General features: G+C 70.4%; 49 protein-coding genes and 1 pseudogene (1 of these 50 running past the window's edge). 24 read left to right on the top strand and 26 right to left on the bottom strand.

Annotated elements, in window-relative coordinates; translation table 11 throughout:
• A protein-coding gene (locus tag L942_RS34150; protein ID WP_037368196.1) for a long-chain-fatty-acid--CoA ligase crosses the window boundary here: on the top strand, positions 1-1,170 show its 3' portion. 378 nt of this gene lie to the left of the window's left edge; only the last 1,170 of its 1,548 coding nucleotides appear in the window; its start codon lies off the left edge, out of view; it ends in the stop codon at positions 1,168-1,170.
• A gap of 32 nt (positions 1,171-1,202) precedes the next feature.
• On the opposite strand, the gene L942_RS34145 is transcribed toward L942_RS34150, so the two are convergent.
• From L942_RS34145 to sucC, 6 genes are all read right to left on the bottom strand, one after another.
• Positions 1,203-1,934, bottom strand: coding sequence for an FAD:protein FMN transferase (locus tag L942_RS34145; protein ID WP_235079568.1), 732 nt, complete (start codon positions 1,932-1,934; stop codon positions 1,203-1,205).
• A complete protein-coding gene (locus L942_RS34140; protein WP_037368195.1) occupies positions 1,931-2,404 on the bottom strand; it encodes an FMN-binding protein in 474 nt (157 codons plus the stop codon). Before L942_RS34140 ends, L942_RS34145 begins: the two co-directional genes overlap by 4 nt.
• A gap of 13 nt (positions 2,405-2,417) precedes the next feature.
• Complete coding sequence (locus L942_RS34135; protein ID WP_037368193.1) at positions 2,418-3,812, bottom strand: ferredoxin reductase family protein; 1,395 nt, start codon at positions 3,810-3,812, stop codon at positions 2,418-2,420.
• 153 nt (positions 3,813-3,965) lie between these two features.
• Positions 3,966-4,820, bottom strand: coding sequence for a LysR family transcriptional regulator (locus L942_RS34130; RefSeq protein WP_037368192.1), 855 nt, complete (start codon positions 4,818-4,820; stop codon positions 3,966-3,968).
• 61 nt (positions 4,821-4,881) lie between these two features.
• Positions 4,882-5,766 (bottom strand): succinate--CoA ligase subunit alpha, encoded by an 885-nt coding sequence (gene sucD, locus L942_RS34125; RefSeq protein ID WP_037368191.1) that lies wholly within the window; start codon positions 5,764-5,766, stop codon positions 4,882-4,884.
• Positions 5,767-5,769: 3 nt separating this feature from the next.
• Positions 5,770-6,930 carry an ADP-forming succinate--CoA ligase subunit beta gene (gene sucC / locus L942_RS34120; RefSeq protein ID WP_037368188.1) on the bottom strand — a complete coding sequence of 387 codons (1,161 nt, stop codon included), beginning with the start codon at positions 6,928-6,930 and terminating at the stop codon, positions 5,770-5,772.
• Between the two features lie 1,133 nt (positions 6,931-8,063).
• Here sucC and L942_RS34115 point away from each other — a divergent pair.
• From L942_RS34115 to L942_RS34100, 4 genes are all read left to right on the top strand, one after another.
• A complete protein-coding gene (locus tag L942_RS34115; protein WP_106965140.1) occupies positions 8,064-9,836 on the top strand; it encodes a thiamine pyrophosphate-binding protein in 1,773 nt (590 codons plus the stop codon).
• A 16-nt stretch (positions 9,837-9,852) separates the two neighbouring features.
• Positions 9,853-11,082, top strand: a complete 1,230-nt coding sequence (frc, locus tag L942_RS34110) for a formyl-CoA transferase (protein WP_037368187.1) — start codon at positions 9,853-9,855, stop codon at positions 11,080-11,082.
• A 2-nt stretch (positions 11,083-11,084) separates the two neighbouring features.
• Positions 11,085-13,223: an acetate--CoA ligase family protein gene (locus L942_RS34105; RefSeq protein ID WP_037368185.1), complete on the top strand. Its 2,139-nt coding sequence runs from the start codon at positions 11,085-11,087 to the stop codon at positions 13,221-13,223.
• A 163-nt stretch (positions 13,224-13,386) separates the two neighbouring features.
• Entirely contained in the window at positions 13,387-14,781 is a 1,395-nt protein-coding gene (locus L942_RS34100; protein WP_037368184.1) for an OFA family MFS transporter, read from the top strand.
• A gap of 86 nt (positions 14,782-14,867) precedes the next feature.
• Here the strand turns inward: L942_RS34100 and L942_RS34095 are convergent, their stop codons facing one another.
• Positions 14,868-15,602, bottom strand: a complete 735-nt coding sequence (locus L942_RS34095; protein ID WP_037368181.1) for a GntR family transcriptional regulator — start codon at positions 15,600-15,602, stop codon at positions 14,868-14,870.
• Positions 15,603-16,623: 1,021 nt separating this feature from the next.
• Between L942_RS34095 and L942_RS34090 the strand changes: the two genes are divergently transcribed.
• The 7 genes from L942_RS34090 to gcl all read left to right on the top strand — a co-directional run bounded on the left by L942_RS34090 (position 16,624) and on the right by gcl (position 24,330).
• Positions 16,624-17,811: a cupin domain-containing protein gene (locus L942_RS34090; protein WP_037368179.1), complete on the top strand. Its 1,188-nt coding sequence runs from the start codon at positions 16,624-16,626 to the stop codon at positions 17,809-17,811.
• Positions 17,812-17,909: 98 nt separating this feature from the next.
• A complete protein-coding gene (locus tag L942_RS34085) occupies positions 17,910-18,857 on the top strand; it encodes a sucrase ferredoxin (RefSeq protein ID WP_051166446.1) in 948 nt (315 codons plus the stop codon).
• A 195-nt stretch (positions 18,858-19,052) separates the two neighbouring features.
• Entirely contained in the window at positions 19,053-19,181 is a 129-nt protein-coding gene (locus tag L942_RS45950; protein ID WP_268745755.1) for a hypothetical protein, read from the top strand.
• Positions 19,182-19,665: 484 nt separating this feature from the next.
• The gene (locus tag L942_RS34080) at positions 19,666-20,652 is read left to right on the top strand and encodes a 2-dehydropantoate 2-reductase (protein ID WP_037368178.1); all 987 of its coding nucleotides are present in this window, start codon (positions 19,666-19,668) and stop codon (positions 20,650-20,652) included.
• A 266-nt stretch (positions 20,653-20,918) separates the two neighbouring features.
• Positions 20,919-21,743 (top strand): hydroxypyruvate isomerase family protein, encoded by an 825-nt coding sequence (locus tag L942_RS34075; protein ID WP_037368176.1) that lies wholly within the window; start codon positions 20,919-20,921, stop codon positions 21,741-21,743.
• Positions 21,743-22,633 (top strand): 2-hydroxy-3-oxopropionate reductase, encoded by an 891-nt coding sequence (locus L942_RS34070; protein WP_037368174.1) that lies wholly within the window; start codon positions 21,743-21,745, stop codon positions 22,631-22,633. The genes L942_RS34075 and L942_RS34070 overlap by 1 nt, the downstream gene beginning before the upstream one ends.
• Positions 22,634-22,635: 2 nt before the next feature.
• Positions 22,636-24,330 carry a glyoxylate carboligase gene (gcl, locus tag L942_RS34065; RefSeq protein WP_081655348.1) on the top strand — a complete coding sequence of 565 codons (1,695 nt, stop codon included), beginning with the start codon at positions 22,636-22,638 and terminating at the stop codon, positions 24,328-24,330.
• A gap of 48 nt (positions 24,331-24,378) precedes the next feature.
• On the opposite strand, the gene L942_RS34060 is transcribed toward gcl, so the two are convergent.
• The gene (locus L942_RS34060; RefSeq protein ID WP_081655347.1) at positions 24,379-25,185 is read right to left on the bottom strand and encodes a helix-turn-helix transcriptional regulator; all 807 of its coding nucleotides are present in this window, start codon (positions 25,183-25,185) and stop codon (positions 24,379-24,381) included.
• Between the two features lie 44 nt (positions 25,186-25,229).
• On the opposite strand from L942_RS34060, the gene cmtR reads away from it, so the two are divergent.
• The 3 genes from cmtR to L942_RS34045 all read left to right on the top strand — a co-directional run bounded on the left by cmtR (position 25,230) and on the right by L942_RS34045 (position 27,238).
• Positions 25,230-25,556 (top strand): Cd(II)/Pb(II)-sensing metalloregulatory transcriptional regulator CmtR, encoded by a 327-nt coding sequence (cmtR, locus tag L942_RS34055; protein ID WP_037368167.1) that lies wholly within the window; start codon positions 25,230-25,232, stop codon positions 25,554-25,556.
• Positions 25,553-26,215 (top strand): cation transporter, encoded by a 663-nt coding sequence (locus tag L942_RS34050; protein WP_051166445.1) that lies wholly within the window; start codon positions 25,553-25,555, stop codon positions 26,213-26,215. Before cmtR ends, L942_RS34050 begins: the two co-directional genes overlap by 4 nt.
• Positions 26,216-26,497: 282 nt before the next feature.
• Entirely contained in the window at positions 26,498-27,238 is a 741-nt protein-coding gene (locus tag L942_RS34045; protein WP_037368416.1) for an SDR family oxidoreductase, read from the top strand.
• 590 nt (positions 27,239-27,828) lie between these two features.
• On the opposite strand, the gene L942_RS34040 is transcribed toward L942_RS34045, so the two are convergent.
• Together L942_RS34040 and L942_RS34035 are read right to left on the bottom strand one after the other, a co-directional pair.
• Positions 27,829-28,464 carry a hypothetical protein gene (locus L942_RS34040; RefSeq protein ID WP_081655346.1) on the bottom strand — a complete coding sequence of 212 codons (636 nt, stop codon included), beginning with the start codon at positions 28,462-28,464 and terminating at the stop codon, positions 27,829-27,831.
• 1,097 nt (positions 28,465-29,561) lie between these two features.
• Positions 29,562-30,020, bottom strand: coding sequence for a single-stranded DNA-binding protein (locus L942_RS34035; protein ID WP_037368166.1), 459 nt, complete (start codon positions 30,018-30,020; stop codon positions 29,562-29,564).
• Between the two features lie 444 nt (positions 30,021-30,464).
• On the opposite strand from L942_RS34035, the gene L942_RS34030 reads away from it, so the two are divergent.
• Positions 30,465-32,738, top strand: coding sequence for a glycoside hydrolase family 15 protein (locus tag L942_RS34030; protein ID WP_037368163.1), 2,274 nt, complete (start codon positions 30,465-30,467; stop codon positions 32,736-32,738).
• 433 nt (positions 32,739-33,171) lie between these two features.
• Here the strand turns inward: L942_RS34030 and L942_RS45945 are convergent.
• Positions 33,172-33,561, bottom strand: a pseudogene (locus L942_RS45945) (EamA family transporter); the annotation flags it as partial.
• A gap of 36 nt (positions 33,562-33,597) precedes the next feature.
• Here L942_RS45945 and L942_RS34025 point away from each other — a divergent pair.
• Positions 33,598-34,158, top strand: a complete 561-nt coding sequence (locus tag L942_RS34025; RefSeq protein WP_037368160.1) for a TetR/AcrR family transcriptional regulator — start codon at positions 33,598-33,600, stop codon at positions 34,156-34,158.
• A 4-nt stretch (positions 34,159-34,162) separates the two neighbouring features.
• Here the strand turns inward: L942_RS34025 and L942_RS34020 are convergent, their stop codons facing one another.
• A complete protein-coding gene (locus L942_RS34020; protein WP_037368158.1) occupies positions 34,163-34,726 on the bottom strand; it encodes a CGNR zinc finger domain-containing protein in 564 nt (187 codons plus the stop codon).
• A gap of 103 nt (positions 34,727-34,829) precedes the next feature.
• On the opposite strand from L942_RS34020, the gene L942_RS34015 reads away from it, so the two are divergent.
• Positions 34,830-35,741, top strand: coding sequence for a pyridoxamine 5'-phosphate oxidase family protein (locus L942_RS34015; protein ID WP_037368156.1), 912 nt, complete (start codon positions 34,830-34,832; stop codon positions 35,739-35,741).
• 14 nt (positions 35,742-35,755) lie between these two features.
• A complete protein-coding gene (locus L942_RS34010; protein ID WP_037368155.1) occupies positions 35,756-36,217 on the top strand; it encodes a nuclear transport factor 2 family protein in 462 nt (153 codons plus the stop codon).
• Between the two features lie 88 nt (positions 36,218-36,305).
• Here L942_RS34010 and L942_RS34005 read toward each other — a convergent pair whose 3' ends face one another.
• Positions 36,306-37,697 carry an amino acid permease gene (locus L942_RS34005; protein WP_037368153.1) on the bottom strand — a complete coding sequence of 464 codons (1,392 nt, stop codon included), beginning with the start codon at positions 37,695-37,697 and terminating at the stop codon, positions 36,306-36,308.
• Positions 37,698-38,083: 386 nt separating this feature from the next.
• Between L942_RS34005 and L942_RS34000 the strand changes: the two genes are divergently transcribed.
• From L942_RS34000 to L942_RS33980, 5 genes are all read left to right on the top strand, one after another.
• Entirely contained in the window at positions 38,084-41,056 is a 2,973-nt protein-coding gene (locus tag L942_RS34000; RefSeq protein WP_051166444.1) for an arabinosyltransferase domain-containing protein, read from the top strand.
• Positions 41,057-41,332: 276 nt separating this feature from the next.
• On the top strand, positions 41,333-43,435 hold the full coding sequence (locus L942_RS33995) for a DUF6541 family protein (protein WP_037368410.1): 2,103 nt from the start codon (positions 41,333-41,335) through the stop codon (positions 43,433-43,435).
• A gap of 125 nt (positions 43,436-43,560) precedes the next feature.
• On the top strand, positions 43,561-44,502 hold the full coding sequence (gene ligD, locus L942_RS33990) for a non-homologous end-joining DNA ligase (RefSeq protein ID WP_037368152.1): 942 nt from the start codon (positions 43,561-43,563) through the stop codon (positions 44,500-44,502).
• Between the two features lie 77 nt (positions 44,503-44,579).
• Positions 44,580-44,930 (top strand): hypothetical protein, encoded by a 351-nt coding sequence (locus L942_RS33985; RefSeq protein WP_235079564.1) that lies wholly within the window; start codon positions 44,580-44,582, stop codon positions 44,928-44,930.
• A gap of 91 nt (positions 44,931-45,021) precedes the next feature.
• Positions 45,022-45,798 (top strand): SDR family oxidoreductase, encoded by a 777-nt coding sequence (locus L942_RS33980; protein ID WP_037368406.1) that lies wholly within the window; start codon positions 45,022-45,024, stop codon positions 45,796-45,798.
• On the opposite strand, the gene L942_RS33975 is transcribed toward L942_RS33980, so the two are convergent.
• From L942_RS33975 to L942_RS33915, 13 genes are all read right to left on the bottom strand, one after another.
• Positions 45,795-46,268 carry an SRPBCC family protein gene (locus L942_RS33975; RefSeq protein WP_037368148.1) on the bottom strand — a complete coding sequence of 158 codons (474 nt, stop codon included), beginning with the start codon at positions 46,266-46,268 and terminating at the stop codon, positions 45,795-45,797. The genes L942_RS33980 and L942_RS33975 overlap by 4 nt on opposite strands.
• A 36-nt stretch (positions 46,269-46,304) precedes the next feature.
• Positions 46,305-46,508, bottom strand: coding sequence for a DUF6186 family protein (locus tag L942_RS33970; protein ID WP_037368147.1), 204 nt, complete (start codon positions 46,506-46,508; stop codon positions 46,305-46,307).
• Positions 46,505-47,095: a hypothetical protein gene (locus tag L942_RS33965; protein WP_037368145.1), complete on the bottom strand. Its 591-nt coding sequence runs from the start codon at positions 47,093-47,095 to the stop codon at positions 46,505-46,507. Before L942_RS33965 ends, L942_RS33970 begins: the two co-directional genes overlap by 4 nt.
• 102 nt (positions 47,096-47,197) lie before the next feature.
• On the bottom strand, positions 47,198-48,103 hold the full coding sequence (locus L942_RS33960; RefSeq protein WP_037368144.1) for a cobalamin-binding protein: 906 nt from the start codon (positions 48,101-48,103) through the stop codon (positions 47,198-47,200).
• Between the two features lie 14 nt (positions 48,104-48,117).
• A complete protein-coding gene (locus tag L942_RS33955; protein WP_037368142.1) occupies positions 48,118-49,218 on the bottom strand; it encodes a serine hydrolase domain-containing protein in 1,101 nt (366 codons plus the stop codon).
• Positions 49,219-49,226: 8 nt separating this feature from the next.
• Positions 49,227-50,804: an ABC transporter ATP-binding protein gene (locus L942_RS33950; RefSeq protein ID WP_037368139.1), complete on the bottom strand. Its 1,578-nt coding sequence runs from the start codon at positions 50,802-50,804 to the stop codon at positions 49,227-49,229.
• Entirely contained in the window at positions 50,801-51,697 is an 897-nt protein-coding gene (locus L942_RS33945) for an ABC transporter permease (RefSeq protein ID WP_081655345.1), read from the bottom strand. Before L942_RS33945 ends, L942_RS33950 begins: the two co-directional genes overlap by 4 nt.
• Positions 51,694-52,650, bottom strand: a complete 957-nt coding sequence (locus L942_RS33940) for an ABC transporter permease (protein ID WP_037368138.1) — start codon at positions 52,648-52,650, stop codon at positions 51,694-51,696. Before L942_RS33940 ends, L942_RS33945 begins: the two co-directional genes overlap by 4 nt.
• Positions 52,647-54,239 carry an ABC transporter substrate-binding protein gene (locus tag L942_RS33935; RefSeq protein WP_037368136.1) on the bottom strand — a complete coding sequence of 531 codons (1,593 nt, stop codon included), beginning with the start codon at positions 54,237-54,239 and terminating at the stop codon, positions 52,647-52,649. Before L942_RS33935 ends, L942_RS33940 begins: the two co-directional genes overlap by 4 nt.
• A gap of 73 nt (positions 54,240-54,312) precedes the next feature.
• Positions 54,313-54,738, bottom strand: a complete 426-nt coding sequence (locus L942_RS33930; protein ID WP_037368134.1) for a thioesterase family protein — start codon at positions 54,736-54,738, stop codon at positions 54,313-54,315.
• Positions 54,731-55,675 (bottom strand): 3-hydroxyacyl-CoA dehydrogenase NAD-binding domain-containing protein, encoded by a 945-nt coding sequence (locus L942_RS33925; protein ID WP_037368132.1) that lies wholly within the window; start codon positions 55,673-55,675, stop codon positions 54,731-54,733. Before L942_RS33925 ends, L942_RS33930 begins: the two co-directional genes overlap by 8 nt.
• A complete protein-coding gene (locus L942_RS33920) occupies positions 55,668-56,561 on the bottom strand; it encodes a 3-keto-5-aminohexanoate cleavage protein (protein WP_037368131.1) in 894 nt (297 codons plus the stop codon). Before L942_RS33920 ends, L942_RS33925 begins: the two co-directional genes overlap by 8 nt.
• Positions 56,561-57,421: a TetR/AcrR family transcriptional regulator gene (locus tag L942_RS33915; protein ID WP_037368129.1), complete on the bottom strand. Its 861-nt coding sequence runs from the start codon at positions 57,419-57,421 to the stop codon at positions 56,561-56,563. Before L942_RS33915 ends, L942_RS33920 begins: the two co-directional genes overlap by 1 nt.
• Positions 57,422-57,671 lie beyond the last annotated feature (250 nt).

The raw sequence follows: 57,671 nt of genomic DNA, 5'->3' as shown, positions 1-57,671 counted from the left end.
TACTGCGGCGACGGAGCGCCGCCCGAGGGCATGCTCGGCTATGAAGAGCTGGTCGCCGCCGCGGAGCCGGTCGAAGACGCCCGGCGCGGCGGGGGATCCCTGGCCGGCGTCTACTACACCGGCGGCACGACGGGTTCGGCCAAGGGCGTCATGCTCAGCCACGACAACCTGCTGACCTCGGCGCTGGGGTCGGCCGCGACCGGCCGGTTCTGCGAGCCGGGCGGCCGGATGCTGCACGCCGCCCCGATGTTCCATCTCGCCGACGGTGCGGCCTGGGCCGCGCAGACCGCGATCGGCGGCGCGCACGTGATCGTGCCCGCGTTCGACCCGGCCGGCGTGCTCGCCGCGTTCAGCGAGCACCAGGTGACCAGCGCGCTGCTGGTCCCCACCATGATCGGGATGCTCGTCAGCCATCCGGGCACCGACGGCTACGACCTTTCCGGGGTGCGCCACCTGATCTACGGGGCGTCCCCGATTTCCGAACCGGTGCTGGAGAAAGCCATGGCGCTCTTCCCGAACGCCGGTTTCGTGCAGGCTTACGGCATGACCGAGCTGTCGCCGGTCGCGACGCTGCTGCTGCCCGAAGACCACGACGACCCGCGCCGCCGGCTCTCGGCGGGCCGGGCCGCACCGCACGCGGAGGTCCGGATCGTCGACGACCAGGACAACGAGGTGCCGCGCGGCACCGTCGGCGAGGTCGTTTCGCGCGGCGGGCACGTGATGCTGGGCTACTGGAACCAGCCGGAAGCCACCGCGCAGGCGGTCCGGGACGGCTGGATGCACACCGGCGACGGCGGCCGGATGGACGAGGACGGCTACGTCTACATCGTCGACCGGATCAAGGACATGATCGTCACCGGCGGCGAAAACGTCTACTCCGTCGAAGTGGAGAAGGCGCTCGCGCTGCACCCCGCGGTCGAATCCTGCGCGGTCATCGGCGTGCCGGACAGCGAGTTCGGCGAACGCGTCCACGCCGTCGTCGTGCTCGCCGCGGGCCGCACCGCCGACGCGGAAGAACTCCGCGAGTTCTGCAAGCAGCGCATCGCCGGGTACAAGACTCCGCGCAGCGTGGAATTCGTGGAAAGCCTTCCGCTGTCCGGAGCGGGCAAGATCCTGAAACGCGACCTCCGCGCGCGGCATTGGGGCGGGCGGGAACGGGCGGTGCACTGATTCGGTGCGCCGTCCGCTCGGCGGGCACGGGGTCAGGTCCGGGCTGCCCGCACGACAGCGGCGACGCGGTAACCCGGTGCGCGGGCGGCGACCCAGCGTTCGACGTCGGTTCCGCCGCGGGCGAAGGCCGCGGTGGCGAAGACGTCGGCCCACAGCAGCGTCGGGCCGGTGACGGTCAGGGCGAGCAGTTCGCCCGCGGGGTCGCCGGTGTGCGGGTCGAGGATGTGCGGACCGCGTTCGGCGGAACCGGAGGTCGCGATCCCGCCGTCGCGGAGCGGGACCACAGCGAGGAAAGCGTGCGGACAGGCGGGATCCTGAACGCCGACTCGCCATGGCGGGCCTTCGGCGGCGCGGCCGGTGATGTCGCCGCCGGCGTTGAGGTAGTAGTCGACGCCGGGCAGCCGCGCGAGACGGGCGGCGGCGCACTCGGCCGCCCAGCCCTTGACGATCCCGGACGGGTCGAATCCGCCGGGCAGCCACGCGTCGAAGTAGCCCTCCGTGCGTTCCCTGGCCTCGTCGCAGAGCGCCACCACTTCGGCGACCCACGGGTGGGCCCGCGCCGGGGAGAGCGCGCGGCGGCGGATGGCGCTGACCTCGCTGTCGGGTCGGTAGGTGCTGAACAGTGCGTCGGCCTTGCGCAGATCCGCGAACACCGCGGCCACGACGGGGTCGACGCCGGCGAGCGGACCGCGCAGGTGGAGGCTGATCTGCGTGCCCATGATCGGCTCGCTCCAGGACCGGTGCCGCCGGTCGGCGGCGGTCATCGGCGGGCGGCGTCGAGCGCCGACTGGAGGGACTGCTGGTAGCCCTGCGAGGTGTAGGTGGCACCGCTGACCGCGTCGATCCGGGCGCTCTGGGCCTGCAGCACCTCCTGGTTGAGCTCAGGCACGGCGGTGGAGTTGATCCGGACGTCGCGGCCGCTTTCCTGCGGGTACTGGACAGCCTGCGCGTCGGTGATGCGCCCGCCGGAGACGGTGATCCGCACCTGGACCGGGCCGTAGTCGGTGTCGGCGGCGGCGCCGGTGAACGTGCCGTCCCCGCCGGCGGCCGACGGGCTCGCCGAGGCGGACGGACCCGGTGCGCCGGAGGTGGACGGACCCGCGGCGGGCGGCGCCAGGTTCCCGCCGAGCGGCCGGTTCGCGGCGGCCGGAGCCGGGCCGGTGCTCGTGCGGTAGCTGAACAGCAGCACGACGACCGATACGGTCGCGGCGAAAGCGAGAGCGATCCTGCGCATCCGAAGTCCTTTCCTACCAAGCGAATCGTTCGGAATGGACCCGATCGGCGGGGACGCCGGCCCGGCGTGCGCTGCCGACCACCGCGGCCGTCCAGGCGTCGGGACCGCAGACGTAGACGTCGTGGTCGGCGATCCCGGGCACGAGGTCGTGCAGGACGGCGTCGTCGGCCGCCGGGGCGTAACCGGCGGGCAGCCACGACGAGCGGTCCCGGGAACGCCGGCCGACCAGGTAATGGATCCGGACGCCCCGGCGCACGGCCAGGTCCTCCAGCTCGCGGCGGAAGAGCAGTTCGTCCGGCCGCCCGGCCCGGTACAGCAACACGGCGCCGTCGGGCTGATAGGACAGTTCGGCCAGCAGCGCGCGCAACGGCGTGATTCCGATCCCGGACGCGAACATCGCCAGCTTCGGTCCTTTTCGGACAGTTCCGGTGAGCCTGCCGTAGGGGCCTTCGAACAAGGCGCGGGTCCCCGGGACCAGAGCGGCGAGCCGGCGGCTGCCCGGGCCCAGGTCCTTGGCGGTGATCCGGAGCCGGTCCCCGTTCGGCGCGGCCGACAGGGAGAACGGCTTGCCGCGAGTCCAGCCCGGGCCGGGGAAGAACCGCCACACGAAGAACTGGCCCGCCGACACCGGAAGCCGGTCGAGGCGACGGCCGCGCAGGTAGACCGAGACGACGCCGCGGCCCTCGCGCACGACCCGTTCGACGACGAGCCGATGGCGCGCGTTGAGCCACACCGGCCGTCCGAGACGGAACACCAGCACCGCGCCGGCCGCCGCGGCGTACGCCGTCCACCAGAAAACGGTCGCCGTCGGCGAGGCGGTGAAGTCGGCGCCGGTCCACAGCTGGTGCGGCAGCGCGAGACCGGCGCCGAGATAGGCGTAGAGGTGCAGCAGATGCCACGACTCGTACCGCAGGCGGCGCCGTGCCGCGCGCACCGACGTCGCCGCGACCATGATCAGCGCACCCGTGCCCGCGGTCGCCAGGAGCATTCCCGGGTAAGTGGTCACCAGCGACCAGACTTCGGCGACCAGGCCGGAGCGGTCGGTCGCGGCGTACCCGAGGCTGATCAGGACGACGTGGGCGATCATCAAGACGATCGAGGAGAATCCGGCGAGCCGGTGCCGCCTGGCCAGCTGGTCCTGGCCGTAGCTGCGTTCGACCCACGGAATCCGTGCCATCAGCAGCACCTGCAGCAGGAGCAGGTCCGCCGACAGCAGCCCGCAGAGCCGTCCGGCGGAAGTGAGGAATCCGGCCGGGGACCCGAGTTGCTGCAAGCCCCGGCCCGAAACCCAGAGCGCGGTCGCGAACAGCAGGCTGAACCAGGCGGTCAGGCCGGCCGCGTCCCGCCACCACGCGCGGACCGGACGCCGCTGCGGGGCGAGGCGGGGCGTCGCGACGGTGGCGGACATGGGCGGCTCCGGAGGGGGTGATCCTTTCGGACCACACTCGCCGAGCCCGGTTAGCCGTCGGCTTGACCAGGGTGAGAAAACGGTAAGAGCCGGCCCGCTCCGGCGTGGTCTTCGGCACTGCCCGGCCTTCGCCGCTTCGGCCGGTGCGCCGGTTCAGGTCAGGTGCCGCAGCACCGCCGCTACCGCCGGTCGCGGATCTTCGGCGTGGCTGGCGGTGATGTTCCAGGCCGGGCCGCCGCGGGAGAACCGGCGTCCGGTCAGGTCCGGGAAACGCGCGGCGACGGACACCGGCAGCACGCAGCCGCCGAGATCGTGCCGGACCAGTTCGGCCGCGGCGGGCGCGTCGGTCACCTCGTGCACGACGGTCCGGCGCACCCGAGCCGACTGGAACGTCCGGTCGGTCGTCTCCCGGATCGCCCAGCCCGGCGCGAAGTCGACGACCGCGGCGCTGGCGGCTTCGGCGGCGGACACCGGACGATCCGCGGCCCCGTCGCCGTGCGCGGTGACCAGCACCATTTCCTCGCGCCGGACCGGACGGCTCACCAACCCGTCGCTCGGCGCGCAGCCGGCGACCGCGACCACGATGTCCACCGCGGACGTCACGACCGCCTCGCGCAGCTGGTGCGGCGGCGCGGTCCGCACCAGCACGCGCACGCCCGGGTGGTCCCGGCGCAAGGCGCTCAGCGCCCGATGCGGGTCCGGCCAGGCGCCGGGCATGACGCCGATCCGGACCTCGCCGGTGATCTGCCAGCGCGCCCGGTCGACCGTCGCCCGAGCATGGCTGGCCGCCTCCAACGCGGTGCGGGCGGCCGGGAGAAACGCTTTGCCCGCGGGCGTCAGCGTGACCCGGTGAGTGGTGCGCTCGAACAGTTCGGTGCCGAGATCCCGTTCGAGCGCACGGACCACAGTGGACACTGTCGACTGCACCGTGTGCAGCCGGCGCGCGGCAGCCGTGAAGCCGCCCTCCTCGGCCACCGCGACGACGGTTTCCAGCTGCCGCAAGTCCATCGGTCCTCCCGGCCTTAGCCACTCCGGTGGTAGTACTGCGCCTGTTCCGGTATTTCCGGGGTCAGCTGGTTCCGGCGAGCACCTCCCGAACCAGCCGGGCGGTCTCGCTGGGCGTGCGCCCGACCCGGATCCCGGCGGCCTCGAGGGCTTCCTTCTTGGCGGCCGCGGTCCCCGCCGACCCGGACACGATGGCGCCGGCGTGGCCCATGGTCTTGCCTTCCGGAGCGGTGAATCCCGCGACGTAGCCGACGACCGGCTTCTGCACGTTTTCCCGCACATACGCCGCCGCGCGCTCCTCCGCGTCGCCGCCGATCTCGCCGATCAGCACGATGACGTCGGTGTCCGGGTCCTTCTCGAACGCCTCGACCGCGTCGATGTGCGTGGTGCCGATGACCGGGTCGCCGCCGATGCCGACGCAGCTGGAGAAGCCGATGTCGCGGAGTTCGTGCATGAGCTGGTAGGTGAGCGTGCCGGATTTCGACACCAGCCCGATCCGGCCGGGGCCGGTGATGTCGGCGGGGATGATCCCGGCGTTGGACCGCCCGGGGGAGATGAGCCCGGGACAGTTCGGCCCGATGATCCGGGTGCGGCTTTCGCGTGCGCGCGCCCAGAACGCGGCGGCGTCGTGCACCGGCACGCCCTCGGTGATCACCACCGCGAGCCCGATGCCCGCGTCGACCGCTTCGAGCACCGCGTCCTTCACGAACGGCGGCGGCACGAACAAGACCACTACGTCCGCACCGGTCTCCGCGCTCGCCTCGGCGACGCCGCCGAAGACCGGCAATTCGTGTCCGTCGAAGGAAACGGTCTGCCCGGCCTTGCGCGGATTCACGCCGCCCACCACATTCGTGCCCGCGGCCAGCATCCGCCGGGTGTGCTTGGCGCCCTCCGCGCCGGTGATGCCGGAAACGAGGACGCGGCTGGCTTCGTCGAGGAAAATCGCCATCGGTCAGCCCTCCGCCCCGGCCGCGAGCTTGGCCGCTTCGCGCGCGGCGTCGTCCATCGTCGCGACCACTGTGACCAGCGGATGCGCTGCCTCGCCGAGGATCCGCCTTCCTTCCGCGACGTTGTTCCCGTCGAGCCGGACGACCAACGGCTTCGTCGCGCGATCGCCCAGCAGCGCCAAGGCTTTCACGATGCCGTCCGCGACCGCGTCGCACGCCGTGATCCCGCCGAAGACGTTCACGAACACGCTGCGTACCGCCGGGTCCCCGAGAATCACCCCCAGCCCGGCCGACATCACCTCCGCCGACGCTCCGCCGCCGATGTCGAGAAAGTTCGCCGGCCCGACCGCTCCCGCGTCCCGTGCCGCGGCAGCCACTACATCCAGAGTGGACATCACGAGCCCGGCGCCGTTGCCGATCACGCCGATGTCGCCGTCCAGCTTCACGTAGTTGAGCCCCTGCTCGGCGGCCAGCTGCTCAAGCGGATCCGCGGCTTCTGCTTCGGCGAACGCGCGGTGCCCGGGATGCCGGAACGCGGCGTTGCCGTCGAGCGTGACCTTCCCGTCGAGCGCGACGATTTCCCCGCCGCGCGTGCGGGCGAGCGGATTGACCTCGACGAGCGTGGCGTCCTCGGCGGTGAACACGTCCCACAGCCGAACCAGCACGCCGGCCGCCTCGACCGGAAGCCGCGCCGCCGCGGCGATCCTGCGCGCCTTGACGAGATCGACCCCGACGCGAAGGTCGATCGGCACCTTGACCAACGCCTCCGGCCGAGTCGCGGCGACCTCCTCGATGTCCATGCCGCCCGCCGCCGACGCCATCGCGAGAAAAGTCCGGTCCGCGCGGTCGAGCAGGTAGGAGACGTAGTACTCGTCGGCGATCTCGCTGGCCTCGGTCACGAGCACGCGACGGACGCGGTGGCCCTTGAGGTCCATGCCGAGGATCTCGCCCGCGACCCGCGCCGCGTCCTCCGCGTCCGCGGCGAGCTTGACGCCACCCGCCTTGCCCCGCCCGCCGGTCTTGACCTGTGCCTTGACCACAACTCTGCCGCCGAGTTCAACGGCCGCGGCACGAGCTTCGTCCGGCGTCGCCGCGAGACGGCCGCGGGGAACTGGCACGCCGTGCGCGGCGAAGAGGTCGCGCGCTTGGTGTTCCAAGAGGTCCATCGGAATTCCTTCCTTGCGGAGGTGGGGGAGCGGGTCTTCTTCGGGTCGGTGGGTTGGGCTTGTCGGTCGGTGGATTGGGGGCTTTCCGGTCGGTCGGTGGGTGTGAGCTCGCGGGTCGGGGTCGGAGCTTGCCGGTCAGTCGGGGCTGGGGCTTGCCGGCCAGTCGGGCAGGCGGCGGCTGCGGTCGGGGAGCGCGGCCCGGTCTCCGCCTCCGGCCGCGCGGGTGCGGTGGAGACCCGACCTCGTCGGAGCGCCGCCGAACCAGCCGTTCCGGCTCGCCCCCCTGAGGCTGTGGAGCAAGCCGGAATCCCCGCCGCCGCGCCCGATCCGCACTGCCAGTGCGAACTCGCGGGCGCGACCTGTGCCGCTGATCCACGGCTCGCGCGACCGAGCTGCCCAGCCGGTGAACTCGCCGCCGCGCCGGGGCAGTGAGCGTCGTCCCGCCGCGCGTCAGGACGACTTCACCGACCAGTCACCGTCCCGCCCGCCGAACGCCCAGGCGGGATCGGCCGGTGAGCCCGCCGGTTCGTGAGGCGTCCTGCCGCGCGTCAGGACGGCTTCCCGAACCAGCCAACGAGCCACCCATCGACCCCGGACGGGGCACGACAGGCGAACTCGCCGCCGGTTCGTGAACCGAGCCGCCCGCCGATTCGTCCTGCCGCGCGGCAGACGAATCCGTGAACGAGCCAGCGTCCCGCCCGTCGAACGCCCGGGCGGGACCCGGCCGATGAATCCGCCGGTTCGTGAACCGACCCGGCCTGCCGCGCAGCAGGCCGACCCGTGAAGCAGCCAGCGCGCCCCGTGAATCAGCCGACGAACCGCCTCTCCATCCGCCAAGCCGAACCGCGAAACCAGCTAGCGACCCGAACCGCGAAACCAGCCACTGAGCCGCTCGTCGAATCCGGCGGCGGATCGCCCGGCCGGTCGGCCGGACAAACCTGCGGATGCCCCTGGACAGCGGGCGGCTCGAGGAGTAAGTCTAATGCCTACCTCATACGGTATGCAATCTACAGTCTTCCGGCGACGAGCCGCTGACCTGCGGCGACTGAGCCGGCGGGCCGCGGAGAGGCACGAGCAGACCGGGACGAGCGCGCGGGTCAGAGAGGTCCGGCGCGGGACAGGAGGAGTTGCGCATGTCGCCCACCACGACCGGCCGGCAAGCAGGCCAGCACACCGGCGAGAACGGCGTCGGCCAAGCCGGCGAGAACGGGCAGGCCAGCCGGCCCGGGGAACACCGAACGGACACGATCTCCGGCGGGCACTTGGTCGCGAAAGCCCTGAAAGCCGAAGGCGTCGACACCATTTTCACCCTCTGCGGCGGTCACATCATCGACATCTACGACGGCTGCGTCGACGAGGGCATCAGCGTCATCGACGTCCGCCACGAGCAGGTCGCGGCGCACGCGGCCGACGGGTACGCGCGGATCACCGGGCGTCCTGGCTGTGCGGTGGTGACGGCGGGACCGGGGACGACCGACGCGGTCACCGGCGTCGCGAACGCGTTGCGCGCGGAGAGCCCGATGCTGCTGATCGGCGGCCAAGGCGCGTTGAGCCAGCACAAAATGGGCTCGTTGCAGGACCTCCCGCACGTGGACATGATGACGCCGATCACCAAGTTCGCCGCCACCGTCCCGCACACCTCGCGCGCCGCGGACCTGGTGTCGATGGCGTTCCGGGAAGCGTTCGCGGGCGCGCCCGGACCGTCCTTTTTGGAGATTCCCCGCGACGTCCTCGACGCCCGGGTGTCGCTGGAGAACGCGCGCATCCCGCAGTCCGGCCGCTACCGCGCCTCCACGCGGAACTCGGGCGATCCGGCGGACGTCGAAAAGCTCGCGGACCTCCTGGTGCACGCCAAAAAACCGGCCATTCTGCTCGGCAGTCAGGTCTGGACGACCCGCGCGACCGAGCCCGCGACGGAGCTCGTGCGCACGCTCAACATCCCGGCGTACATGAACGGCGCCGGACGAGGAACCCTGCCGCCGGGCGATCCCCACCACTTCCAGCTTTCCCGCCGGTACGCCTTCGACAACGCGGACGTCATCGTCATCGTCGGCACCCCGTTCGACTTCCGGATGGGTTACGGCAAACGGCTTTCCCCGGACGCGAAGGTGGTGCAGATCGACCTCGACTACCGCACGGTCGGCAAGAACCGCGACATCGACCTCGGCATTGTCGGCGACGCGGGACAGATCCTCGCCGCGGTCGCGCAAGCGGCGTCCGGCCGGGTGGACAACGGCGCGGTCGGGCGCAAGCCCTGGCTGGAAGAATTGCGCGCGGTCGAAGAGAAAGCCAAGCAGAAGCGGCTGCCGCAGCAGCATTCCGACGCGAATCCGATCCATCCGTACCGCCTGGTGCACGAGATCAACGAGTTCCTGACCGAGGATTCGATCTACATCGGCGACGGCGGCGACATCGTCACGTTCTCCGGCCAGGTCGTGCAGCCGAAGGCGCCCGGCCACTGGATGGACCCCGGTCCGCTCGGGACGCTCGGCGTCGGCGTTCCGTTCGTGCTCGCCGCGAAGCACGCGCGTCCGGACCAGGAGGTCGTCGCGCTCTTCGGCGACGGCGCGTTTTCCCTCACTGGCTGGGATTTCGAGACGCTGGTGCGGTTCGATCTCCCGTTCGTCGGGATCGTCGGAAACAACTCGTCGATGAACCAGATCCGTTACGGGCAGGCGCAGAAATACGGCCTGGCCCGCGAACGCGTCGGCAACACCCTCGGCGACGTGCCCTACGACCAGTTCGCCCGGATGCTCGGCGGCTACGGCGAGGAGGTCCGCGACCCGGCGGACATCGCGCCGGCGCTGCGCCGCGCCCGGGAGTCCGGCAAGCCGTCGCTGATCAACGTCTGGGTCGACCCGGACGCCTACGCCCCCGGAACCATGAACCAGACGATGTACAAGTAGTCGGGAGGAGCCGAAGATGGGAAAGGCACTGGAGGGCATCCGCGTCCTCGACATGACCCACGTCCAATCCGGACCGTCGTCGACCCAGGTCCTCGCCTGGCTCGGCGCGGACGTCGTGAAGCTCGAGACCCCCGGCCGCGGCGACATCACCCGGGGCCAGCTGCGCGATCTGCCCGGAGTGGACAGTCTGTACTTCACGATGCTGAACGCCAACAAGCGCAGCATCACGCTCAACATGAAAAGCGAGCAGGGCAAGGAAGTCTTCACCAAGCTGGTGTCCTCAGTGGACGTGCTGGTGGAGAATTTCGGCCCCGGCGTGGTGGACCGTTTCGGGTTCTCCTGGGAACGGTTGCACGAGATCAACGACCGGCTGATCTACGCGTCCATCAAGGGCTTCGGACCCGGCCGGTACGCGAATTTCAAGGCCTACGAGGTGATCGCGCAGGCGATGGGCGGCTCGATGAGCACCACCGGCTTCGAGGAGGGCCCGCCGACCGCGACCGGGGCGCAGATCGGCGACTCGGGCACCGGCATCCACCTGGTCGCGGCGATTCTGGCGGCGTTGTACCAGCGCACGAACACCGGGCGCGGGCAGCGGGTGCAGGTCGCGATGCAGGACGCGGTGCTCAACCTGTGCCGGGTCAAGCTGCGCGACCAGCAGCGGCTGGCGCACGGGCCGCTGGGGGAGTACCCCAACGAGCGGTTCGGCGACGAGGTCCCGCGGTCGGGCAACGCGTCCGGCGGCGGCCAGCCGGGCTGGGCGGTGCGCTGCGCGCCGGGCGGGCCCAACGACTACATCTACGTCATCGTCCAGCCGGTCGGCTGGGCTCCGCTGACCGAGCTGATCGGCCGCCCGGAACTCGCCGAGGACCCGGACTGGGCGACCCCGGAGGCCCGGCTGTCCAAACTGGACAAAGTGTTCGCGATGGTCGAGGAATGGACCGAGCAGCGCACCAAATGGGAGGTCATGGAGCTGCTCAACGCGCGCAACATCCCTTGTGGACCGATTCTGTCCACTAAGGAGCTGATCGAGGACGAGACGCTGGCCGAGCTGGGATCGGTGGTGGAGGTCCCGCATCCGGAGCGCGGGGCGTTCAAGACCGTCGGCTGCCCGTTGAAGCTGTCGGACTCGCCGGTGGACGTTCAGCGTTCTCCGTTGCTCGGCGAACACAACGATGAGGTGCTCGGCGAACTCGGCTACAGCGCGGCGGATGTCGAGCAACTGCGCACGGCGGGTGTGATCTGACGATGGCCACGGAAACTGACCGCGCGACGGTCGAAAAGATCTTGAAGTGCGCGGCTGAGGAAGGCCGTTTCGCATTGACCGCACCGGAAGGCCGCGCGATCTGCGAGGCCTATGGCATTCCGACGCCGCAGGAGCGGCTCGCCGCGTCCGCCGAGGAAGCGGTGGCGCAGGCGGTCGAAATCGGCCTACCGGTGGTGCTGAAGATCGTGTCGCCGGACATCCTGCACAAAACTGAGGCCGGCGGGGTGCTCGTCGGCCTCGCCAGCGAGGACGAAGTCGCGGACGGCTACGCCAGAATCCTGGCCAACGCCAAGGCCTACGACGCATCGGCGCGGATCACCGGCGTGCAAGTACAGCAGATGCTGACTGGCGGGCAGGAGGTGATCATCGGTTCGGTCACCGACCCGAGCTTCGGCAAGATCGTCGCGTTCGGACTCGGCGGCGTCCTGGTCGAGGTCCTGAAGGACGTCACTTTCCGGCTCGCGCCCGTCAGTGCCGACGAGGCGCGGTCCATGGTGGACGGTATCGCCGCCGCGGAAATCCTCAATGGAGTGCGCGGCGGTGAGGCGGTGGACAAGACGGCGCTGGCCGACCTCGTGCAGCGGCTGTCGCGGTTGGTCACCGACTTTCCGCAGCTGGCCGAGGTCGACCTGAACCCGGTGCTCGCCACCGGCACCGGGGCCACCGCGGTGGACGTGCGCATCCTCGTCGACCCGGCGGCGGCCGCAGAACCGGTGCGGTTCAGCCTGGAGGAGATCCTCTCGGCGATGAACCGGATCATGAAACCGGCCGCGGTCGCGGTGATCGGCGCGTCCGCCGAGGACGGCAAGATCGGCAATTCGGTGATGAAGAATCTCGTCAACGGCGGCTACGCGGGCGAGATCTACCCGATCAATCCGAAGGCTGCCGAAATCCTCGATCGCAAGGCGTATCCGAGCATCGCGGACGTGCCCGGCGACGTGGACGTCGCCGTCTTCGCGATCCCGGCCAAGTTCGTGCCGGCCGCATTGGAGGAGGCGGGCGCGAAGGGGGTCGCCGGAGCGATTCTGATCCCGTCCGGTTTCGGCGAGACCGGAAACATCGAGCTGCAGAACGAAGTCTTGGCCATCGCGCGCAAGCACGGCGTGCGGATTCTCGGCCCGAACATCTACGGCTACTACTACACGCCGGAGAATCTGTCGGCGACGTTTTGCACCCCGTATGACGTCAAAGGCGGCGTCGCGCTGTCCTCGCAGAGCGGCGGGATCGGGATGGCGATCCTCGGCTTCAGCCGTTCGGCCGGGATGGGCGTGTCGGCGATCGTCGGAGTAGGGAACAAAGCGGATATCGACGAGGATGATCTCCTCACCTTCTTCGAACACGACGACAACACCGAACTCGTGGCCATGCACCTGGAAGACCTCAAGGACGGCCGCGCGTTCGCCGAGACCGCGAAACGGGTGTCGGCGAAAAAACCGGTGGTGGTGCTGAAAGCCGGGCGGACGTCGGAAGGGGCCAAAGCCGCTGGCTCGCACACGGGCGCGCTGGCCGGAAACGACCGGGTGTACGACGACATTCTGCGGCAGAGCGGCGTGATTCGCGCGCCCGGGCTGAACGACCTGCTCGAATACGCGCGAGGCGTTCCGAAACTGCCCACGCCGAAGGGCGAGAACGTCGTGATCATCACCGGCGCGGGCGGTTCCGGGGTGCTGCTGTCGGACGCCTGCGTGGACAACGGGCTGACGCTGATGCGGATCCCGGACGATCTCGACGCGGCGTTCCGCGAATACATCCCGCCGTTCGGCGCGGCCGGCAACCCGGTGGACATCACCGGCGGCGAACCTCCGTCGACCTATCGGAACACCATCGCGCTCGGCCTTTCCGACGATCGTATTCACTCGTTGGTTCTCGGTTACTGGCACACGATCGTCACGCCGCCGATGGTCTTCGCGGAGCTGGTCGTGGACGTCGTCGAGGAGTTCCGGCGGAAGGGAATCCACAAGCCGGTGGTGGCCTCGCTGTCCGGGGACGTCGAGGTCGAGCAGGCCAGCGAGCACCTGTACGCACACGGGGTCGTCGCTTATCCGTACACGACCGAAAAGCCGGTCGCGGTGCTCGGCGCGAAGTACCGCTGGGCGCGTTCGGCGGGTCTGCTGCCTTGATCAAGTCCGGAGGGAGGCGTACGTTGCCCGACACCTAACCGCTGGTCAGCGGTGCGCGGCGAGGAAGGGGCGCCGGGACGCGCGGGCGCGTCCCGGCTCGGGGGAAGAACGGAGACAGCCCGGGACGGGGAACCGAAGCCAACGGTGACGAAAGAGAATTCTGATGACCGCAGCCCAACCGACATACCAGGAGATCGTCGACGAAAACGGGCGGACATACCGGATCGGGGAGAGCCCTCGGGACCTGATGGGCCGGTCCCGCAGCTGGATGGTCTGGCTGCCGTGGGTGGCCATGATGGCGGTGAGCGTGTTCGAATACGGCTGGGGAGCCGTCGAAGGAACGCTCGAAGAGAAATACGGCTGGTCGTTGTCGGACGCGTTCTGGCTCGCCAGCATCTGGGCCGTGTTCCAGGCCGGGGTCGCGTTCCCGGCCGGGCGGCTGCGGGAGAAGAACGTCGTTTCGGCGAAAACGGCGATGCTGGCCGGGGCGGTGTGTTCCGGAATCGGTTACTTCTCCATCGCGCACAGCGGAAATCTGGTGGTCGCGTTCATCGGGTATTCGGTGCTCGGCGGGATCGGCGCCGGACTCGTGTACGCGACGTGCATCAACATGGTCGGGAAGTGGTATCCGGAGAAACGCGGTGCTCGCACCGGGTTCGTGAACGGCGGTTTCGCGTACGGTTCGGTTCCGTTCATTTACCTGTTCAGCGCCTTCCTCGGGCATGAGAACGTGACGATCACGCTCGACGCGATCGGCCTGTACATGCTCGTGGTGGTGGGGCTGTGCGGGTTCCTGTTCAAGGATCCGCCGAAGAACTGGTGGCCCGCCGAGGTCGACCCGATCGCCTGGCTCAAGGGCAGTGCGGCGGGGAAGGCGCGGAGCCTGGCGAAGAACCCGCCCGCGGTGCGGCAGTTCACGCCGATGGAGGCGATCCGCACCGGAATGCTGCCGCTGATGTGGGTCACGCTCGTGGTGATCGGCGGGGTTTCGCTGTTCGGGATCAATTTCCAGGTCGATTTCGCCAAGGAAAGCCAGTTCGGCGCGTTCGTGGCGGCTTCCTCGGCGGGAATCCTGGCGATCGTGAACGGCGTCGGCCGCGGAATAGTGGGCTGGGCGTCCGACCGGATCGGCCGCAAGGCGACGTTGTTCTGGGTGCTGGTGATCGCGGCGGTCGCGCAATTCGGGGTGCTGTGGTCGGGCAAGACGCACAGTCTGTTCTGGTTCATGGTGTTCGCGGTGCTGACCGGATTCGGCAGCGGTGCGTTCTACCCGCTGTTCGCCGCGTTGGTGCCGGACTATTTCGGCGAGAACCACAACGCGACCAACTACGGCATCGTCTACAGCGCGAAACTGGTCGGCGGAGTCGGCGGCGGCGGTTTGGCGGCCGGGGTGATCGCCGCGTGGGGCTACACCGGCGCGTACGTGCTGGCCGGGTGCATCGCGTTGCTGTCGGCGGTGATGACGCTGTTCTTGCGCCAGCCAGGCCGTTCCGGCCGCGGCTCGACGGAGAAGGCGGGCACGCGGATCGCCCGGACCGCTCCGGCGGCCGGCAACTGAATTCCCTTGCGGGCCCGGGAGCGACGGGACGGCTGGCATCCGCCCCGTCGCTCCCGGGTTGCTTTGTGTCCGCCGCGGTCCGGGGTTTACTCCGACGCGTCCGGCCGCTCGTGGAAGGCCTGGCGCGTGCGCTCAGTGTGCTGCGCCATGATCTTTTCCGCCTTCTCGACGTCGTGGGCCGCGATCGCTTCGATCAGCGCGGCGTGCTCCTGCCACGCGTCGCGTCCGCGAGGCCGGGCGATCGGCGTGTAGTACCAGCGCACCCGGCGGTCGACCAGGCCGATCAGCTCGGACAGGACGGCGTTGCCGGTCAGCTCGGTGATGTACGCGTGCAGATCGGCGTTCGCCGCGACGAGCCGTTCGCTGTCGTCCGCGGCGAGGGCTTTCATGCCGACGTCCTGCAGTTCCCACAGGCGCTTGATGTCCTCTTCGGTCGCGCACGCGGCGGCCAGCCGTGCGGAATGGGTCTCCAGCACGGCCCGGACGCCGAGCAGCTGGTCCGCCTCCTCGTCGGTGGGCAGGTGCACGAACGCGCCCTGCGCCGGACGGAGGTCGACCCAGCCCTCGCTCTGCAGCCGCTGCAGCGCCTCGCGCACCGGCTGTCGGCTGACGCCGAGGTATTCGGCCAGGTCGGCCTCGACGAGATGCTGGCCGGGTTCGAGCGTGCGGTTGATGATCAGCTCGGCGAGCGCGTCGTACACGACCTGCCGCAGCGGCGCGGGCCGTTCCACCCGGTTGGCGCTCTTGCCGGAGAGGGAACCCTTGGTCGCGCGGCGGCCGGTGGGCCCGCGTTCGGGCAGGGGAGAAACGGACTGGGTCACGGTGCACCTCGGGTGGTGGGATCAGCAGCGGGATTCGAGGAACTCAGTTTTCAGGATACAGGTTTTGGTATGCAAAATCCCAGGCTTCTGGATGAGGTGTGCGATGTTCCGCCGACAGTGGGCAGCGGCCAGCCCGGTACGCGGGGTGGAGCGCGGCCGGGAGAGCCTGGTGCTGGTTCGAGGCGGACCGGAGGGTGCGGGTGCCGCCCGTGCTCCGGCGGCCACTGCCGCGAACGGCATCGCGCCGACTGGTGTCCGGCACCGTGAGGGACGGGCGGTGAAGTGGACGCCTGATCTGCGACGGGCTCGGCACGGCGACCGGAACGGAATTCCGCAGCACAGCGCGCGTGGCGGAGGTGGAGCGACGCACGAGCGGCCGGGCGGCCGGGCGGCCCGGGACCATGCGAGTCGGCGGCAGCCCTGGCGATCGCACCCGGCGACACCTGCACCATGGAGATCACCGGAAAGGCGGTTGCCAGCACCGAATTCGGGCTCCGCGAGCCGATGACCAAGCATCGCCGAAGGCGGTGCTGAAGGTGGAAATGGACACGGTCCGGCTCGGCCAGTGCACCGCGCTGCGCGACGCCGAATTGCGACCCTGCCCGGCATGTCGATCCAGCCGATCTGCCGAGGCAGTCGACGATCCGGACCGATCAACCTGAACGTGATCGCCGCGGAACTGGCGCGGGACGGAGCGGCCGACCGCTGCCGCTAGCGAGCCCCGCCGAGGACGGCGAGCGGAATCCGTGACCGGCGGGTTCGCCTGAGGGTGATCATCAGGCCGGCGAAGATTACTCAAATGACCGATGCCCGTGCGGCCGATGTGCCCGTAGCGTGGGCCGGGCCCAGTCGTCGACGTTGCGAGGTCCGGATGGCTCAAGAACGCATGACAACCGACACCGACACGGCCGCCAGCGGGCTGCTGCTGAGCGTGGAACCGCTGACCGCCGCGGTGGACCGCGGCAAGGCCAACGGCGCCGTGGCCGACAACGACGGCAACGACTAGCCGTTGCCGCGCTCCATGACGGAGATTCCCGGACTGGCCGGCCTCGTCGCACCGCTCGAGGCCGGCCAGTTCTTCGCGGACGTCCTCGGCAAGGCCCCGCGGCGGTTCCCGGGGGAGAAGGGCCGGTTCGCCTCCCTGCTGCCGTGGCCGGAACTGGACCGGGTGCTGCGCCAGCACCGGCTGGAGTTCCCCCGGCTGCGGCTCGCGCTCGACGGCGACGTCGTGCCCGCGCACACCTACACCGAAATGGTGTCGACCCGCCGCAACGGCCTGGTCCCGCGCGTGCTCGCGGCCCCGTTCGCCGAACACCTGCGCGCCGGCGCGACGCTCGTGCTCGACTCGGTCAACGAACTGGTCGATGAAGTCGGAGAGCTGGCGAGCCGGCTCGAACACGACCTGCGCGAGCGCATCCAGGTCAACCTGTACGCGGGCTGGGGCACCACGCACGGCTTCGACGTGCACTGGGACGACCACGACGCGTTCATCATCCAGCTTTCCGGGCGGAAGCGGTGGCGGCTGCACGGGGTGACCCGGCCCTCGCCGCTGCAGCGGGACGTCGAGCTGCCGGAACGTCCGGAAGGCGAACCGTACGACGACTTCCTGCTCGAGGACGGCGATGTCCTCTACCTGCCGCGCGGGCACTGGCACGACGTGTCCGCCGTCGGCGAGGAGTCGCTGCACCTGACGATCGGGTTCAACGCCGCGACCGGCGTGGACCTGGTGGCGTGGCTGGCCGACCAGCTGCGGTCCGACGAACTGTTCCGCGCGGACCTGCCCCGGTTCGCCGGCCCGGAGGCCCGGGCCGAGCGGGGCGAAGCACTCCGCCGGCGGCTCGCCGAGCTGACCGCCGGGGACGTGGTCGACCGGTTCCTCGCCGACCGCGACGCCCAAGCCCCGGCCCAGACCCGCATCGGCCTGCCGTGGGCGGCGACGGCCGACCTGCTGCCGCCGGACGACGACTTCGAGGTCCGGTTGCTCGTCCCGCGCGCCGCGCTGGTCGACGACGAGGGAACGGTGGCCCTGGTCGGAGCGGGGAAGCGGCTGGTCTTCGCCGAGGCCGCGCGACCCGTGCTCGCGGCGTTGCTGGGGTGTGCGCCGCAGCCGTTCAAGGTGCTGGTCGACGCCGCGCCGGAGCTGCCTGCGGCGACGGTGCGGGCCTTGTTGCGGGAGCTGGTGGGGCAAGGGCTCGTGGCGCGGGCCTGAGCGGCGGCTGCGCCCGCTGCACTGCCCGATCGGGTGACGTCGCGCGACAGTGACGGCCGCTTCATCAGAGCGTGCCGGGCCGTCAGCTATACTTAGGCATGCCTAAGCCCGACGTGCCGCACTCGGGCCCGGGAATCTGCTTCCCGGGCCGGAATGCCGCGCCCGGATGCGCCGCCCTGACCAGGGAGCTGGGCGGCGAACCGGCCGGGACCGCCGCGCGCATGACGTCCTGGCTGCTGGTCGAACAGCCGGGTTCGTGGGGCCCGGACGCCCTCGAAGACGTGCTGGCCGCCGTCTTCCCCGCCGAACTCCTCGAGGCCGCGCGTGCCGCCGGCCTGCGTCCGCTGCTGATCCGGAAGCCGGGACGGCACGTGCGCACCCCAGGCGCACCGCGCACGGTCTACGTCGCCAGCGGACTGCCCGGCAACCGCTGGATCGAGCGGCTCGACCTCGCCGACCTGGCCGAACTCTCCCGACTTGATCTCGAAGCGGTCGCCGACGGCTGTCCCGGCCACGGCGAACCGGTGTCCGGTCCGCTCTTTCTCGTGTGCACGCACGGCAGCAAGGACATGTGCTGCGCGGTGTTCGGCCGCCCGCTGGCGACCAGCCTGGCGCAGAACCATCCCGGACGGGTGTGGGAGGTCAGCCACGTCGGCGGGGACCGCTGGGCCGGAAACCTCCTGACCGTGCCGGACGGCTATCTGCACGGCAGTCTCGCGGTTCCCGAAGCGGAGTTGGCGGCGAAGGAAGCGCTCAGCGGCAACGTCCGGCTGGATAACCTGCGCGGCCGGACCTCGGCGGAAAGCGCGTGGTCGCAGTTCGCCGAGATCGAGATCCGAGGACGCACCGGGCTGCGCGGCCTCGACGCGGTGCTGGCCGTAACGGAGGAACCCGACGGCGACATCCGTGAGGTGCTGGTCCACGCGGGCGGCCGCCGATACGAGGTCGTGGTGCGGCGGACGGTCTCGGCGGCGTCCGGGCCCAGCCGGTGCACCGCGCGGCTGGTGCTGTCCGGGTTCGAGGCGGAGTCGGTGCGCGAGGTCTGATTTCGGGCGCTTTTCGCTGCTGGAAGGGAATTCCGGCAGCTGACGAGGGTGCTGGCGGTTCACGCGCCGCCTCACTGCTGGCTTGGTTGCGGACCGCAGGCGGATTGCCAGGTTCGAAGGCGCACGGCTTCCGCTGCGCCCGGTTCACCCCAGCTTCTCCGCCAACCGCTGGCAGCACTCCACCAGGGCGACCGCGTGCTCGTCCCGCTCTTCGTCATCCGGCCGGTCGGCGCCGCGGCGCTCAGCCCGCCCAGCAGCGGACCGTCCGGACGCGCGACCGCGCAGCCGATCGAGCTGACGCCGTCCTCGCGCTTGCCCGCGTAACCGCGCCGCCTGCTCCTCCTGTGATTCCCTTCCCGATTCCCCGGCGTCGCCCGCTTCCGCGATGGCCGCGTGGTTTTCGGACGTCGCGCCCGTCCCCGGGGCAGGGCCTGCTATCTGAGATCGGCGTGGGTTCTTGCGCAGTGCCTGCGGCGCGGCGTTGCTCCTGACTGGTTCCCGTGCTGCCCGGACCAGGCGCAATGCCGCAACCTCGCCAGCAAGCAACGCCGCACCCTCACGAACAACGAACCCCGCAACGTCACGAACAACGAACCCCGCAACGTCACGGACAAGACCCCCGCAACCTCACGGACAAGTACGCCGCAACCTCACAAACAACGAACGCCGCACGCATCTCTCTCGGCGGTCAATTCTGCTCGGCGGGATTGGTCATCGCCGCTTCCGATGACCAGGCCCTGGCTCGTCGGCATCAGACGGGATACTGTATGCAATCTAATCTCGACTGGATCCCGACCGGGAGGCGACCATGCGGGTGGCGGTTCTGGGCGCAGGAGCGATCGGCGCGTACGTCGGCGCGGCGCTGCATCGCGGAGGCACCGAGGTCCACCTCATCGCCCGCGGCGCGCATCTCGCGGCGATGGCGGCGGACGGAGTGCGGGTCCGGAGTCCTCGCGGCGACTTCACCGCGCGTCCGCACGTGACGGCGGATCCGTGCGAGGTCGGGCCGGTCGACTACGTTTTCCTTGGCCTCAAAGCACATTCGTACCCGGACTGCGGTGCCCTCCTCGAACCGCTTCTGCGGGAGGACACCGCGCTCGTCGCCGCGCAGAACGGCATTCCGTGGTGGTATTTCCACGGCATGGACGGGCATCCGCTGGCCGGGCACCGGGTCGAAGCCGTCGATCCGGGCGGGGCGACCAGCCGGGTGCTCGCCGTCGAGCGGGCGATCGGGTGCGTCGTCTACTGCTCGACCGTCATCGAGGAGCCGGGCGTCGTCCGGCATCTCGAGGGGACCCGGTTTTCCCTCGGCGAACCGTCCGGCGAACTCTCCGCCCGGTGCCGGAAGCTCGCCGACGCGATGATCGCGGGCGGGCTCAAAGCCCCGGTCGAGGCGAGGCTGCGCGACGACATCTGGGTCAAGCTGATGGGCAACGTCGCGTTCAACCCGCTGTCCGCGCTCACCCGCGCGACCATGGCGCAGATGTGCGAGCACGACGAAACCCGCGCCCTCGTCGCGGAGATGATGACCGAAACCCTCGCCATCGCCCGTGCCGCCGGGGCGGATCCGCAGGTCTCCGTCGAGAGGCGGATCGACGGCGCGTGGCGCGTCGGGCACCACAAGACGTCCATGCTGCAGGACCTGGAAGCGGGCAAACCCCTGGAGATCGACGCGATCATCGGCGCGGTCGTCGAACTCGCCGAGCTCACCGGCGTCGCGGCTCCGGCTTTGCGGCATGTGCACGCCGCGATCGGGTTGCTCAACCGTACGTCTGCCCCGATTCCGGTTGCCTGAAAGAAAAACCACGCATCTGTCTACTGTGGATCCTGAACTGCCACTGTGGACAGTCTGAGGGGATTCACCCTCTCCTGGTGTGCGCGCGACGGGCCTCGGTCGGTCCTGGACGCCCGAATCGAACGACGCCGCACCGGATCTCGTCTCGGCGAAACCTGCGCGCTGCCCGTTGACCGAAGCCTCCGCGTCCAGCTATTCTCGAACTACGGAAGAAAACTTCCACAAAGCGAAATTAACTGAACGAGATGTGAGGAGCCGAGGTACTCATGACCGGTCCCGCCGGGGAGCGGCACTCGCTGCCCTACACCGCCAACCTGTCGATCCTGTTCACCGAACTCCCGCTGCTCGAGCGCGCGCAGGCCGCTCGGGCAGCGGGCTTCACCAAGGTGGAGTACTGGTGGCCGTTCGACAGCGCCGACCCGTCCGGGGCCGACGTCGACCGGTTCGCGCGGTCGATCGAGAAGGCGGGCGTCCAGCTGACCGGCCTGAACTTCTACGCCGGCGACATGGCCGCGGGCGAGCGCGGGCTCGTGTCGTGGGTCGGGCGCGAGGCGGAGTTCGCGACGAGCCTGACCGTCGCGCTCGGGCTCGCCGAACGGCTCGGCTGCCGCAGCTTCAACGCGCTGTACGGCAACCGGATCGACGGGATCGCACCGTCCGAACAGGACGATCTGGCCCGCACGCATCTGACGGCCGCGGCGAAGGCGGCCGAGGGCATCGGCGCGCAGCTGGTGCTCGAACCGCTGTCCGGCACCCCGGCGTACCCGCTGAAGACCGCGGCCGACGCGGTCGCGGTGCTCGACGAGCTCGGCCTGGACAACGTTCGGCTGCTCGCGGACCTCTACCACCTGGCGGTCAACGGCGACGACCTCGACACCGTGATCGCCCGCCACACCCCGCGCACCGGGCACGTGCAGATCGCCGACGCGCCGGGCCGGCACCAGCCGGGCACGGGGGAGCTGGATCTCGAAGGATACCTGGAAAAACTGCAGGCGGCGGGCTACGCCGGACCGGTCGGCATCGAGTACAAACCGGACGGTTCCACCGCGGACTCGCTGGCCTGGCTGCCGTACGAGCGAAGGGGAAACTGATGAGCAGGATCGGGTTCATCGGACTGGGCGTGATGGGCACGCCGATGGCCGCGCACCTGGCCGCCGCCGGACACGAGGTGAGCGGGTTCGACCTCAACGCCGACGCGCTGGCCAAGCTGGAAGCCGCCGGTGGCCGCGCGGCGAAGGACGTCGTCGACGCGGTGTCCGAGGCCGAGATCGTGATCACCATGCTGCCGAACCACCCGCAGGTCGAGCAGGTCGTGCTCGCCCCGGGCGGCGTGCTGGACACGGTCGCGCCGGGCACGCTGCTGGCCGACATGAGCACCATCCGGCCGGAGACGTCGATCGAGGTCGCGAAAGCCGGTGCGGCCAAGGGAATCCGGGTGCTGGACGCTCCGGTGTCCGGCGGCCAGGCCGGTGCCGAACAAGCCGCCCTGTCCATCATGGTCGGCGGCGACGAGGCCGATTTCGCCGCCGCGAAGCCGGTTTTCGACACACTCGGCAAGACTGTCGTGCACGTCGGGCCGCACGGCGCGGGCCAGGTGGTGAAGGCGGCCAACCAGCTGGTGGTCGGCGGGATCTACGGGCTGGTCGCCGAGGCGATCGTGCTGCTGGAAGCGTCCGGGGTGGACGCGGGCACCGGGCTCGACGTGCTCGCCGGCGGGCTCGCCGGCAGCCGGATCCTGGAACTCAAACGGAAGTCGATGGTCGCGCGGCAGTTCGAGCCGGGCTTCCGGATCGACCTGCACCACAAGGACATGGGCATCGCGCTGGCCGCGGCCCGGCAGTCCGACGTGGCGCTCCCGCTGACCGGCCTGGTCGCGCAGCTGGTCGCGGCCGGACGGGCGATGGGCTACGGCTCGCTGGACCACTCCGCGCTGCTGAAGGTCGTCGAAGAACTGTCCGGCCGCTCGTCCGAGGAGGTTTGACCATGGCCCGGGTCCCCGCTATGCAGGCAGTCGTCGACGTGCTGGTCGACGAAGGGATCGACGTCGCCTTCGGCTGTCCCGGCGCGGCGATCCTGCCGCTGTACGACGCGATGCAAGGACGCGGCATCGACCACCTGGTGGTCCGCCACGAAGAAGGCGCGACGCACATGGCCGACGGCTGGGCGCGCACCACCGGCAACGTCGGCGTCGCGATCGGCACGTCCGGTCCGGCGGGCACCAACATGATCACCGGCCTCTACACCGCGCACGCGGATTCCGTCCCGATCCTGTGCATCACCGGCCAGGCCGCGACGACGAAGCTGCACCAGGAAGCGTTCCAGGCGGTCGACATCGTCGAGATCGCGCGGCCGGTCACGAAATGGGCGGTCCAGGTGAAGGAAGCCGCGCAGCTGCCGTGGATCTTCCGCGAGGCGTTCCGGGTCGCGCGGTCCGGACGCCCCGGCCCGGTGCTCATCGACCTCCCCATCGACGTGCAGAAGCAGACGATCGAATGGGACTCGTCGATCGACTCGGCGCTGCCGGTGAGCACGGTCAAACCGTCTCCGGCGCGGGTGGAGCGGGCGCTCGACATGCTGCTCGCCGCGGAGCGCCCGCTGATCCTGGCCGGCGGCGGCGTCGTGCTCGGCGAGGCGAGCGACCCGCTGCGGCGGCTGGCGGAACGGCTGGGTGTCCCGGTCGGCGTCACGCTGATGGGCAAGGGCAGTTTCCCCGAGGACCACGAGCTGTTCGCCGGGATGGCGGGCATCCAGACGTCCCAGCGCTGGGCCAACGCCGCGTTCCTGGAGTCGGACCTGGTGCTGGCGCTGGGCGCGCGGTTCGGCGACCGGCACACCGGCGAGCTGTCGGTGTACCGGGGCGACCGGAAGTTCATCCACGTCGACATCGAGCCCACGCAGCTGGGCAAGGTGTTCGGACCGGACCTCGGCGTCGTGTCGGACACCCGCGAGTTCCTGGACGCGCTGCTGGCGGCGCTCGACAAGCGCAGCGCTCCGGCGCGGGACCGCGCGTGGGTCAAGCGGCTCGGCGACCTCAAGGCCGAGCTGCCGCGCAAGGAGGACTTCGACTGCACGCCGATCAAGGCGCCGCGGGTGTTCAAGGAACTCAACGAGTTCTACGGGCCGGAGACCTATTTCGTGACCGCGATCGGGCTGTACCAGATCTGGTCCGGGCAGTTCCAGCGCGCGCACCTGCCGCGGCACTACCAGGTCTGCGGCCAGGCCGGCCCGCTCGGCTGGGAGATCCCGGCGGCGATCGGGGTCAAGAAGGCCCGTCCGGACGCCGAGGTCGTGGGCGTGGTCGGCGACTACTCGTTTCAGTTCCTGGTCGAGGAGCTGGCGGTGGCCGCGCAGTACGACGTCGGGTTCGTGCTTGTCATGCTGAACAACGAGTACCTGGGCCTGATCCGCCAGTCCGAACTGCCGTACGAGATGAACTACCAGGTCGACATCCACTACGACGACCGCGGCACGGACAACGTGAAGATCATGGAGGCCTACGGGTGCTCCGGCACCCGCGTCGAGGACCCGGGCGAGATCCGGTCGTCGCTCGAGTGGGCGCGGAAGGAAGCCGAGCGCACCCGGCGGCCGGTGCTGGTCGAGATCATGATCGAACGCGAGGGCAACGCCGCGATGGGCGCCGCGCTGGACGCGGTGCGCGAGTTCGAAGCGGCCGACTGAACCGGAACCGGGCTGGGGCGACTCGTCGCTCCGGCCCGGTTTTCGTTGCTACTGCGCGGGAATCAGGTCGGCCAGGGACGCGAGCGCCTCGGCGTCCGGGCTGGCGGGGGTCGCGTGGAAGACCACCAGCTGCAGGCCGGCGGGGCCCGGGATGTCGAGTTTGTCGCTGTGCAGATCGAGATTTCCGACGGCTGGGTGGCGGAAACGGACGACGTGGCCGGTCCTCGGTTTGACGTCGTGCTGGGCCCACAGCTCACGGAAGCGGTCGCTGCGGGCAGTCAGCTCGGCGACGAGTTCGGTCGCCGAGGGATCGGCGAGGTCGGGGCCGAGGGCGGCGCGCAGGCCGGCGACGCCGTCGGCGGCCATCTGGTCCCAGTCACGGCGGAGTTCCCGCTCGGCCGGGTCGAGGAAGATCGCGCGAAGCAGGTTTCGGCCGGCCGCGTAGTTCGGCGAAACCGCGGCGGCGACGGGGTTCGCGGCGAGGACGTTGGTGAGCCGGTCCTGGACGTACGCCGGGTTGGTCGCCCAGGTGGAGATCAGTTCGACGATGCTGGCGGGAACGTGCGGCTCGGCTTTGGCGGGTTGCGCCGGGGCGGCGAGCTGATGCAGATGCTGACGGGCGGGCTCGTCCAGCCCCAGCGCCCGGGCGAGCGCGTCGAGCACCTGTGCGGATGGGTTCTGGTCGCGGCCCTGTTCGAGCCGGATGTAGTAGTCGCTGCTGATTCCGGCCAGGAGCGCGAGTTCCTCGCGGCGCAGTCCTCGCACGCGGCGTCGTCCGTTGACGGGCAGCCCGACGTCGGAAGGGGAGACCCGCTCTCGCCGAGCGCGGAGGAAGTCGCCGAGGAGGTTGTCCACTTCGCCAGTGTATTTGATTCAGCGACTGCTGTACTGTTTCGGCTGTGCTGACCTCCGAGACTCGCGAACTGGCGCTTGCCCGCCTCGGCAGGGCGCTGGCGGATCCCACGCGCTGCCGGATTCTCGTGGCGTTGCTGGACGGGGTCGTGTATCCGGCGCAGCTGGCCTCGGAGCTGGGGCTGAGCCGGTCGAATGTGTCGAACCATCTGGCGTGCTTGCGCGGGTGCGGGTTGGTGCTCGCGACGTACGAGGGGCGGCAGGTCCGGTACGCGATCGCGGACCCGCATCTCGCGCACGCCTTGGCGGAGTTGACCCAGGTGGTGTTGGCAATCGCGCCGACGGATGCGTGCGTGGAGGAGAAGGCGCGATGACCGATCCGGGCTGCGGCGCCGTCTCGTCTCCGGACGGTTGCGGTGTGACGGCGAGTCCTGCGCTCGGTCCCGAGCGGCGGGCGGTCTTGCGGCGGCGAGTGCGGTTGCTGGTCGCCGGGACGATCACCTACAACGTGGTCGAGGCGTTCGTCGCGGTGTCGGCGGGGACCATCGCGTCGTCGTCGGCACTCATCGCGTTCGGACTGGACTCGGTGGCCGAGGTGCTGTCGGCGGTCGCGGTGGCGTGGCAGTTCGCGAGTGCGGATCCGGAGCGTCGGGAGCGGGTGGCGCTGCGGGTGATCGCGGTGTCGTTCTTCCTGCTGTCGGCCTATGTCGCGGTCGATGCGGTGCGGTCCCTGTTCGGCGCTGCGGCTGCGCGTTCGGCAGTCGGGATCGTGCTCGCTGCGGTGTCCCTGGTCGTGATGCCGGTGCTTTCGGCCGCGCAACGCCGGGCCGGACGGGAACTCGGCTCGGCGAGCGCGGTCGCTGACTCGAAGCAGACGCTCCTCTGCACTTACCTCTCCGGCGTGCTGCTGGCCGGATTGCTGGTGAACGCGCTGTTCGGCTGGTACTGGGCGGACCCGATCGCGGCATTGGCGATCGCGGCGGTCGCGGTCCGCGAGGGGCTCGAAGCCTGGCGGGGCGAGCACTGCTGCTGATCGCGGGTCAGGCGGTGCTGGATCGCTCGCAAGGTCATGGCCAGTGCGATGAAGACGCTGATCAGCAGCAGTGCGGCGGCTAGGTCGCTCACCTTGGTGGGCCTTTCTCGGGTGGTGGTCTCGGAGCGAGCATGACGCCGCGCTCGGGCGGAGTTCGTCCGCACTCACGCTTCTTTGACTGCAGCCTGGCCGATGTTGATGCCGTGCCTGCCTCTCGACGGATTCGGACACGTGTCCGGTAAGCTATCCGGACACGTGTCCGAATGAATGGCAGGGGTGGAAATGTCAGGTGTGACGGGGAAGGTCGTGGCCATCACCGGAGCGAGCAGCGGGATCGGCGAGGCGACCGCACGCCTGCTCGCCGAACGAGGCGCGGCTGTCGTTCTGGGTGCTCGGCGTCGGGAACGGCTGGAAACGCTGGTCACGGAGATCCGCGACAGGGGTGGGCGTGCCGTCGCGGGTGTCACCGACGTGACCCAACGCGCGGACCTGGACCGGCTCGTGCAACGGGCGGTCGAGGAATTCGGGCAGCTCGACGTGCTGATCGGCAATGCCGGAATCGCCAAGCTGGGCCCGGTGGCGGAGGGGGATGTCGAGGGCTGGTCGGCGATGATCGACGTCAACGTTCGTGGCGTGCTGCACGGGATCGCGGCCGCGTTGCCGGTGTTCCGGCGGCAGGGGCGGGGCCATCTGGTGACCACGGTGTCGACGTCCGGGTTGAAAATCGTGCCAGGGCAGGCGGTTTACGCCGGGACGAAGAACGCGGTGCGGACGATTCTGGAGGCGCTCCGCCAGGAGTCCACGGATGGTGTCCTCCGGACGACGACGGTGTCGCCGGGCTTCGTCCGGACGGAGCTGGCGGATTCGATCGACGATCCGGCGGAGCGGGAGCGGACCCAGCGCCGGTTCGAGGAATTCGCCCTCGACCCGGCCGCGGTGGCGAGGGCGATCGCGTTCGCGATCGAGCAGCCGGAGGACGTGGAGATCGGGGACATCACGATCCGGCCGACGGTGCAGAACTAGTTCGCCCGCCCCGGGCTTGTCGCCGCCACGGACTCTGGCCACTACCAGACCGACAGTCGCCACATGCGTGGACCTCGGCCGCCGCAGACGTCTGGCCGCCAGAATACCGTTTGCTCCCAATGCTTTCGGTCATTTGCCCGGCCCGTGCTTGTCGCCGCTACGGACTCCGGCCACTGCCAGCCCGACAGCCGCCACAAGCCTGGACCACCGGTCGCCACGGTCCCCTTCGGGCTCACAAACCTCCGGCCACCACGAACCACCGCCCGGAGTCTTTTCGCGTCACGAACCTCGGCTATGACAAGCCCTTCGCCCGCCGCGACCCTCCCGACCTGACCGTGACGGCTGAACGTTGTCAGGACTAACGGGCATTGTGGTGCTGGAGGTGTCCGGCGAGGAAAAGATCCAAGGCAGCCAACCGTCGTTGGCCGCGAAGCGATCTGTGGCATCCGACGGGTTGCGGTGCCGAAGGTCGATCGTGGGGTATGGCGAGTGTCCAGCGGTTCGCGACGAAGCTGAGCGCGGGTCCTGAACCGTCCGGCCGCGCAGCCCAAGTGGAGCGGTTCGATCTGTGCTGGGGTGGCTGATGGAGGTCAGAGGCAGGGCGGCTGGTAGCCGTCGATGAGAAGTTCGCGGAAGTCGAGGCGGTTGGGGGTCTTGCCGACGAACACCAGGCCGCGGGCCTCGCTCAGGGCGGAGGCGAACGAGTACTGCGGCTGGCCCAATTCGGGGAGCCAGGTCCAGGCGTCGGGGTCGAAGGGGAAGAACGCCCGGACCAGGCGGCCGCCGGTCGAGGGGATGCGGGTGAGCCATTTGTCGCCGCCACTCCAATGGGAGGCGGGGCGCAACTGGACGTAGAAGTCTTCGTCAGCGGCGTAGGTCATCCAGAATCCGGAGGAATGGCTGAGGTCGGTCTGGGCGTCGAACTGGTTGCCCAGCCAGACGACGGCCACGTGCCATTCGTTGTTCTGGAACACGATCTTGGCCGCGTAGCGGTCGCCCTCCGGGACGAGAAGGCTTCCGGTGGGCGGGACGGTCGTGCCTTCGCCGCTGGCCAGCCACTTCTGCAGCCGGTTGATCGACGGGGTGCTGCATTCGTCCTGCACGCTCTCACGGGCGTGCCCGGCGGGCGTGGCCTGCGCCGCCGGCACGGACAGCGGAGCCAGCAGCAGCACGGAAATCGCGCCGAGGACTGGGATTCCGGCCTTGGTCCGGCGAGATGCGGGCATGATTCGGAAGCTATCAGCGGAATTCAGGGCCGGTCAGGGCCGATAGTCGGCTTCTGGGTGAGTGGTATGGACCTTTCGAGAAAAGGACCAGACCACACGCCGCGGCCGGGCGTGTGCGGCTGGCCGGCTCGGGGACGGTCGCCCGGTGTCGCGGGCGCGCAGTCCTGCGACACCGCGAGGGCATGGCCAGGCTTGTGGTCGCGCCCCGCAGCCATGCCGCATGCGGTGCGGCCTGGCCTGCTGTCATATCGCGCAGCCGAGTCTGCGTGCGCGGCTACGCGCCGTGTGGCCACGTCGCGCAGGCAAGTCTGCATGCGCGGCTGCTCGCCCTGGGGCCACGTCACGCAGCCGAGTCTGCTTGCGCGGCTGCTCGGCCTTGGGCCACGTTGCGCAGGCAAGTCCGCGTGCGCGGCTGCTCGGCCTGGGGCCACGTTGCGCCGCCAGCTCCCGCGAGTGTGGCGGCTTGGCCCGTGGTTGCGCCGGACAGCCGGTGCCGCGTGGGCTGCCGTCCGGTGCCAGCGCATCGCAAGGCCGGTCTCCGCGAGTGCTGCGGCCCGCCTGCCGTCATGCGCGCCGCCAAGTCGGTGCGCGGCGTCTCGCTGTGTGGTCGCGTCGCGCAGGCGAGACCGTGTGCGCGGCCTGTGTCCGCGTCGCGCAGGCAAGTCCGTCTGCGCGACTGCCCGCCCTGTGGTCACGTCGCGCTGCCAGGTCCGTGTGCGCGGCTGCGCGCTGTGCGGCCGCGTCGCGCCGCCAAGTCCACGCGCGTGGCTGGCCGCGTCGGGCAGTCGGTTCCCGCGAGTGCGGCGGGTTGGCCCAAGGGCGCGTCGGACTGCCGGTGCTGCGCGCGTGGGGCCTCGGGAGGTCGCGGCTTCAGCCAGGCGCGACCTCCCGAGGTAGACAAGCCGGACCGGCCGCCGGGGCCGTCGCCTCGCCGGGCGGGCTTTCCGCCGGAGGCCGACATCAGCTGTGCACCGGGCCGAGGCCCGTCCGACAGCCGGGGCGACGGTGCCTCGCCGGCGGGCGGGGGCGATGTCGGCCTCGGTCACCGGGATGGCGGTCGGCCGGGTCGGCAGCGGCTCGCTGCTGCACCACGAAGCTCAGAAAGGCGGCTCCTCACTCGCGCCGACCGCGGCGGGCACCGGGGCAGCGCCCCAGGCATCTCCGCCTGGTCCGGTCGTTTCGCCAGAGTTGCGGCTGACCTTGGTGACCCTGGCGGTGGCATACCGCAGCGACGGTCCGATCTCGTCCACCTGCAGTTCGACCACGGTGCGCTTCTCGCCCTCTTTGGTCTCGAACGACCGTTGCACCAGACGTCCGGTGACGATGACCCGTGCGCCCCGCGTGAGGCTTTCCGCTACATTTTCCGCGGCTTGCCGCCAGATGCTGCACCTGAGGAACAGCGGCTCGCCGTCTTTCCACTCGCCGGATTGCCGGTCTAGCGTGCGAGGTGTCGACGCGACGGTGAAATTCGCGACTGCCGCACCGGACGGCGTGAACCGCAGCTCCGGGTCCGAAGTCAGATTTCCGACCACCGTGAGGACAGTTTCTCCAGCCATGCTCAAACTCCCTGCTCTTGTGTCGCCGGATGACGACGATTCTGAGGATCTATTTCCGTCGATGAAAGGGCTCAGTGGCCGCCGGATGGGGAAGGCGGCCGAGCCGGAGGGTCCTTGAGTCGCTGTCGTGGTCTGAGCGATCTCCAGCTAAAGCGGAGAATGGCGGCGCTGCGGTGTAGGCGGGCGGCATGCCTCAGCGGTCGCTCGGGACCGGACGGGGTGAAGGTGGGCACCGGCTCGGGAGGCAGGTTGCCGACGGCGGTTCCGGTCATGGGTGACGCTCCTCTGTTCAGTGCAGGCCCGGGGCGGGAACCGCTTCGGGAACCAGGAGACCATCCGGGTACGACAGTTTTCGGGGCTTCGCGGTCACTCCATCGGGTGGAGTGCCAGAACAGCGCGGTTCCCGCCGTTCGGCTGTTGTTCCGCGGAGGCGCGGCGGGCAGCATGAGCGGCATGGCTGGCGGGAAGTGGGGACGGGCGGCGGCGGTGGTCGCTGTGGTCGGGATTTCGGTGGTGGGGCAGGGGATCGCACCCGCGGAGGTGGGGGCGAAGTCCGGTCCGGCGGCGGGACGCAGCGCGGCAGGAGGGTCACCGGGAGACTGCTGCGGCGGGCCGTCATCTTGGACAACCGGGGATAAATCCGCCCTCGGGACCGCTGCGGGAACAGCGAGTCCGGTGTGGTTCACCGTCGCGAAGGGCGTCACGTCGGAGGTGTTCGATCCCCGCGCCGACGTGGCCAACATGCAAGACATGCAGTACGTCGTCACCGACGGCAAGTCCTTTGTGGACCTGGAGCGCGACGCGACGGACCACGTCGTCTCGATGCCGGACGAGAAGGCGCTCGAGTACACCGTCACGAACACCGCCAAGAACGGACGCTACCGGATCACGACGACGTATGTCACCGACTCTGGGCGGCCAACGCTCTTGACCCGGACCCGATTTCAGTCGCTCGACGGCGGGCAGTATCAGGTTTACCTGCTGGCGAATCCGTCAATGGCGGGCGGCGCGGCGAACGACACGGCGGCTTGGGACGGGACCGGGCTGACGGCCAGCGGGACGGAGGATTTGTTCGGGGCCCGGACGACCGTGGCGTCGGCGTTGCGGGCGTCGACCGGGTTTGTCGCGCACGACAACGGATATTCCGGCGCCGCGAGCGATTGCCTGGTAGACTTGCGGGCACATCAACGTCTTACGAATCAATTCGATTCCACCGATCACGGCAACGTAGTCCAATGTGGACAGGTTCCCGTCGGGCAGGACACGACGTTCTCGGTCGCGCTCGGGTACGGCGGCGACGCCCAGGGCGCGGCGGCGGCCGCGGACGGATCGCTGGCGAGCGGATTCGGCAATCTCGAGCAAGCGTATCGACGCGGTTGGGAGGAGTATGTCGGCAGCCTGAAGGCGGTGCCGGGCAGTGTGGCGGGCGACGAGCGGCAGCGGCGGGCGTATTACGTCGCGCTGATGGCGTTGCACGCGGCGGAGGACAAAGCGCATCGCGGCGCGAGTGTCGCGGGGCTGGCCACGCCGTGGGGCGACGTCGTGAACGGCGACGCGCTCAACGACGGGTACCACCGGGTGTGGGGCCGCGACCTGTACCAGCAGGCGACCGGACTCCTCGCGGCGGGCGACACGGCGCAGGCGAAGCGGATGGCGCAGTTCCTGTGGTCCTCGCAGTGGGTTTCCGCGCCGACGCAAGGCGACGGGACCACCTACCCGGCCGGTGCGTTTCCGCGGTACAGCCCGGTGAGCGGGGTCCAGGGGGCCACGCCGCAGCAACTCGGCTGCTGTGAACAGCTCGACCAGGATTCCGACGCGATCATGCTCGCCTGGATGACCGGTCTGACCGACGCGGCGACGTATGCGCGGGTCAAGGTGACGGCGGAGCACATCCGCACGAGCGGGCCCGCGACGACGGAGCGGTGGGAAGAGCAGTACGGCCGGTCCCCGTCGTCGATCGCGGCGGAGGTCGCCGGGCTCGTCACGGCCGGGGCGATCGCGCGGGCGAACGGCGATCCGGCGGCGGCGCAGCAGTGGGAGTCCACCGCGGACTCGTGGCGGGCGCAGCTCGACAGCTGGACGCGGACGACAACCGGATACTGGGGCGGCCACACCTATTACGAGCGGATCGACAAGGGAACCGACCCGAACGACACCGGGCAGATCTGTTTCGACGAAGGGTGTTTCTACGAACACGACGTCGTCGACTTCGGCTTCCTCGACCTCGTCCGCCTCGGGCTTCGCGCACCGGCGGACCCCGAGGTCGCCGAGTCGCTGGCGCCGACCGCGGCGGCCCGGGACGGCAACGCGCCGATGCAGGTGACGACCCCGGACGGCGACATCTACTTCCACCGCTACCCGCACGACAACTACGGCGAGAGCACCACGGCCTGCACCGGCTGGCCGGCGAACGGGCCGCAGCGGTTCGGGCGGCTCTGGCCGGTGCTGTCCGGCGAGCGCGGCGAGTACGAACTGGCCAACGGACGTTCCGCGGCGGTGTACGTGAAGTCGATGGCGGACGCGGCGAACGACGGCTACTTCATTCCCGAGCAGGTGTGGGATCGCGCCGACGCCGCGTGCTTCGGGCTGGGCCGGCCGACCGGGAGCGCGGGGCCGCTGATGTGGGCGGAAGGCCAGTACCTCCGGCTCGCGCAGAACATGGCCGCGGGGAAGAACCTGGAGACTCCTGAGGTGGTCCGGCAGCGCTACGGGAACTGACCCGGCCGTTGGCGACGACGGCCGCGACCAGCGCCGGGCCGAGCCCCACGCCGGTCAGCACGGTGAACGGCTCGCCGAACAGCACCGTGCCCCAGACCGACGTGACCGGCGCGATCAGGAACATCAGGCTGTTCACCGCGGTCATGCCGATCCGCCCGACGAGCAGCCAGTACAACCCGTATCCGCCGAAGGTCGCCAGCACGATCAACCACGTCATGGCGAACCAGAAATGCCCGGACGCGGGCGGGATCGCGCTGCCGGTCGCCACCGCCGAGGTGGCGCAATGGACGGCCAGCGCACGCATCGGGGGAGCGGGGACGGGAGCCCGGCGTTCGAGCACGGTAGAGGCGACGAGACCGAGCATCCCGGCGAACGGGATCAGGTACGCCCAGGCCGGGGCGTGCGAAGCGGCGTCCGACCAGCTGACCAGGACCACTCCGACCAGACCCAGCGCGAGTCCGGCCCACTGCCGTCCGGTCGCGGCGACGCCCAGCAGCGGACCGGCGAGCGCGGCGGCGACCAGGGGCTGCACGCCGTCGATGAGCGCGGTCGTGCCGGTGCTGACGCCTTCGCCGATCGCCCAGTACACGGTGAGCAGGTAGCCCGACTGGGACAGCAGGCCGATCAGCACGTGCCTGCCCAGCTCGCGCGTCGTGCCGAAGCGCAGAAAGGGGGCCAGCAGCAGGGCCAGCGGCAGAAACCGCCACATCAGCACGGTCGGCACGGCCGCGTCCGCCGCGCCGAGCTTCGCGCCGATGAACCCGGACGACCAGCACCCCACGAACAGGATCGCCGCCCCGACTATACCGATCTGTTTACCCATGGCCCCGGACTATACAGATCGGTATACACTGGGGCCATGGCGATCGACTGGACCCCGAAGGCGCAAGCGGTGCTGGCCGCCGCGTCGGAACTGTTCTACGAGCGCGGGATCCACGCGGTCGGCGTCGACGTCATCGCGGCGAAGGCGGGCGTCACCAAGAAGACGCTCTACGACCGGTTCGGGTCCAAGGACCGGCTGGTCGTGGAGTATTTGTCCGCCCGCGACGCACGTTGGCGTGAGTTTCTGGGCGAGCGGCTGGAAAAGGCCGGTGCGGACCCGCGGGACCGGCTCGTGGCGGCGTTCGACGCGTCCGCGGAGTGGGCGAAAAGGTACGGCGGCAAGGGCTGCAGCATGATCAACGCGCACGCGGAGATCAGCGATCCGGCGCATCCGGCGTACGCGGTGGTGACCGAAAGCAAGCGGTGGATGCTCGGCGTTTTCGCCGAATTGGCCGAATCGGCGGGCGTTTCGGATCCGCACCGGGTGGCCGAGCAGATCATGCTGCTGCACGAGGGTGCGGTCGTGATGGCCGGAATGCGGGTCGCCCAGAACGTCTTCGCGCGCGCGGCGGAAACGGCGGTGGTGCTGCTGGGCTGAACCGTCAGCGCGCCGAGCGGATCTTCTCGTAGTGCCGGGCGGCGCGCGCTCGGTTGCCGCAGGCGACGGAGCACCACTCGCGACGCGGATGCGTCTTCATGAAGTAGAGCACGCAGCCCGGCGCGTAACAGGCGCGCAGCTTCGCGGCGTCCGGCCCGCCCAGCAGGGCGATCGATTCCTGGGCCACGCCGGCGAGCCCGGTGACGATCGGCGAAGCGCCGCGCGAGGAAGTTGCTTGAAGTTTTCCGGCCGCAACGGTCAATTGGGGGACCGGCAAGTGGGTCACCAGCTCGTTGAGGTCGCCGAGGGCGGTGTCCAGGTCGACGGCCGGGGGCTGCCGGTCGTCGGCGGTGACCTGCGCGGCGAGGCGGCGGACGGCGTCGCGGAGCCGGCGTGCCAGCGCGAGTTCGGAGCTGGACGAGTGCCGCGAGCCGCGTTCGAGGCCGACGTCGTCGAGCCACGCGTCGAGGTCTTCGCGCGTGCGGAGGTCGTCGTGGAGCCCGCTCGTGTCGGCCCAGACGGTCGCCATCAGGCGGACCGGCACGACCTCCTCCGGCAGCATCCCCATGCCGGGACCGTATCACGGATGGAACGGGTTGCATCCGTGAGAACCGGCTGCTACAACTTCTCACGGAACCTCACGGGATTACCCGTGAGAAAGGGAGGGTGTCATGAACCTGGCGATCCAGCAGCCGTTCCACGCTGGCGAGCTGGCGGTCCAGCGCGAGGCGGGAGTCGAACGGCAGGCCGCGCGGCTGTCCCGGATGGCCGAGCGTGCCGGGATTTCCGAGGGAATGGCGGGGTTCCTGGCCGAGCGGACGTTCCTGGTCGTGACCGGACGCTCGGCGGACGGGCGGCTGTGGACGTCGCCGATCGTCGGCCCGCCCGGTTTTCTGGAATCCGCGTCAGTGACGACGCTCGCGATCCACCGCACGATTCCGGAGGGCGATCCGCTGCACGGGCTTCCGGCCGGGCAGGTGCTCGGCATGACGAGCGTGGAGTTCGCCACCCGCCGCCGGGTCCGGATCAACGGCAGTCTGAAAACCGCGGCGCAGGACCACCTGATCGTGGAGGTCGAGCAGGCGTACGGCAACTGCCCGCAGTACATCCAGCAACGGGTACTCGCCACCGACGTCGAGCCGGCGCACCAGTCGCAAGAACGCGCTGAGTTGTGCCCGGGATGCACCGAGCTGATTCGAGAAGCCGACACGTTCTTCCTCGGCACCATCAACCCCGCCCACGGCGCGGACGCGTCCCACCGCGGCGGCGCGCCCGGTTTCGTCCGGGTCGAGGGAAACGCCTTGTGGTGGCCCGATTATCCCGGCAACAACCTCTTCAACAGCCTTGGCAACCTGGCCGCGAACCCGGAAGCCGCGCTGCTTTTCTTCGACTTCGCCACCGGCCGGATCCTGCAGATCTCCGGCACCGCCTCGATCGAATGGGGCGAAGCGGGCCGGTCCGGCGACGATGGCTGCACCGGCCGGATCGTCCGGTTCGAAGTGCAGCGGGTCGTGTCCGGTCGCCCGGTGGCGCGGCAGGTCACGCACTCGCCGTATCCGCGCAATCCGCGGCTCATCCAGTGAAAGGAACCCCTGCCATGACCGAATCGCGGCCGCCGTTCCCGCCGTTCGACCTGTCCGCCGCGCTGTGGAAAGTCCAAGCCGCCGAGGACGCGTGGAACACGCGCGACCCGGAGAAGGTGGCGCTCGCGTACACGCCGGATTCCGTGTGGCACAACCGCGGTACGCACCTGGTCGGCCGAGCCGCGATCGTCGAGTTCCTCACCGCGAAGTGGGAACGCGAGCAGGATTACGCGCTGCGCAAAGGACTGTGGGGCTTCCGGGAGAACCGCATCGCGGTCCGCTTCCAATACGAGAGCCGCGACGCGGACGGGCAATGGTGGCGCAGCTACGGCAACGAACTGTGGGAGTTCGCCGACAACGGCCTGATGAGCCGGCGCGAGGCGTCGATCAACGACCGGCGGATCGAAGAGGCGCAGCGGCGCATCTTCGGGCCGCGGCCGCAGGCCGAGCACGGAGTCGACTTCCCGTTGTGGTGAAAGAAAAACCCGGCCGCCTCCCCGGGAGTGCCGGAGAGGCGGCCGGGCCGGTGCCGCGTTCGCGGGGATGGGAGAACGCGGGCTCCGCTCAGGCGCCGGTGCGCGCCTGCCGTTTGCGGGACACCAGCCGCCAGCCGACGGCGAGCACCACGACGATCGCCGGGATCGAGTAGAACGCGATCTTCTCGGCTCCGTCGGAGAATCCCATCAGCACCACGACCAGCAGGAGGAATCCGAGCGTGGCCCAGCCGGTGTACGGCGCGCCGGGCATGCGATAGCTCGGCCGCTCCAGTTCGCCGCGCAACGCCGCCTGGCGCATGCGCATCTGCGAGAACACCAGGGTCGCCCAGGTCGCGACCACGCCGAGCGAGGCGATCGCGGTGGCGATGTCGAACGCCTCCGAAGGCACGATGTAGTTCAGCACCACGCCGAGCACGTAGGCGACGGACGTGAAGAGAATCCCGCCGTAGGGCACGTGCCGCGAGTTCATCTTGCCGACGAACTTCGGCGCTTCGCCCTCGTCGGCGAGCGCGCGGAGGATGCGGCCGGTGGAGTACAGCCCCGAGTTGCACGAGGACAGCGCGGCGGTGAGGACGACGGCGTTCATCACGTCGCCGATGCCGCCGATCCCGAGGCGCGAGAACACCGTGACGAACGGGCTTTCGCCGCCGTTGTAGAACGGCCACGGCAGCAGCATCGCCAGCAGCAGCACCGAACCCACGTAGAAGACGCCGATCCGCCACACGACGCCGTTGATCGCCTTCGGCAGCACCTTGCGCGCGTCCTTGGTCTCGCCGGCCGCGATGCCGACGACCTCGATCGCGGAGTAGGCGAACACGACCGCCTGCAGCGTCATCAGCGCGATGCCGACGCCCGCCGGGAAGAACCCGCCGTGGTTGGTCAGGTTGTGCACGCCGGCGGTGGTGCCGCCGATGTTCGCGCCGGTGAACACGAGCCCGAGCGCGGTCACCAGGAACACGATGATCGCGAGGACCTTGACCACGGAGAACCAGAACTCCAGTTCCCCGAACAGCTTCACGCTGAGCAGGTTGACCGCCATCAGCACGCCGAGCGCGACCAGCGCGGTGATCCACTGCGGCACGTCCGGCAGCCACTTGTGCACGTAGATCGCGACCGCGGTGATCTCCGCGATCCCGGTCATCGCCCAGTTCAGCCAGTACATCCAGCCGGACACGAACCCGGCCCACGGCCCGATGAACTTCCGGGCGTAGGTGACGAAACTGCCGGAGCTGGGCTGGTGCAGCACGAGCTCGCCGAGCGCCCGCATCACGAAGTAGGCCGCGATGCCGCACAGCGCGTAGGAAAGGACCAGCGACGGTCCCGCCGTGTGGAGCCGCCCGCCCGCGCCGAGGAAGAGCCCGACCCCGATCGCCCCGCCGATCGCGATCATCTGCACCTGGCGGTTGCCCAGTGCTTTCGTGTAGTTGTCGCCCTCTTTGGCGACCACTGTGGATTCCATGGTTGCGTGACGCTAGCGGTAGCGGGCCGCGTGACGCAGCACACCTAGGCTGGACTTAAGGTGTGCTCCAGATCACCGTGGAGGAACCGGGTAAATCGGGCGGACCCCGTTTGACTTCCGGAAATCGCGCTGGAGCTGCGCGGATGTCCACCGTGGACGGTGCCTGCCGAGACTTTCGGGCAGCCGCGGGGGATCTGCAGGGTATCCGGGGGAGAAGAGCGCGGACCAGGCCGCGGCGGCGCCGGACCGGCCGATGTTCCACAGTGGACGGAAGCGCCGCGGCTGCCGCTCGGCGGCTGATCCCGCCAGGCTCGCATACCGGGCGATCCGGTCGGCTCGCGGGCCGCTTCACGGCGGAGACACGCGGAAACACTAAACTCCGCGCGGTGCCGACCCCAGATTCCGACCCCACCGCGCACGGGAAAGCCGGCGATCGTTGGCTCGTCATCGGGCTTGGGCTCCTCGCCGCCCTGACCGCGGTGCTGTTCACCGTGGCGCCGGTGAACACCGACACGACGACGTACCGCTGGAACGGGGCGCAGGACACCGCACTCCCGTTGTATCCGTACCACCCGGCCAGAATGGACGCGACCGTCCGCTGCGCCGACCCGGACGGGCTGGTGCTGGCGACCGCGCCGCCGGGAAACAAGCTGGGCGCGCAGCCCCTCGGCGGCGCGCTCGAGATCCGCGCGGTCAACGGCACGGTCACCGCGAAACTCGGCGACAAAGAACTGCTGCGCCGGCCGGTCAGCGGCGATTGCAAGCTGACCGTCCACGTCGACGGCCAAGGCACGACTGTCGGGACCGCGAGGACCACGGCAAGGCCGAACGTCACCGGCCTGTACACCGAACACCCGGGCGCGGCGTCCGCGCAGGTCGAACCGGACACCCGGTGGGTCAGCACGCCGAGCGTGCTCAAGGTCGTGCTCGGCGTGGTGTCGGCGCTCGCGCTGGTCGGCATGATCGTGCTGCTGATCCGGCGCGACCGGCGCGTCGCACGACGGGTCCGGCTGCTTCCTCGGCGCGGGTGGGTGCCGCGGCCGGCGGACTTGGCGGTGACCGCGGTGCTCGGAGTCTGGGCCGTCGTCGGTGCGCTCACAGTGGACGACGGGTACATCTCGACCATGCTGCGCGCTCGCGAGGCGAGCGGGTTCACCGGCAATTACTTCCGCTGGTTCAACGCGCCGGAAGCACCGTGGGGCTGGTACTACGAGCTGTACGCGCTGCTCGGCCGCGTAACGCCGGCCATGGTGTGGATGCGGTTGCCGTCGGTGCTGCTGGGGCTGGCGTCGTGGTTCCTGATCGATCGGTTCGTGCTGCCGCGGCTGGTCGACCGGCGGGGCCGCTGGACCCGCTGGGCGGCCGCGGCGCTGTTCCTGGCCTGGTACCTGGCCTTCGACGTCGGACTGCGGCCGGAGCCCTGGATCGTGTTCGGCACGCTGGCGGCGTTCGCACTGGTCGAGCGCGCGGTGGCGACCGGTGCGGTGGCGCCGGTCGCGGTCGGGCTGGTCGTCGCCGGGGCCACCGCGACGACGAACCCGCTGGGGATCGCGGCATTTCTCCCGTTCGTCGCCGCCGTGCGTCCTCTCGTCCGGCTGGCGCGCAGGCGTGCCGACATCCGGGTGCTCGGTGCGATCGCGGTGGTCGCCGGCGCCGCGGGCAGCGCACTGCTGACCGCGTTCTACGACCAGCCGCTGAGCGCCGTCCTGGAGTCGACCGCCGTCCGCCAGCAGATCGGCCCGGATCTCCCGTGGCAGAGCGAAATCGCCCGGTACACCACATTGCTTGACCCGTCGGTGGTCGAGGGCGCGCTGAACCGCCGGGTGCCGGTGCTGCTGATGCTCCTGGCGATGGCGCTGACGGCCGGGCTGCTGATCTGGCGCCGCGCTCCGGGACTGGCGGTCGGGCCCGCCCGCCGGATGGTCGTCGCCAGTGTCCTGTGCCTCGTCGTGCTCGCGTTCACGCCGACGAAGTGGACGCACCACTTCGGTGCGCTGGCCGGATTCGGCACGGTCGTAATTGCCATGCTGGTGCACACGGTCGCCCGCGGTGCGCTGTCGTCGGTCTGGGCCCGCGCGGCGGCGCTAGGCCTGGTCGCGGCGACGACGTGGCTGGCCTGGTCCTCGCCGAACCGGTGGTGGATGCAGTCCGCTTACGACGTGCGCTGGGGCGATTCCGTCCCCGCGGTGAAGGGCGTGCGGCTGGCCGACGTGGCTCTCTGGGCCGGGCTGGCGGTCGCGCTCGCGGGCGTGGCCGTCGGCGCTTGGCGGGCCGCGAAAGGGCGGCCCGGCGTGCCGCGCTGGCTGCCGACGTCCGGCTGGGTGATCGTCGCGGTGGCGGCCGCGACGGTGGCGGTCGAGGTGGTCGGGCAGGCCCAAGCGGTGAAGCTGCGCTGGGACACCTACTCCGTCGGCCGGTCGAACCTGGCCTCGCTCGGCCTCGCCGCCAGTGCCGGGAATGCCGGGAACGCCTGCGGCGTCGAGGACTGGCTGGACGTCGAGCCGGACATCGGCGCCGGCGTGCTCCGGCCGTCCACTCCGGCTTCGGCCGAAGGGTTCGCGATGAACACCGCGTTCCCGCCGGACTCCGCGCCGCGAGCCCCGTACGGCACCGATCCGGCGCATCCGGCGTGGAGCTCCTACCGTTCTGGGACCGGCACGCTCGCCACCGGGTGGTACGACTTGCCGGCCGACGTCGCGTCGAAGGATTCGGCCCCGGTCGTGGTTTCCCTTGCCGGAAAAGGGAAAGTACAGGTGACGGTGGAGTTCGCGAAAGCGGACGGGACCGTGCTGTCGGCGGTGAAGACCAAGGCGGACGACAGCGGGAAGTGGAGTGACGCGCGCTTCGACCCCCGCTGGCAGGCTCCGGGGGCGCAACGGGTCCGGGTCGTCGCACGGGACGCGGAGCCCGGCCCGTCGGGCTGGGTCGCGGTCACCGCACCCCGGATTCCGCGGCTGGTGCCGTTGACGGACGAGATTCCCCGCAGCGAGCCGGTTACGTTGGACTGGACCAACGCGTTCATCCTGCCGTGCCGGACGCCGGCCGCCCTGGCGAACGGGATCGTGCAACCGGTCCGCTACCGGTTCGCCCCGGGGCCGGACGCGCAGTCGCTGGCCGGGGTTTCCTACTCGGCCGATGCCGGAGGGCCATACGTGCCGCTGTTCGCCGACGCGACGGCTGTCGAAGTGCCGACGTACCTTCGCGGCGACAAACTCCGTGAGCCAGTCGCGGTGTACCGGTTCGATTACCCGGTCGCGATGCGAGGACTGAGCGTCGAGCACAGCACCCGGTCCACGTCCGGGCTCGCGAAGCAGACGGCGGTGCTCGACGCGGACGCGGCACACGGGGGCAGCGGGTAGCCCGGACGAGGTTTCGCGGGGGTATCGGCCCCCGCGGACCTGCTGGCCGGGATCAGCGAGGCGGGTGCCCGCCCGCGATCGACTTGGGCCGGGCCGGTCCCTGGATCGCGGCGTGGGTGTCGTATTCTCAGCGGCGGCCGGAAGGCAGCACGTCGAATTCGAAGCCGAATCGGAAGTTCGGACCTTGACGTGCACACTCGCGGCTCCGGTTTTCGGCACAGATGCAGTCGCGAGTGGAATCCGAAGCGTTCTTCACGAGATTGGGTGGTCTTCCCGGTGAGTCTGCTGCTGTACCCGCTGGCAGGGCTGGCCGTTCTCGCCGTGCCGGGGCTCCTGGTGCAACTCGCCGCGGGCATCCGGGACAAACTGTGGCTGGCCGCGCTGACCGCCCCGGTCAGCGTCGGCGTGTACGGCCTCGCCGGTCTCGCGTCCGGCATCCCCGGGCTGTCCTTCGGGATTCCGCTCGCGCTGGCGGTGACAGTGCTGCTGTCCGCGATCGTCTTCGCCGTCGCCTGGCTCTGCCGCGGCCGCACCGAGCCGGCGCCGGTCGAGAAGCCGGACACCGCGCTGCTGCCCGAGCTGGCCGGCCGGTGGCTCCCGGCGGCGAAGATCGGCGCCGCGGTCCTGGTGCTGGGAGGCATCGCGCTCGCCATGCAGCAATGGCATGGCGGCCTCGGCTCCTGGGACACCTACCCGCAGGAACACGACACGATCATCCACATGGTGCTGGTCGCCTACATCAGCGACACCGGCCGGGCCGCGCCGTGGGACCTGCTGCCGATCGACGTGCTCACCGGGCAGCCGGTGTCGTTCTACCCGTCCGGGCTGCCGTTGCCCGCGGCGCTGACGGGCGAGCTGACCGGCGGGCCGATCACCGGCTTCAACGTGATGAACGCCCTGATCACCGGCCCGGTGTTCGTGCTCGGCTCGGCGGCGCTCGCGGCCGCGGTGTTCCGCAGGCTGCGCGCCGGCTCGGGCTGGACCGCGCTCGCCGGCGGCGCGGCCGCGCTGATCGCGGCCGGACTGTTCCGGCCGGGCGTGCAACTGCTGCACGACGGCGGGATCGCGCCGAACGCGGCGGCGATGAGCATGGCTCCCGGCGTGCTCGCGGCGTTGATCACCGCCGGCGGGCTGCCCGGCTGGGGGCCGGGCTCGCGGTGGCTGCGGGCGGTCGTGCTGGGCATCGGGGTGGCCGGGGTGTTCTCGGTCCATCCGAGCGTGGCCGCCACCGTCGGCCTCAGCGTGGTGGTGTTCTGGATCGTCGAGGCGTTCACGAAGCGAGGGCGGGAGATCCTGCGCGGGCAATGGCCGGTGCTGCTGGCCGCGGGGGTGGTCGCCGCGCTCGCGTCGGCCTCCACCCTGCTCGGCTCGGCCAGCCAGGCCACGCGCACCGGGACGTGGGCTCCGGACATCCCGCCCGGCCCGTTCGGCGAGGCCTTGTCGAGCAACCTCAAGCTGACCTACGGCGGCTATTTCGATCCGCACGGCATTTTCTCGCAGCTCAGCGCGGGCGTGCTCGCCCTGGCCGGGGTGCTGGTGATCGTGGTGCTGCGCCGGGGCTGGGGCGTCGCCGCGATGTGGCTGTTCTGGCTGGCGATCGTCGTCGATTTCAAGGTGCACCCGAGGTCGGGCATCGGCTCGATGGTCGGATCGCCGTTCTACAAATCGTATGTGCGCATTCAGTCGCACATTTCGCTGTTCATTCCGGTGCTGGCGGCCATCGCGCTCGTATTCGTGGCGATCGGAATCGTCCGCTTGTTCGGGATGGTGAAGAAATCCGGGGCATTCGGTCACGCACGGCGGTTCGCCGGCCCGGTTTCGGCGGTGTTGCTGGCGGCGGCCCTGGCCGGGTATGTCGGCTACGCGTCGATTCCCTACGAGCACCGCAACGCCGAGGTGATCGCCAGCCGCTACGCGAAGCCGGAGTTCACCAGGGTGAACGACGACGACAAGCGGGCGGCGAAGTTCGTCGAGGACCACATCCAGCCCGGCGAGCGGATGATGAACAGCGCCAACGACGGCTCGACCTACGCCTACGTCGAGGACCGGGTGCCGGTGGTCAACGTGGTCACCCTCGGTTCGGCCATCGAGCCGGAGACCTACGAGCTGCTGCGGTCGTTCCGCGACTATCCGACCGATCCGCGGATCCGGAAAATCGTGTTGTCGCTGAACATCGGCTGGGTCTACGTGGACAGCCAGGCGCCCGGCATGGGCGCGGGCCCCGGTTCGCCGAACAGCTGGTACACCGCGCCGGTGTTCGAACTGGCCCCCGGACTGCGGAACCTGGACGGTCTTCCCGGGCTCTCGGTGGCCTTCCGGTCCGGCACGGTGACGGTGTACAAACTGGACCGCGCCGCGCTGGCCGCGTTGCCCCATTGACGGGGTCCCGGCTGCGAGACGCCCGGCTCTGCGGCTCGGGGCCGGACCGGCGGCCGAGGGGGCAGTTCACCCTCGTGCCGTTCGACCGCTGACGCGCCGCGCGATTTCCCGATACGGTCGGTGCCATGGCTAAGGGCGAGGCCGTCGAGCTCGAGGTGGGGGACCGGACGGTCCGGGTGTCCAACCCGGACCGGGTCTACTTCCCGGCGCGCGGCGAGACGAAGCTCGATCTCGTCCGGTACTACCTCGCGGTCGGCGACGGGATCGTGCGCGCGCTGCGGGAGCGGCCGTGCATGCTGCACCGGTTCCCGTCCGGGGTGAGCGGGGAGAAGGTGCACCAGAAGCGGGTGCCGAACGGTGCGCCGCCGTGGCTGGAGACGGTGCGGGTGCAGTTCCCGCGGTACCACCGGCACGCCGACGAGCTGTGCGTGACCGAGCTGGCGCACGTCGTCTGGGCGGTGCAGATGTCCACTGTGGAGTTTCATCCGTGGAACTCGCGCCGGGCGGACACCGAGCGGCCGGACGAGTGGCGGATCGACCTCGACCCGATGCCGGAGTGCGGGTTCGAAACGGTGCGCCGGGTCGCGCACGTCGCCGAGGAGATCCTCGACGAGCTGGGCATCCGCGGCTGGCCGAAGACGTCGGGCGGCAGCGGAATGCACGTCTACGTCCGGATCGCGCCGCGCTGGGGGTTCGCCGACGTTCGCCGGGCCGCGCTGGCGTTCGCGCGCGAGGTCGAACGGCGGGCCCCGGACGACGTCACCACCACCTGGTGGCGCAAGGACCGCGACCCGAAGAAGCTGTTCGTGGACTACAACCAGAACGCCCGGGACCACACGATCGCCAGCGCGTATTCGGTGCGCGGCGTGCCCGAGGCGCTGGTGTCCACGCCGATCCGCTGGGACGAGGTCGACGACGTCGACCCGCACGACTGCACGATCGCGACCGTGCCCGCGCGGTTCGCCGAACTCGGCGACCTGCACGCGGGCATCGACGACGTGGCGTACTCGCTCGAGCCGTTGCTGGAGTGGGCCGACCGGGAGGGTTTGGAGGCAGAGGACTCCTGAGAGAAATCATCCGGGCGCCTGGCGTCATGGGGGAGCCTCCGCCGCGTCTCCCCGGGGAGCGAGCGGAGGATGCGACGATGGACGGTGCCGGGCAGAACGATCCGCTTGCCGTGCTCTACCGGCTGCACCACCAGCTGCGGGTGCTGTCCCCGGTGCTGACTGTCGCGCCGGGACGGCCGGAAACGAAGGCCATGCTCGACGGGCTGGCGGAGACCGTTTCCGAAGCCGCGGGCCTGCTCGCGACGGCGGAACCGGCCGCGCTGGCCGCGTTGCGGCAAGGGTTCGAGCACGTCCGGGCCGGCCGGGGCAACGAGGCGACGTCGGAGCTGATCAGCGCGTACGGGCGGTTGTCGGTGCTGCTGCGGAAAGACACGCCGCGCCGGGACAGCACGCACGAGCCGACGGTGCGGTGGCGCTCGAAGTTCTGACGCGCGCAGTGTGCCCCGCGCGGCCCCAGGCGTGCCAGGATGGCGGGCGGAAGCCGGCTGAGCCCGGGCAGTGCGGCAGCGGGAGGACCACGTGGCCGAGCAGATCCTCGTCACCGGCGGAAGCGGGCAACTGGGCCGGGTGGTCGTGGAACGGCTCCGGGCCGCGGAGGCACCGGTGCGGGCGCTGAGCCGCCGGAAGCGGTCCAGCGAAGGTGTCCAGTGGACCGCCGGGGACTTGCGCACCGGGCGCGGCATCGACGTCGCGGTCGCCGGCGTCGGCACGGTGATTCATTGCGCGACGGACTTCCGGCGGGAGGTCGAGACGGTCCGCACGCTCGTCGAGGCGGCGCGCTGGAGCGGCCAGACGCCCCATCTGGTGTATGTCTCGATCGTCGGCGTCGACCGGATTCCGCTCGGGTACTACCAGGCGAAACTGGCCGCCGAGCACGTGATCGCGGATTCCGGCATGCCGTACACGATCCTGCGGGCGACGCAGTTCCACTCGCTGGTGCGGACGATCCTCGCCGGCGCCACCCGGTTGCCGGTGGTGCCGGTGCCGAAGTTCCGGTTCCAGCCGGTCGACGTGCGCGACGTCGCGGCGCGGCTCGTTTCGCTGGCCCAGGGCGAACCGCAGGGGCGGGTCGCCGACTTCGGCGGGCCGGAGGTGCGCACGACGGCTGACCTGGCGCGTGCCCTGCTCGCCGCGTCCGGGAAGGACAAACGGCTCGTCGCGGTGCCCGCGCCGGGGCGGATCGCCCGGGGTTACGCGGCTGGCGCGAATCTGGCCCCGGAGCACGCCGACGGCGTGGTCACCTTCGAGCAGTATCTGGCGGAGCGGGGCAAGCCGACCGCGTTGCGGTACCGCTAGACGGAGGCGCGGCGCCGGACCGTGCGTTCCAGGATGCCGAGGGTCGCCTTGAGCGCGGACTCGGGGACGACCGGGAAAGTCAGGCGCGCCTTCCATTCGTCGCTGAGTTCCGACCAGTCGTAATAGGACGTGACGAGGGTGCCGCCCTCGGCGGGTTCGAGGCGGTAGCCGTAGATGTGGCGGACGTGCGGCCGGAAGCTGCCCTCGACGGTCCAGGCGATCTCCTCGTCCGGGACGAGCTTCGTGATGACGACCTCGACGTCGTACTTGCCCAGGGGCCGGTCGCCGAGCGCTTCCCGGTCCATGTGGACGACGAACCGGTCGCCGGCCTGGGTGACCCGTTCGCCCTCGGCGTCCATGAGCATTCCGGACGCGTCGATGTCGACGTGGCCCTGCGGGTCGGCGAGGACGGCGAAGACGGAGCCGGCGGGAGCGGGGAGGAAGCGGGAGACCTCGAGACGTTCGTTCATGTCATCGACTATAGCGGAAATAATCGATGATTTGGCTCAGCTTTGCACGAAGAAGTGCCAGCCGACCCACCACCAGGCCAGCACGAGCGCGATCCGGGTCGACCGTTTGCGCATCAGCGCGGAGAGCACGCTGGTCAGCGGCGGGATGGTCTTCGGGAACAGGTGGCTGCCCAGCCAGAGCAGGAGGGCGGCGGCCACGATCGCGCCGAAGCCCAGTTCGGTGATCAGCCTGCTGCTCATGCCGTCCTCCTCGCCGCGGCGGCCGCGCGCAGCATGGCGAGCCCGGCGGCGACCCAGACGCCGAGCGCGAGAGCCTGCACCACGCGGTTGTCGAGCATCGGGTCGACGAGGTCGCTCATCGTCGGATGCGTCAGCGAGAGCCCGCCCGCGGCCTGTTCGTAGACGAACGAGATGAGTTCCCAGAGACACCAGGAGATCGCGAGCGCGACCCATAGCCAGCCGCGGCGCGGGACTGGTCGCGCGGGGAGCGAGGGGTCCCGCCATTCGACGACCAGCGCGCCGATGCCGATCGCGGTGATGGCGAGGAACATCGGCACGGTCTGCCGGCCGAAGACCAGCGCGACGAGGGCGACGGCGATGATCAGCGAGGCGCCCGGCAGCCGGGTCGCCGGGCGGAAGACGTCGGCGGGGGCGGGGTGGCGTTCGGTGAAGAGCAGCAGGAGCGCGGCGGCGAAGAAAATCACGCCGTCCGCCGGAGCGCCGCGGATCCAGTGCGCGAGGGAGGCGATGAGGAGGGCCGTGATCGGGAGATCGACGGCCAGGCGGGGTGCCGGGTAGTCCGCTGCGTGCCGCTCGGGAGTTGCCATGCGACGCCCCCATTCCGTGCCGGTCCTGCTGGAGAGACAACGCGAAAGAGTGGTGTCGGCTTCCCGGACGGGCGATCTGTTCCGTGGCTCACTGCGAGGTGGTCACGCGCGCCGGGCTTCCGCGGAGCTGACCGGAGGATCGGCAGCGATGCCGTGCAGAACCGTCGCGAGGATTTCCGCTCCGCGCACCACGCGGGGGCCGGGGCGGTTGAAGCAGGACGGGCCGTCGAGGAGCCAGACTCGGCCGTTCCGCACGGCGGGCAGGCCGGCCCAGCCGGGCCGTGAGGTGAGGACGTCCAGTTCGGCTTCGGTCCGGTCCGGGGTGAACCCGCAGGGGAGGACGAGCAGGACGTCCGGGCGGGCGGCGAGCACGGCGTCCCACGTCATCGGCTTGGTGTGCTCGCCCGGTGCCGCCAGCAGCGGGGTGCCGCCCGCGGCGGCGATCTGCTCGGGAACCCAGTGCCCGGCGGGCCAGAGCGGGTCGAGCCACTCCAGCGCGATCACCCGGGGCCGGGGGCGCCCGCGGACTGGGCGGCGGACCGCGGCGAGCCGCGAGCGGAGCTCGGCGACGCGGGCGGCGGCGACCTCCGGCACGCCCAGTGCCTCGCCGAGAGTGGTTAGGCAGTCGAGGATCTCGTCCAGCGTGCGCGGTTCGAGGCTGAGCACGCGCGGTCCGGCGTCGAGCATCCGTACCGCGGCGGCGACGCGGGTGTAGGACACCGCGCAGACCTCGCAGAGGTCTTGGGTGAGCACGAGGTCCGGCGCGAGCGCGGCCAGCCGGTCGAGGTCGACTGAGTAAAGCGACGACCCCTGGTGGGACGCGCCGACCGCGGTGGAGATTTCGCGGCTGGTCAGGGCGTCGGAGTCGAGGTCCGCGGCCGTGACCACCGGCACCGACGCGATCTCGGCGGGCCAGTCGCATTCGTGGGTGCGGCCGACGAGATCGCCCGCCTTGCCGAGGGCGGCGACGAGGTCGGTGGCGGCGGGCAGCAGGGAGACGATCCGCATCTGCCCACGGTAGGTCAGACGGCCTCGTGCAGCGCCGCCAACAGCGACGACGCCCGGTGGTCGACGTCCTCGGCCTGGAGTTCGTTCGGCACGAACGAGAACGACACACCCCGGCTCGGCCAGGCGCCGTGGCGGCCGCCGCCGGCTCCGGAGTGGCCGAAGGCGGCCGGGTCGGCGTCGGCGGGGCCGTAGGTGCCGATCGGGTCGGCCAGTTCGAAGCCGAGGCCGAAGCGCAGCGGGCGGTCGTTGATCGCGTCGATGCCTTCGGACCAGGTGCGCGTGGCCTGGGCGAGGATGTCGGCGGGGACGAGTTCGCCCGCGCGCAGCAGGTCGTAGAGACGGGCCATCGCGGTCGCGGTGCCGACCGCGCCGCCGGCCGCCAGCGTCGCGCCGCGGTACTCCGGCGAGTTCATCGAGTCGCCCGAATCGAGCAGGCCGCGGTACATCCGTTCGACGATCCGGCGGCGTTCCTCGTCGTGGAGGAAGGTGCTGATCCGGTAGCCGGGCGCGCGCCGCAGGGTCGCGACCGGGACGGTCGGCGGGGTGCCGAGCCGCAGGTCGAGGCCGTGCGGCCCGGCGAGCAGGTCGCGGATCAGCACACCGAGGTCCGCCCCGGTGACGCGCCGCGCCAGTTCGGTGGCGAGGTAGCCGTAGGTGAGCGCGTGGTAGGCGACCTTCGTGCCGGGAGTCCACAGCGGACGCTGGGCGGCGAGGGCCTCGGCGTTCGCCGCGTTGTCCAGCATCGGCAGGTCGGGCTCCACGTAGGGCAGGCCGACGGTGTGCGAAAGGACCTGCGAAACCCGCACGTCCTCCTTGCCCGCCGCGGCGAATTCCGGCCAGTAGCGGGCGACGCGTTCGTCCGGGTCGAGCTTGCCTTGCGCGGTCAGCATCGCCAGGACGGTCGCGACGACGCCCTTGGTGCCGCTGAACAACACCGCGCGGGTGTCCTCGGTCCACGGCACGCCGTCCGCCGCCGAGCCGCCCCACAGCTCCACCACCGGAGCGCCGTCGCGGAACACGCTGAACGCGGCTCCGCCGGTCGTTGCCTCGACGATGTCGCCGAAAGCTTCCCGGACGCCCTCGTACCCGGGCTTTACCGCACCATGGACAGTCATTCGGCTCCTCACAGCCTCGGCGTCGTAGCGAGAAGTTCGCTCGTGTACTCGTGCGACGGGGAGTTCAGCACCGCCTCGACGGCACCCTCCTCGACGATCTCGCCGCCGCGCAGGACCGCGATCCGGTCCGCCACCTCCGGGGCGAGGGCGATGTTGTGCGTCACGAACAGCATCGCCATGCCGAGTTCCCGGCGCAGTTCGCCGAGCAGCTCGACGATGGTCGCCTGCACGGAGACGTCCAGCGCGGACGTGACCTCGTCGCACACCAGGACGTCCGGGGTGGTCACGAGCGCGCGGGCGATCGCCGCGCGTTGCCGTTCGCCGCCGCTGAGCTGGTCCGGCAGCCGGTTCGCGAGGTCTTGCCGCAGGCGGACCCGGTCCAGCGTCTCGGCGACGCGTCGGCGGCGTTCGGTGCGGGAGAGGGAAGTCAAGCGCACCAACGGAACCTCGATCGACTGGGCGATCGTCTTGCGCGGGTTCAGCGACGAGAACGGGCTTTGGAAGACGTACTGGATCCGCCGCAGTTCGTCGGTGCTGCGCTGCCGGGCGGCCGGAGCCAGCGGAGTGCCTTCGAGCGCGACGGTGCCGCTGAAGACGCGGTTGAGCCCAGCGATGCACTGCGACAGCGTGGTTTTTCCGGAACCGGACTCGCCGAGCAGCATCACGCTTTCCCCGCGCGTCACGGCGAGGTCGATGCCGCGCAGCACCTGCTGCTGCCCGTAGGACACTCGGATGTCGCGTGCGGCCAGCACCGCGTCCTCCGCCGGGGGAGCGGCGGCGGGTTCCGCACCGAGATCCGGCACCGCAGCGAGGAGGCGCTTCGTGTACGCGTGCTTCGGCCGCCGCAGTACCTCGTCAGCGACCCCGCATTCGACCAGATTCCCTTGGTACATCACGGCGACCCGGTCGGCGAGCTGCGCGACCACGGCGAGGTCGTGGGTGATGTAGAGCGCCGCGACGCCGTGCTCGGACGTCAGCTGCCGCACGGTTTCCAGCACCAAAGCCTGGGTCTTCACGTCCAGGCCGGTGGTCGGCTCGTCCAGCACCACCACGCTGGGGCGGCAGGCGAAAGCCATCGCGATGCCGACCCGCTGCTGCTGCCCGCCGGACAGCTGATGCGGGTACCGCCGCTGGTAGGCCTCGCCGGACGGCAGCCCGACCTCGGCCAGCACCTCGGCCACGCGCGCGTCGACGGACCCGGCGTAGCCGTGCGTTTCGAGCACCTCGGCGATCTGCCGGCCGATCCGCAGCGCCGGGTTCAGCGACAGCGCCGGGTCCTGCGGGATGTACGCGACGGCGCTGCCCCGCAACTGGCGGCGCGCGGCGTCGTCGAGCGCCAGGACGTCGACCGGCTCGCCGTCGCGCGGGTGCAGCAGCACCTTGCCGCCGCCGGACACCAGCCCTCGGCGGAAATGGCCGAGCGCGGCCAGCCCGGCGGTCGTCTTGCCGGAGCCGGATTCGCCGACGAGCGCGAGCACCTCGCCGGGAGCGATCTCGTAGGACACCGAATGCAGCACCGGGCGGCCCGCCGTCGTGCGCATGGCCAGCCCGGTCACCTCCAGGGCTTTCGTCATCACGGCGGTCATGCGCGTGCCTCCCGGGTCCGCCCGGCCGCGGCCGAGGCGAGCGAGTCGGCGACGAGGTTCGTGCCGACGGCGAGCACCGCGATCGCGGCCACCGGGAGCAGCACGCCCCACGGCTGCACGACGAGCGCGATGCGGTTCTCGTTGATCATCAGGCCCCAGTCCGCGGCCGGCGGCTGGATGCCGAGGCCGAGGAACGAGAGCGAGGCGATGTAGCCGATCGAGTAGGTCAGCCGCAGCCCGAGCTCCACCATCAGCGGGCCGGTGATGTTCGGCAGGATCTCGCGCAGCAGGATCCGGCTGCGCGGCACGGCGTACATCTCCGCCGCGCGGATATAGTCGTGGTTGCGCACCGAAACGGTGGCCTGCCGGGCGACCCGGGCGGTCCGCGGCGCGTGCGTCAGCCCGATGACCAGCACCAGCAGCCAGCCTTTCGGGCCGATCACCGCGATCGCCAGCAACGCGATGACCAGCTGCGGGAACGACAGCAGCACGTCGTTGCCGCGCATCAGCAGGCTGTCCAGCCAGCCGCCGCCGTATCCGGCGATCATGCCGAGCAGCGCGCCGAGCACGATGCCGAGCGCGGTGGCGAGCACCGCGTAGAGCAGCAGCGTGGTGCCGCCCGCGAGGAACCGGGTGAGGACGTCGCGGCCGAGGCCGTCGGTGCCGGCGATCCCGTCCGGTTTGAACGGCTTCCCGGCGAAGTCCGTGGTGCTGTGGCCGGTGAGCACCGGCCCGAGCCACGGGCCGAGCAACGCCACGAGAATCACGACTCCGGCCAGCGCGGCGCCGACCTTGGCCTGCGGGAACGCCCAGGCGGAGCGGATCAGGCCGGCCGCGCGGGGCGGCGTTTCCGGGACAGCGGGCACCACCTGTTCTTCTTCGACCGCGGTCATCGCACTGCCTCCGTCCGGAGCTTGGGATCGGCGAGGATGCCGATCACGTCGGCCAGCAGGTTCACCACGATGTAGACCGCCGCGATCAACAGCGTCACCGCCTGGACGACCGCGACGTCGCGTTTGCCGACCGCGTCGATCAGCGCCTGGCCGATGCCCGGGTAGCGGAACAGGAATTCGACCACCACGACGCCGCCGGCCAGCCACGCCAGCTGGATCGCGACGACCTGCGCGACCGGCCCGACCGCGTGCGGCAAGGCGTGCCGCAGCAGCACCGTCCGCTCGCGCATTCCCTTGAGCCGCGCCATTTCCACGTATCCGGAATCGAGGACTTCGCTCATCGTCGCGCGCATCATCCGCGTGATGTACGGGGTCACGACGAGCACGAGCGTGAGCACCGGCAGGACGAGCTGACTCGGTTGCGCCCACACCGCTTCGCCTGGCGGCGTGAGGGTCACCGAGGGCAGGACTCGGAACACTGTCGTCGCGAAGAGAACGATGAGCGCCACGCCGATGACGAACTCCGGCAGCGCGGCGATCACCAGGCTGACGCCGGAGACGACCTGGTCGCCGGCGCGGCCGCGGCGCATCGCGCTCCACGTGCCGAGCGCGAGCCCGAGCGGGGTGGCGATCACCGCGGCGAGGACGAGCAGCACCAGCGAGGCCGACACCCGGTCCGCCAGCAGCGTCGTGACCGGGCCCTGGGTCGAGGTCGAGGTGCCCAGGTCGCCGGTGAACAGGCCGCCCAGCCAAGAGAGATAGCGCTGCCAGACCGGTTCGTCGAGGTGCAGCTGGTGCTGCAGCGCGGCGATCCGCTCCGGAGTCGCCTGCTGGCCGAGGATGGCCCGGGCCGGATCGCCCGGCAGCAGCAGCGTCGCGACGAACACCAGCAGCGTGACCAGCCACAGCACCACGAGGCTCACGAGCAGCCGTTTGAGGATCAGCCGGCTCATGCCGCGCCTCCTTCCGCCGTGCCGAGCCAGACCTGGCGGAACTGGTAGCCCGACAGCGAGATCCCGGTCCGGTCCGGCACGAAACCGGCCACATAGGACTGGTAGGCGTCGACCTGGTCGACGAACCCCCAGACGATCAGCCCGCCGCGTTCGTACTCGATCTGCTGCGCGCGGTGGAGCAGCTCCGTGCGTGCCTTCGGGTCCACCGTGGCGCTCGCCCGCGTGACGAGGTCGGTGAATTCCGGGTCGTTCCAATGGGTTTCGTTGTACGGCGCTTTCGGCAGCGCGCCGGACGCGACCTGCGGCAGGTAGTTGCGGGTGTACCAGAAGTCCTGCGCGAAGTCCCAGGACAGGTAGTTCTCGCCGTAGAACGTGGTGGTGTCGATCTTCCGGATCCGGACGTTCACGCCGGCCGCCTTGGCCTGCTGCTGGAACACCTGCGCGGCCTCGACCGCGCCGGCCTGGATCGGCGCGGTGACCAGTTCGATGTCGAGATTCGGCTTCCCCGCCTCGGCGAGCAGCCGCTTCGCCTCGGCGATGTTCTGCTTCCGCTGCGGCAATTGCCGGTTGTACGCCGGGTCGAAGGGCGCGTAGAGGTCGTTGCCGACCCGGCCCTGTCCGCTGAGCACCTGGTTGATCATCTGCTCGCGGTCGACCACCAGGCGCAGCGCCTGGCGCACCCGGACGTCGTTGAACGGCGGCCGGTCGACGCGCATGGTGAACGGCAGCCAGGTCCCGGTCTCCGACCGCAGCACCTGGATCCGCGGGTCGCTGCGGAGCACGTCCACGAGCGCGACCGGGACCTGGTCGATCGCGTCCACCTGGGACGAGAGCAGGGCGTTGATCCGGGCGTCGTCGTCGGCGAAGTTGATGAGCGACAACCGGTCCAGGTACGGCTGGCCCGGCCGCCAGTAGTGCTCGTTGCGCACGAAGGTGCTCTGCAGCCCGGCGGTGAACGTCTCGACCTTGAACGGCCCGGTGCCGATCGGCGCCTTGACGTCGAAATCGGCCGGGACGATACCGAGGCTGTACTGCCCGAGCAGATCGTCGAAGCCGGAATTCGGGGAGGCGAGCCGGAATTCGACCGTCCGGTCGCCGGTCGCGACCACCTCGCCGAGCATGGCCAGCCCGGCCGCGCCGCTCTTCGGGTTCTTCGGATCGGTGATGCGGCGGAAGGTCGCGACGACGTCGGCCGGGGTCACCGGGCGGCCGTCGTGGAAGCGGATGCCCGAGCGCAGCACGGCCGTCCAGGTGCGCGCGTCCGGCGAGGATTTCAGCGATTCGGCCACCAGCATCTGGAGCCGGTAGTCGTGATCGCGCATCAGCAGCGGTTCGTAGAGGTTGAGCACCCGGGCGATGTCCGGGTTCGTGGCGGGGGTGTGCGGGTCGAGCGTGTCCGACGCTCCGCCGCCGGTGACTCCGACCCGGAGGGCGCCGCCTCGTTTCGGCGGCCCGGAGGGGACGGCCGCGGCGACGGTGGAGCCGCAGGCGGCCAGCAGGGGAGCGGCACCGGCGAGCGCGGCGCCGGCGAGCGCGGTGGTCAGGAATCGGCGGCGGGAGACGTGGGTCGGTTTACATCGGGCTTCCATGGGTGACTTTCGGGTGGGTGAGCGGCGGTCCCGGCGCGGACCGGGACCGCCGCTCACGAGGGGAGGGGAGGGATCAGGCGATGGCACGTCCCGCGTAGTCCGGGACCGGGGCGAGATGCGTTCCGAGCGCGGCCGCGACGTCGGCGGGGAACGGCGTCGCGCGTCCCCCGGAAACGTGCAGGCACAACAGCTCTTCGGTGGCGACGAGTTCGCCGGCGACCCGCATCTCGTGGCACAGCCGCACCTTTTTCGCGCCGACTGACAGCACGGAGGTCGTCACCTCGAGTTCGGCGTCCGCGCCGACTTCGCGCAGATACCGGACGTGCGCCTCCACGGTGTACAGCGACGCCCCGGTTCTTTCGCGGTAGCCGGGGCCGAGGCCGACGATGTCCATCAGCGCGGTGGTCGCGTCGCCGAAGACGAGCACGTAGTAGGGCTCGGAGAGGTGACCGTTGTAGTCGATCCACTCCGGACGGACCCGGTCGCGGTACTCAGCCACGACGGGCCTGCCCGACCGCGCGCTGGATCGCGATGACCGCCCGGTCGCGTTCGGCGATGAGGTCGGCGACGGTCCGCCCGTCCGCCTCGTCGTCGCATCCGGCGACCACGGCGTCGCGCAGGTCCTTGGTGAGTTCCGGTGCGTCGAGCCGGGTCCACGGCGACTTCAGCGAGGGTCCGAAGTGGTCGAGCATGTGTGCCATGCCGCCTTCGCCGCCGGCCAGGTGGAACGTCAGCATCGGACCCTGGACGGGCCACCGCAGGCCCGGTCCGTCGGTGATGGCGAGGTCGATCTGCTCGACGGTGGCCTCGCCGTTCGCGACCATGTGCAGGGCTTCGCGCCACAGCGCTTCCTGGAGCCGGTTCGCGATGAAGCCGGGCACCTCGCGGTCCATCGTGAGCACGGACTTGCCGACGCGCCGGTAGAACGCCGCGGCCTGCTCGACCGCCCACTGCGCGCTGAGCTTCCCGCCGACGACCTCGACCAGCGGAATGAGATACGGCGGGTTGAACGGATGCCCGACCACGAGCCGTTCCGGCGTCTTCGCGGCGACCTGCATTTCGGTCATGCCGTAGCCGGAGGTGGACGAGGCGATCACGACGTCGGGCGCGGTGACCGCGTCGATGTCGGCCAGCAGTTTCTGCTTGAGCGGCAGGTCTTCCGGCGCGCTTTCCTGTACGAAGCCCACGCCGTCGACGGCTTCCGCGAGCGTCGCGGTGACGGTGAGGCGGTCGCGGCTAGCGCCCGGCTTGAGGCCGAGTTCGGTGAGGGCGGGCCAGGCCGCGTCGACGAGCCTTTCCAGCTTCTGCGCGGCGTCCGGCGCCGGGTCCCAGGCCCGGACGTCGAAGCCCTGGGCGAGGAAGTGCGCGACCCAGCCGCCGCCGATGACTCCGGCTCCGACGCAGGCGACAGTGTCCACTGTGGATGCTTCAGGCATTGGCGCGCTCCTTCAGCCCGAGGATCGCGCGCGCCCGGTCCGGGGTGGCGATGTCCGCGCCGAGCTTCTGCACGATGTCCACCGCGCGTTCGACGAGCTGGCCGTTGGTGGCCTTGACGCCGCGCGACAGGTAGAGGTTGTCCTCCAGCCCGACCCGGACGTGCCCGCCCAGCAGCACCGACTGCGCGACCCACGGCATCTGGTCGCGCCCGATGGCGAACGACGCCCACTGCGCGCCTTCCGGCAGCAGATGCACCATCGCTTGCAGCAGTGCGGGATCCGGCGGCGCGCCGTACGGGATTCCCATGCACAGCTGGAACAGCGGCGGCGGGTCGATCAGGCCTTCCTCGACCATTTTCGCGGCGAACCACAGGTTGCCGGTGTCGAAGATCTCCAGTTCGGGCTTCACGCCGAGTTCCTGGATCCGTTTCGCTCCGGTGCGGAGCATGTCCGGAGTGGACACATAGAGCTGGTTGCCCTCGCCGAAGTTCAGCGAACCGCAGTCGAGCGTGCAGATGTCCGGCAGCAGTTCCTCGACGTGCGGGAGCCGGTCGTGCGCGTTGACGAGGTCGGTGCCGTCGACCGGCTTGAGCGGGTCCTCGGCGTCGATGACGAGGTCGCCGCCCATGCCCGCGGTGAGGTTGACGACCACGTCCACGCCGGACTCTTTGACCAGCCGCACCGCCTCGCGGTACAGCGCGACGTCCCGCGACGGGGCACCCGTTTCGGGCTCGCGCACGTGGATGTGCACCACGGCCGCGCCGGCATTGGCGGCTTCGATGGCGCTCTCGGCGATCTGCGCCGGGCTGACCGGAACGTGCGGGCTCCGGCGGGTGGTGTCCCCCGCGCCGGTGAGCGCGCAGGTGACGATGACTTCGTGGTTCATCAGGCTCCTTGGACGATCGAGCGGTCGATGAAGTCGTGCAGGTGCGCGCGCATCGCGCCCACCGTGCTGCCGGGCCGCCCGGTCAGCACCTGGATGCCGAGGCCGTCGATCAGCGCGGTGAGCTGGGCGGTGGCGGCCTCGGGGTCGGCCAGGCGGAACACGCCCTGCTCCTGGCCGGTGCGGATGGTCATGAGAATGGTCTGGTACCAGCGGTCGTAGGAATCGGTGTAGAGCGAACGCAGCCGCGGGTCGAGCGCGACCTCGTTCCAGACCTGCAGCCACACCGACCATTCGGCGCGCAGCAGGCCCTCGGTCGGCAGCTGCAGTTCGACCAGCTTGAGCAGCCGGTCGTGCGCGCCGGGCACCGCGTGCAGCTCGGCGACCTGCCGGTCGAAGGCGAGCTTCACGTTGCGCCGCAGCGCTTCGTCGAGGACTTCGGTCTTGGTGGGGAAGTGGTAGTGGATGGCCGCGGTGCTGGTGCCGCACGCCTGCGCGATGTCGGCGATGCGCACCCGGTGATACCCGCGCTCGGCGATGAGCTGCCACGCGGTCTCGAGGATCCGTCGCCGCGGCTCGGAGTGCGCCAGGTCGTCGGGGTCGCTCGCCGTTCCGGCCGCGGGGGCCGGGACGGCGGTGACGGTCTTGGCGTCGTCGCTGCCGTTGAGCAGCCAGTTCACTGTCACGCCGGAGTATTCGGCTACGCGGACGAGTTCGTGCGGGGAGAAGCGGCGGGCGCCGTTGAGCGCCTTGGAGAGCTTGGTCTGGTCGAGGCCGATGGCGGCGGCGAATTCGCGTTGGGGGACGGGCATGGACTGGATCAGCTGCCGCACCCGTTGCCTCAGCTGGTCTGTTTCGTCCATGGCCGGAGACGCTAACTCCGGGTTGCGAAAATCGCAACTCTTGGATCGGTCTGTGTCGGGAAGAGTTGGTGATCTTGTTGGTGTGCAAAGGAGTTGCGATCTTGGGTTGACTGGCGGATCAGTCGGACGGCTCGTCGCCTGGCGGCGACATCGCGCCCGGGGGGTGGCGTGGGGCACCCCGAAGCCGGATTGTGCTGACGGTCTTGGGGTGCTTGTCAAGGCGGGAAAGCGTGCCTTGACAAGCACCCCA

The sequence above is a fragment of the Amycolatopsis orientalis DSM 43388 genome (genome assembly GCF_000411975.1).
Taxonomy (GTDB): Bacteria; Actinomycetota; Actinomycetes; order Mycobacteriales; family Pseudonocardiaceae; genus Amycolatopsis; species Amycolatopsis orientalis_D.
The sequence above is the reverse complement of the archived record's forward strand: the minus strand, read 5'-3'. Positions and strand labels throughout refer to the sequence as shown.

Bases quoted from the DNA above. Each gene is read 5' to 3' on its own strand.
- L942_RS34145 (WP_235079568.1), bottom strand. From the start codon at position 1,934: ATGACCGCCGCCGACCGGCGGCACCGGTCCTGGAGCGAGCCGATCATG.
- L942_RS34140 (WP_037368195.1), bottom strand. From the start codon at position 2,404: ATGCGCAGGATCGCTCTCGCTTTCGCCGCGACCGTATCGGTCGTCGTG.
- L942_RS34135 (WP_037368193.1), bottom strand. From the start codon at position 3,812: ATGTCCGCCACCGTCGCGACGCCCCGCCTCGCCCCGCAGCGGCGTCCG.
- L942_RS34130 (WP_037368192.1), bottom strand. From the start codon at position 4,820: ATGGACTTGCGGCAGCTGGAAACCGTCGTCGCGGTGGCCGAGGAGGGC.
- sucD (WP_037368191.1), bottom strand. From the start codon at position 5,766: ATGGCGATTTTCCTCGACGAAGCCAGCCGCGTCCTCGTTTCCGGCATC.
- sucC (WP_037368188.1), bottom strand. From the start codon at position 6,930: ATGGACCTCTTGGAACACCAAGCGCGCGACCTCTTCGCCGCGCACGGC.
- L942_RS34115 (WP_106965140.1), top strand. From the start codon at position 8,064: ATGTCGCCCACCACGACCGGCCGGCAAGCAGGCCAGCACACCGGCGAG.
- frc (WP_037368187.1), top strand. From the start codon at position 9,853: ATGGGAAAGGCACTGGAGGGCATCCGCGTCCTCGACATGACCCACGTC.
- L942_RS34105 (WP_037368185.1), top strand. From the start codon at position 11,085: ATGGCCACGGAAACTGACCGCGCGACGGTCGAAAAGATCTTGAAGTGC.
- L942_RS34100 (WP_037368184.1), top strand. From the start codon at position 13,387: ATGACCGCAGCCCAACCGACATACCAGGAGATCGTCGACGAAAACGGG.
- L942_RS34090 (WP_037368179.1), top strand. From the start codon at position 16,624: ATGACGGAGATTCCCGGACTGGCCGGCCTCGTCGCACCGCTCGAGGCC.
- L942_RS34085 (WP_051166446.1), top strand. From the start codon at position 17,910: ATGCCTAAGCCCGACGTGCCGCACTCGGGCCCGGGAATCTGCTTCCCG.
- L942_RS34080 (WP_037368178.1), top strand. From the start codon at position 19,666: ATGCGGGTGGCGGTTCTGGGCGCAGGAGCGATCGGCGCGTACGTCGGC.
- L942_RS34075 (WP_037368176.1), top strand. From the start codon at position 20,919: ATGACCGGTCCCGCCGGGGAGCGGCACTCGCTGCCCTACACCGCCAAC.
- L942_RS34070 (WP_037368174.1), top strand. From the start codon at position 21,743: ATGAGCAGGATCGGGTTCATCGGACTGGGCGTGATGGGCACGCCGATG.
- gcl (WP_081655348.1), top strand. From the start codon at position 22,636: ATGGCCCGGGTCCCCGCTATGCAGGCAGTCGTCGACGTGCTGGTCGAC.
- L942_RS34050 (WP_051166445.1), top strand. From the start codon at position 25,553: ATGACCGATCCGGGCTGCGGCGCCGTCTCGTCTCCGGACGGTTGCGGT.
- L942_RS34045 (WP_037368416.1), top strand. From the start codon at position 26,498: ATGTCAGGTGTGACGGGGAAGGTCGTGGCCATCACCGGAGCGAGCAGC.
- L942_RS34040 (WP_081655346.1), bottom strand. From the start codon at position 28,464: ATGCCCGCATCTCGCCGGACCAAGGCCGGAATCCCAGTCCTCGGCGCG.
- L942_RS34035 (WP_037368166.1), bottom strand. From the start codon at position 30,020: ATGGCTGGAGAAACTGTCCTCACGGTGGTCGGAAATCTGACTTCGGAC.
- L942_RS34030 (WP_037368163.1), top strand. From the start codon at position 30,465: ATGAGCGGCATGGCTGGCGGGAAGTGGGGACGGGCGGCGGCGGTGGTC.
- L942_RS34025 (WP_037368160.1), top strand. From the start codon at position 33,598: ATGGCGATCGACTGGACCCCGAAGGCGCAAGCGGTGCTGGCCGCCGCG.
- L942_RS34020 (WP_037368158.1), bottom strand. From the start codon at position 34,726: ATGGGGATGCTGCCGGAGGAGGTCGTGCCGGTCCGCCTGATGGCGACC.
- L942_RS34015 (WP_037368156.1), top strand. From the start codon at position 34,830: ATGAACCTGGCGATCCAGCAGCCGTTCCACGCTGGCGAGCTGGCGGTC.
- L942_RS34010 (WP_037368155.1), top strand. From the start codon at position 35,756: ATGACCGAATCGCGGCCGCCGTTCCCGCCGTTCGACCTGTCCGCCGCG.
- L942_RS34005 (WP_037368153.1), bottom strand. From the start codon at position 37,697: ATGGAATCCACAGTGGTCGCCAAAGAGGGCGACAACTACACGAAAGCA.
- ligD (WP_037368152.1), top strand. From the start codon at position 43,561: ATGGCTAAGGGCGAGGCCGTCGAGCTCGAGGTGGGGGACCGGACGGTC.
- L942_RS33985 (WP_235079564.1), top strand. From the start codon at position 44,580: ATGGACGGTGCCGGGCAGAACGATCCGCTTGCCGTGCTCTACCGGCTG.
- L942_RS33975 (WP_037368148.1), bottom strand. From the start codon at position 46,268: ATGAACGAACGTCTCGAGGTCTCCCGCTTCCTCCCCGCTCCCGCCGGC.
- L942_RS33970 (WP_037368147.1), bottom strand. From the start codon at position 46,508: ATGAGCAGCAGGCTGATCACCGAACTGGGCTTCGGCGCGATCGTGGCC.
- L942_RS33965 (WP_037368145.1), bottom strand. From the start codon at position 47,095: ATGGCAACTCCCGAGCGGCACGCAGCGGACTACCCGGCACCCCGCCTG.
- L942_RS33960 (WP_037368144.1), bottom strand. From the start codon at position 48,103: ATGCGGATCGTCTCCCTGCTGCCCGCCGCCACCGACCTCGTCGCCGCC.
- L942_RS33955 (WP_037368142.1), bottom strand. From the start codon at position 49,218: ATGACTGTCCATGGTGCGGTAAAGCCCGGGTACGAGGGCGTCCGGGAA.
- L942_RS33950 (WP_037368139.1), bottom strand. From the start codon at position 50,804: ATGACCGCCGTGATGACGAAAGCCCTGGAGGTGACCGGGCTGGCCATG.
- L942_RS33945 (WP_081655345.1), bottom strand. From the start codon at position 51,697: ATGACCGCGGTCGAAGAAGAACAGGTGGTGCCCGCTGTCCCGGAAACG.
- L942_RS33940 (WP_037368138.1), bottom strand. From the start codon at position 52,650: ATGAGCCGGCTGATCCTCAAACGGCTGCTCGTGAGCCTCGTGGTGCTG.
- L942_RS33935 (WP_037368136.1), bottom strand. From the start codon at position 54,239: ATGGAAGCCCGATGTAAACCGACCCACGTCTCCCGCCGCCGATTCCTG.
- L942_RS33925 (WP_037368132.1), bottom strand. From the start codon at position 55,675: ATGCCTGAAGCATCCACAGTGGACACTGTCGCCTGCGTCGGAGCCGGA.
- L942_RS33920 (WP_037368131.1), bottom strand. From the start codon at position 56,561: ATGAACCACGAAGTCATCGTCACCTGCGCGCTCACCGGCGCGGGGGAC.
- L942_RS33915 (WP_037368129.1), bottom strand. From the start codon at position 57,421: ATGGACGAAACAGACCAGCTGAGGCAACGGGTGCGGCAGCTGATCCAG.